Source organism: Leeuwenhoekiella sp. CH_XMU1409-2, assembly GCF_037029365.1.
In the GTDB taxonomy this organism is placed as follows: domain Bacteria; phylum Bacteroidota; class Bacteroidia; order Flavobacteriales; family Flavobacteriaceae; genus Leeuwenhoekiella; species Leeuwenhoekiella blandensis.
This window is the reverse complement of record NZ_JAYMEI010000018.1, coordinates 1-57,671: the sequence shown is the minus strand read 5'-3', so window position 1 is coordinate 57,671 and position 57,671 is coordinate 1. Positions and strand designations below refer to the sequence as shown.

58 protein-coding genes and 1 pseudogene (1 of these 59 running past the window's edge) are annotated in these 57,671 nt (G+C 39.5%); 13 read left to right on the top strand and 46 right to left on the bottom strand.

Going from position 1 to position 57,671, the window contains the following annotated elements; translation table 11 throughout:
- Both WA338_RS16285 and WA338_RS16280 read right to left on the bottom strand, forming a co-directional pair.
- Nucleotides 1–401 carry the 5' portion of a hypothetical protein gene (locus WA338_RS16285; RefSeq protein ID WP_009781428.1) on the bottom strand. It extends 127 nt beyond the left edge of the window, so the window shows 401 of its 528 coding nt (coding positions 1–401); its start codon is at nt 399–401; its stop codon lies beyond the left edge, outside the window.
- Between the two features lie 91 nt (nt 402–492).
- Entirely contained in the window at nt 493–876 is a 384-nt protein-coding gene (locus WA338_RS16280) for a hypothetical protein (RefSeq protein ID WP_009781427.1), read from the bottom strand.
- A gap of 114 nt (nt 877–990) precedes the next feature.
- Here WA338_RS16280 and WA338_RS16275 point away from each other — a divergent pair, with 114 nt between their 5' ends.
- Nucleotides 991–1,458: an Lrp/AsnC family transcriptional regulator gene (locus WA338_RS16275; protein ID WP_040533710.1), complete on the top strand. Its 468-nt coding sequence runs from the start codon at nt 991–993 to the stop codon at nt 1,456–1,458.
- On the opposite strand, the gene WA338_RS16270 is transcribed toward WA338_RS16275, so the two are convergent.
- The 6 genes from WA338_RS16270 to WA338_RS16245 all read right to left on the bottom strand — a co-directional run bounded on the left by WA338_RS16270 (nt 1,450) and on the right by WA338_RS16245 (nt 6,914).
- The gene (locus WA338_RS16270) at nt 1,450–2,664 is read right to left on the bottom strand and encodes an Nramp family divalent metal transporter (protein WP_336094154.1); all 1,215 of its coding nucleotides are present in this window, start codon (nt 2,662–2,664) and stop codon (nt 1,450–1,452) included. The genes WA338_RS16275 and WA338_RS16270 overlap by 9 nt on opposite strands.
- Nucleotides 2,665–2,670: 6 nt before the next feature.
- Nucleotides 2,671–3,228 (bottom strand): RNA polymerase sigma factor, encoded by a 558-nt coding sequence (locus WA338_RS16265; protein ID WP_272984693.1) that lies wholly within the window; start codon nt 3,226–3,228, stop codon nt 2,671–2,673.
- Complete coding sequence (locus WA338_RS16260) at nt 3,219–4,322, bottom strand: glycosyltransferase (protein ID WP_272984692.1); 1,104 nt, start codon at nt 4,320–4,322, stop codon at nt 3,219–3,221. Before WA338_RS16260 ends, WA338_RS16265 begins: the two co-directional genes overlap by 10 nt.
- Before the next feature lie 9 nt (nt 4,323–4,331).
- A complete protein-coding gene (locus WA338_RS16255; RefSeq protein WP_009781422.1) occupies nt 4,332–4,535 on the bottom strand; it encodes a hypothetical protein in 204 nt (67 codons plus the stop codon).
- Nucleotides 4,536–4,706: 171 nt separating this feature from the next.
- Nucleotides 4,707–5,723 carry a UDP-N-acetylmuramate dehydrogenase gene (gene murB, locus WA338_RS16250; RefSeq protein WP_272984691.1) on the bottom strand — a complete coding sequence of 339 codons (1,017 nt, stop codon included), beginning with the start codon at nt 5,721–5,723 and terminating at the stop codon, nt 4,707–4,709.
- The gene (locus tag WA338_RS16245; protein WP_272984689.1) at nt 5,724–6,914 is read right to left on the bottom strand and encodes a pyridoxal phosphate-dependent aminotransferase; all 1,191 of its coding nucleotides are present in this window, start codon (nt 6,912–6,914) and stop codon (nt 5,724–5,726) included.
- Between the two features lie 151 nt (nt 6,915–7,065).
- Between WA338_RS16245 and WA338_RS16240 the strand changes: the two genes are divergently transcribed.
- The gene (locus WA338_RS16240) at nt 7,066–8,379 is read left to right on the top strand and encodes a pepsin/retropepsin-like aspartic protease family protein (protein WP_050759334.1); all 1,314 of its coding nucleotides are present in this window, start codon (nt 7,066–7,068) and stop codon (nt 8,377–8,379) included.
- 87 nt (nt 8,380–8,466) lie between these two features.
- Here the strand turns inward: WA338_RS16240 and WA338_RS16235 are convergent, their stop codons facing one another.
- Entirely contained in the window at nt 8,467–8,853 is a 387-nt protein-coding gene (locus tag WA338_RS16235; protein WP_009781418.1) for a DUF1573 domain-containing protein, read from the bottom strand.
- 197 nt (nt 8,854–9,050) lie between these two features.
- Here WA338_RS16235 and WA338_RS16230 point away from each other — a divergent pair, with 197 nt between their 5' ends.
- A complete protein-coding gene (locus WA338_RS16230) occupies nt 9,051–11,684 on the top strand; it encodes a valine--tRNA ligase (protein WP_272984687.1) in 2,634 nt (877 codons plus the stop codon).
- Between the two features lie 27 nt (nt 11,685–11,711).
- On the opposite strand, the gene WA338_RS16225 is transcribed toward WA338_RS16230, so the two are convergent.
- The 6 genes from WA338_RS16225 to rsfS form a co-directional block, all read right to left on the bottom strand.
- Nucleotides 11,712–11,981 (bottom strand): acyl-CoA-binding protein, encoded by a 270-nt coding sequence (locus tag WA338_RS16225; RefSeq protein ID WP_272984685.1) that lies wholly within the window; start codon nt 11,979–11,981, stop codon nt 11,712–11,714.
- A gap of 6 nt (nt 11,982–11,987) precedes the next feature.
- On the bottom strand, nt 11,988–12,641 hold the full coding sequence (locus WA338_RS16220; protein ID WP_272984683.1) for a phosphatidylserine decarboxylase family protein: 654 nt from the start codon (nt 12,639–12,641) through the stop codon (nt 11,988–11,990).
- Nucleotides 12,631–13,452 (bottom strand): phosphatidate cytidylyltransferase, encoded by an 822-nt coding sequence (locus WA338_RS16215; protein WP_009781414.1) that lies wholly within the window; start codon nt 13,450–13,452, stop codon nt 12,631–12,633. The genes WA338_RS16220 and WA338_RS16215 overlap by 11 nt, the downstream gene beginning before the upstream one ends.
- Nucleotide 13,453: 1 nt before the next feature.
- The gene (locus tag WA338_RS16210; protein ID WP_272984682.1) at nt 13,454–14,068 is read right to left on the bottom strand and encodes an LUD domain-containing protein; all 615 of its coding nucleotides are present in this window, start codon (nt 14,066–14,068) and stop codon (nt 13,454–13,456) included.
- A gap of 107 nt (nt 14,069–14,175) precedes the next feature.
- The gene (gene ftsH, locus WA338_RS16205) at nt 14,176–16,149 is read right to left on the bottom strand and encodes an ATP-dependent zinc metalloprotease FtsH (RefSeq protein ID WP_272984681.1); all 1,974 of its coding nucleotides are present in this window, start codon (nt 16,147–16,149) and stop codon (nt 14,176–14,178) included.
- A 9-nt stretch (nt 16,150–16,158) separates the two neighbouring features.
- A complete protein-coding gene (gene rsfS, locus WA338_RS16200; protein ID WP_009781411.1) occupies nt 16,159–16,530 on the bottom strand; it encodes a ribosome silencing factor in 372 nt (123 codons plus the stop codon).
- Between the two features lie 85 nt (nt 16,531–16,615).
- Here rsfS and WA338_RS16195 point away from each other — a divergent pair, with 85 nt between their 5' ends.
- A complete protein-coding gene (locus WA338_RS16195; protein WP_272984679.1) occupies nt 16,616–17,344 on the top strand; it encodes a biotin--[acetyl-CoA-carboxylase] ligase in 729 nt (242 codons plus the stop codon).
- Here the strand turns inward: WA338_RS16195 and WA338_RS16190 are convergent.
- Together WA338_RS16190 and pyrE are read right to left on the bottom strand one after the other, a co-directional pair.
- Entirely contained in the window at nt 17,341–17,733 is a 393-nt protein-coding gene (locus tag WA338_RS16190) for a hypothetical protein (RefSeq protein WP_009781409.1), read from the bottom strand. The two genes, WA338_RS16195 and WA338_RS16190, sit on opposite strands and share 4 nt — an antisense overlap.
- A gap of 45 nt (nt 17,734–17,778) precedes the next feature.
- Complete coding sequence (gene pyrE, locus WA338_RS16185) at nt 17,779–18,432, bottom strand: orotate phosphoribosyltransferase (protein WP_272984677.1); 654 nt, start codon at nt 18,430–18,432, stop codon at nt 17,779–17,781.
- A 7-nt stretch (nt 18,433–18,439) separates the two neighbouring features.
- Here pyrE and WA338_RS16180 point away from each other — a divergent pair, with 7 nt between their 5' ends.
- A complete protein-coding gene (locus tag WA338_RS16180) occupies nt 18,440–19,063 on the top strand; it encodes an NUDIX hydrolase (protein WP_040533707.1) in 624 nt (207 codons plus the stop codon).
- On the opposite strand, the gene WA338_RS16175 is transcribed toward WA338_RS16180, so the two are convergent.
- The 3 genes from WA338_RS16175 to WA338_RS16165 form a co-directional block, all read right to left on the bottom strand.
- Nucleotides 19,031–20,788 carry a M14 family metallopeptidase gene (locus WA338_RS16175; protein WP_272984676.1) on the bottom strand — a complete coding sequence of 586 codons (1,758 nt, stop codon included), beginning with the start codon at nt 20,786–20,788 and terminating at the stop codon, nt 19,031–19,033. The two genes, WA338_RS16180 and WA338_RS16175, sit on opposite strands and share 33 nt — an antisense overlap.
- 72 nt (nt 20,789–20,860) lie before the next feature.
- Nucleotides 20,861–21,514: a uracil-DNA glycosylase family protein gene (locus tag WA338_RS16170; protein ID WP_272984675.1), complete on the bottom strand. Its 654-nt coding sequence runs from the start codon at nt 21,512–21,514 to the stop codon at nt 20,861–20,863.
- Nucleotides 21,515–22,087, bottom strand: coding sequence for a thioredoxin family protein (locus WA338_RS16165; protein WP_272984674.1), 573 nt, complete (start codon nt 22,085–22,087; stop codon nt 21,515–21,517). It lies immediately after the preceding gene.
- A gap of 127 nt (nt 22,088–22,214) precedes the next feature.
- Here WA338_RS16165 and WA338_RS16160 point away from each other — a divergent pair, with 127 nt between their 5' ends.
- Nucleotides 22,215–22,526: a phosphoribosylpyrophosphate synthetase gene (locus WA338_RS16160; protein ID WP_072983457.1), complete on the top strand. Its 312-nt coding sequence runs from the start codon at nt 22,215–22,217 to the stop codon at nt 22,524–22,526.
- Entirely contained in the window at nt 22,519–22,857 is a 339-nt protein-coding gene (locus tag WA338_RS16155; protein WP_272984713.1) for a tRNA-binding protein, read from the top strand. Before WA338_RS16160 ends, WA338_RS16155 begins: the two co-directional genes overlap by 8 nt.
- A gap of 60 nt (nt 22,858–22,917) precedes the next feature.
- Here the strand turns inward: WA338_RS16155 and WA338_RS16150 are convergent, their stop codons facing one another.
- Nucleotides 22,918–23,292, bottom strand: a complete 375-nt coding sequence (locus WA338_RS16150; RefSeq protein ID WP_272984673.1) for a DUF779 domain-containing protein — start codon at nt 23,290–23,292, stop codon at nt 22,918–22,920.
- A 10-nt stretch (nt 23,293–23,302) separates the two neighbouring features.
- On the bottom strand, nt 23,303–24,826 hold the full coding sequence (locus WA338_RS16145) for an aldehyde dehydrogenase family protein (protein WP_272984672.1): 1,524 nt from the start codon (nt 24,824–24,826) through the stop codon (nt 23,303–23,305).
- Between the two features lie 321 nt (nt 24,827–25,147).
- On the opposite strand from WA338_RS16145, the gene WA338_RS16140 reads away from it, so the two are divergent.
- A complete protein-coding gene (locus tag WA338_RS16140; protein ID WP_230199282.1) occupies nt 25,148–25,969 on the top strand; it encodes an AraC family transcriptional regulator in 822 nt (273 codons plus the stop codon).
- Here WA338_RS16140 and WA338_RS16135 read toward each other — a convergent pair.
- Entirely contained in the window at nt 25,966–26,457 is a 492-nt protein-coding gene (locus WA338_RS16135) for a nuclear transport factor 2 family protein (RefSeq protein ID WP_009781398.1), read from the bottom strand. The two genes, WA338_RS16140 and WA338_RS16135, sit on opposite strands and share 4 nt — an antisense overlap.
- A gap of 422 nt (nt 26,458–26,879) precedes the next feature.
- Between WA338_RS16135 and katG the strand changes: the two genes are divergently transcribed.
- Together katG and WA338_RS16125 are read left to right on the top strand one after the other, a co-directional pair.
- Nucleotides 26,880–29,126 (top strand): catalase/peroxidase HPI, encoded by a 2,247-nt coding sequence (gene katG, locus WA338_RS16130; RefSeq protein WP_272984671.1) that lies wholly within the window; start codon nt 26,880–26,882, stop codon nt 29,124–29,126.
- A gap of 204 nt (nt 29,127–29,330) precedes the next feature.
- A complete protein-coding gene (locus tag WA338_RS16125) occupies nt 29,331–31,142 on the top strand; it encodes a tail fiber domain-containing protein (protein WP_009781396.1) in 1,812 nt (603 codons plus the stop codon).
- Here the strand turns inward: WA338_RS16125 and WA338_RS16120 are convergent.
- Nucleotides 31,139–32,131 carry a 2-hydroxyacid dehydrogenase gene (locus WA338_RS16120; RefSeq protein WP_009781395.1) on the bottom strand — a complete coding sequence of 331 codons (993 nt, stop codon included), beginning with the start codon at nt 32,129–32,131 and terminating at the stop codon, nt 31,139–31,141. The genes WA338_RS16125 and WA338_RS16120 overlap by 4 nt on opposite strands.
- A gap of 174 nt (nt 32,132–32,305) precedes the next feature.
- On the opposite strand from WA338_RS16120, the gene WA338_RS16115 reads away from it, so the two are divergent.
- A complete protein-coding gene (locus WA338_RS16115) occupies nt 32,306–33,043 on the top strand; it encodes a DUF5995 family protein (RefSeq protein ID WP_009781394.1) in 738 nt (245 codons plus the stop codon).
- Between the two features lie 34 nt (nt 33,044–33,077).
- On the opposite strand, the gene WA338_RS16110 is transcribed toward WA338_RS16115, so the two are convergent.
- Together WA338_RS16110 and WA338_RS16105 are read right to left on the bottom strand one after the other, a co-directional pair.
- Nucleotides 33,078–33,452 (bottom strand): iron chaperone, encoded by a 375-nt coding sequence (locus WA338_RS16110; RefSeq protein ID WP_009781393.1) that lies wholly within the window; start codon nt 33,450–33,452, stop codon nt 33,078–33,080.
- Nucleotides 33,453–33,499: 47 nt separating this feature from the next.
- Entirely contained in the window at nt 33,500–34,126 is a 627-nt protein-coding gene (locus WA338_RS16105; protein WP_040533702.1) for a chloramphenicol acetyltransferase, read from the bottom strand.
- A gap of 70 nt (nt 34,127–34,196) precedes the next feature.
- On the opposite strand from WA338_RS16105, the gene WA338_RS16100 reads away from it, so the two are divergent.
- A complete protein-coding gene (locus WA338_RS16100) occupies nt 34,197–34,763 on the top strand; it encodes a Crp/Fnr family transcriptional regulator (RefSeq protein ID WP_009781391.1) in 567 nt (188 codons plus the stop codon).
- Between the two features lie 62 nt (nt 34,764–34,825).
- Here WA338_RS16100 and WA338_RS16095 read toward each other — a convergent pair whose 3' ends face one another.
- Complete coding sequence (locus tag WA338_RS16095) at nt 34,826–37,234, bottom strand: beta-glucosidase family protein (RefSeq protein WP_009781390.1); 2,409 nt, start codon at nt 37,232–37,234, stop codon at nt 34,826–34,828.
- Between the two features lie 83 nt (nt 37,235–37,317).
- Between WA338_RS16095 and WA338_RS16090 the strand changes: the two genes are divergently transcribed.
- Nucleotides 37,318–38,025, top strand: a complete 708-nt coding sequence (locus WA338_RS16090; protein WP_009781389.1) for an NUDIX hydrolase — start codon at nt 37,318–37,320, stop codon at nt 38,023–38,025.
- Here WA338_RS16090 and WA338_RS16085 read toward each other — a convergent pair.
- The 19 genes and pseudogenes from WA338_RS16085 to WA338_RS15995 all read right to left on the bottom strand — a co-directional run.
- Nucleotides 38,022–38,756 carry a sulfite exporter TauE/SafE family protein gene (locus WA338_RS16085; protein WP_009781388.1) on the bottom strand — a complete coding sequence of 245 codons (735 nt, stop codon included), beginning with the start codon at nt 38,754–38,756 and terminating at the stop codon, nt 38,022–38,024. The genes WA338_RS16090 and WA338_RS16085 overlap by 4 nt on opposite strands.
- Before the next feature lie 70 nt (nt 38,757–38,826).
- Nucleotides 38,827–41,340, bottom strand: coding sequence for an excinuclease ABC subunit UvrA (uvrA, locus tag WA338_RS16080; RefSeq protein ID WP_272984670.1), 2,514 nt, complete (start codon nt 41,338–41,340; stop codon nt 38,827–38,829).
- Between the two features lie 358 nt (nt 41,341–41,698).
- Nucleotides 41,699–42,463, bottom strand: coding sequence for a hypothetical protein (locus tag WA338_RS16075; protein ID WP_272984669.1), 765 nt, complete (start codon nt 42,461–42,463; stop codon nt 41,699–41,701).
- 110 nt (nt 42,464–42,573) lie between these two features.
- A pseudogene (locus WA338_RS16070) lies at nt 42,574–43,404 on the bottom strand (alpha/beta hydrolase).
- A 91-nt stretch (nt 43,405–43,495) separates the two neighbouring features.
- A complete protein-coding gene (locus WA338_RS16065; RefSeq protein ID WP_272984668.1) occupies nt 43,496–44,791 on the bottom strand; it encodes a hypothetical protein in 1,296 nt (431 codons plus the stop codon).
- A gap of 216 nt (nt 44,792–45,007) precedes the next feature.
- A complete protein-coding gene (locus WA338_RS16060; RefSeq protein ID WP_272984667.1) occupies nt 45,008–45,763 on the bottom strand; it encodes a DUF6090 family protein in 756 nt (251 codons plus the stop codon).
- Nucleotides 45,764–45,967: 204 nt separating this feature from the next.
- A complete protein-coding gene (locus WA338_RS16055; protein WP_272984666.1) occupies nt 45,968–46,540 on the bottom strand; it encodes an ester cyclase in 573 nt (190 codons plus the stop codon).
- Nucleotides 46,541–46,579: 39 nt separating this feature from the next.
- Entirely contained in the window at nt 46,580–47,164 is a 585-nt protein-coding gene (locus tag WA338_RS16050; RefSeq protein WP_272984665.1) for a YceI family protein, read from the bottom strand.
- Between the two features lie 85 nt (nt 47,165–47,249).
- Nucleotides 47,250–48,080, bottom strand: coding sequence for an AraC family transcriptional regulator (locus WA338_RS16045; RefSeq protein WP_272984664.1), 831 nt, complete (start codon nt 48,078–48,080; stop codon nt 47,250–47,252).
- A gap of 207 nt (nt 48,081–48,287) precedes the next feature.
- Nucleotides 48,288–48,665: a DUF4844 domain-containing protein gene (locus tag WA338_RS16040; protein ID WP_230199281.1), complete on the bottom strand. Its 378-nt coding sequence runs from the start codon at nt 48,663–48,665 to the stop codon at nt 48,288–48,290.
- A 162-nt stretch (nt 48,666–48,827) separates the two neighbouring features.
- Nucleotides 48,828–49,325, bottom strand: coding sequence for a hypothetical protein (locus WA338_RS16035; RefSeq protein WP_230199280.1), 498 nt, complete (start codon nt 49,323–49,325; stop codon nt 48,828–48,830).
- Between the two features lie 236 nt (nt 49,326–49,561).
- On the bottom strand, nt 49,562–50,404 hold the full coding sequence (locus WA338_RS16030) for a hypothetical protein (RefSeq protein WP_009781376.1): 843 nt from the start codon (nt 50,402–50,404) through the stop codon (nt 49,562–49,564).
- A 326-nt stretch (nt 50,405–50,730) separates the two neighbouring features.
- Complete coding sequence (locus WA338_RS16025; RefSeq protein WP_009781375.1) at nt 50,731–53,796, bottom strand: hypothetical protein; 3,066 nt, start codon at nt 53,794–53,796, stop codon at nt 50,731–50,733.
- A gap of 334 nt (nt 53,797–54,130) precedes the next feature.
- Nucleotides 54,131–54,535: a hypothetical protein gene (locus WA338_RS16020; protein WP_336094145.1), complete on the bottom strand. Its 405-nt coding sequence runs from the start codon at nt 54,533–54,535 to the stop codon at nt 54,131–54,133.
- A gap of 304 nt (nt 54,536–54,839) precedes the next feature.
- On the bottom strand, nt 54,840–55,403 hold the full coding sequence (locus WA338_RS16015) for a hypothetical protein (RefSeq protein ID WP_154648959.1): 564 nt from the start codon (nt 55,401–55,403) through the stop codon (nt 54,840–54,842).
- Between the two features lie 319 nt (nt 55,404–55,722).
- A complete protein-coding gene (locus tag WA338_RS16010) occupies nt 55,723–56,013 on the bottom strand; it encodes a hypothetical protein (protein WP_154648958.1) in 291 nt (96 codons plus the stop codon).
- A gap of 174 nt (nt 56,014–56,187) precedes the next feature.
- Nucleotides 56,188–56,448, bottom strand: coding sequence for a hypothetical protein (locus WA338_RS16005; RefSeq protein ID WP_009781371.1), 261 nt, complete (start codon nt 56,446–56,448; stop codon nt 56,188–56,190).
- Nucleotides 56,445–56,849 carry a hypothetical protein gene (locus tag WA338_RS16000; protein WP_009781370.1) on the bottom strand — a complete coding sequence of 135 codons (405 nt, stop codon included), beginning with the start codon at nt 56,847–56,849 and terminating at the stop codon, nt 56,445–56,447. The genes WA338_RS16005 and WA338_RS16000 overlap by 4 nt, the downstream gene beginning before the upstream one ends.
- Before the next feature lie 367 nt (nt 56,850–57,216).
- The coding region (locus WA338_RS15995) for a hypothetical protein (protein WP_336094144.1) at nt 57,217–57,671 on the bottom strand (455 nt) is incomplete at its 5' end.

The window sequence follows — 57,671 nt, the reverse complement described above, 5'->3', positions numbered from 1 at the left end:
GTCTTTACCCATTCTGCAAATAAAATCCTGAAATCTTCAATCTCGTTACGAAGTAAGTTGAGGTATTCGGTTTCTTTAAAACCAAACATCTCTAAGCCGGTCATATGCGTTGCGAGATCGCGTGCGCATTTGCGAATGATAGTGGCCTTTTCCATTTTAATGTCATAAAGGTCACAATGATAAGCTCCAGCAATCTTTGAAGGAATGATTGATGCATCTTCACGTATGAACAAGGCTTGACTGCGCAAAATTTCTTGTTCATTTTTGTCTTTTGAGTCAATCTCATAAGACGCTGCAATCTCTGCAATACGATTGGCCAACTTTAAAATTTCGGTTGCTTTTTTAAAGAGTTCGCTATCTTGATAATCATTTTGCGAATTAAAATCGTCTTCTGATGGCATGTGTTTTCTAGCTTTAAATCTGAGCCTTAATATAGGGGTGAAAGGATTGATTTAAAAATACAAAACATTCTTTTCAAAGAAATAGATGTACCTATAAGGTCATCATCCATTTATGCTGAAGCTTTCTGAATTTTCGAATTTCGCGACGCAAAATGCGTACGAAGTCTTTTCCATTGCTTTCTGCGCGCTCCAGACGTTCACACGTGCGGTATAGACTAGAAGTCAACTGGTCTAAAGAAGCAGCGTGTTTTAATCGGTCGTCTTGAAAAGCTTGGTTTTCGGCTTTCAAAATTTCCGGAGCAAGTGAGTCTGATTGTCGTACGATATCACCGGTAAAATATACGCATGGATCTTCGCTGCCATCTTTCTTGAGATGGGCAAGATCATAAACCAAATAGTTTGATACTGAGCGCGAAAGCTTCAGGATCTCGATTGCTTGGTTATAAAGATGCGTATTTCGTGGTACGTAAGTCATCGTTTAAATTGTGATTCAAATTTAGCGGTATTTCAAAACTTATATATTTTGATTTTAAAGTGTAAATTTGTATTTACTTTAATTTTTAAAGAAATAAATCTAATTTGTTTAAAAATGCATATTGATTCTACAAACTGGAAAATTCTTCAAATTTTACAACGCAATGCGCGTATGAGTGTGAGTGCGATTGGGCGTGAAGTGGGTATCACTTCGCCTGCTGTTGCAGAGCGCATTCGTAAGATGGAAGATGCCGGAGTTCTTATAGGTTATAAGGCTGAAATTTCACATATAGAATCGGGTCATCAGCTTAAAGCAATTATTACGTTGAGGGCTTTTATGGGAAGATTGAAACCTTTTCTAGAGAAGGTTCACGATTTTAGCGAAGTACTCAATTGCTACCGTATCACGGGGAATGAAAATATTTTTATGGAAGTGGTGCTATTTGATCAATTCCATCTAGAAGAATTTATCGATAAACTCATTACGTATGGCGAGACCAAAACGCATATTGTGCTTTCTACCGTTATAGAAAATGCGCCCATTAGAACCCGCAAGGAAGAACGAAAGAAAAAATCAGAATAGCGTACTCAAATACCACAAGCTGAAAAGAATGAGCAATACGATAGCAAACCAACTGAAATAATTAAGCAGTTTGCTTGGTCGATGTTCTTCTGGCACTTCGGCGCTGTTCATCACCAGTACATTACTGATCGCAAAAAACGGAGCAGTCAAAAAAGAAAGGATGGTTGCTATGTTTACCAGTGTTCCCATCTCGTTAGTCAAAAAGAAAAGAATTCCCACAGTGCCCAGAATGAGAATGACGATCCAGATAAAATAACTGTGTTTACTATTTTTTTCGGTGATAAGCTCTAGTGTTTTTGCCATGGAGCGCGGCGAAGCGTCTAAAGTCGTAAGCGTTGTACTAAACATAGTCGTCAAGGCTGCGATACCAATGAGATAAAATGCCCAATTACCCAGACTGCCGGTGTACATATCAATTAATTGTTGTGCAAAAGCAACACCGCTAGAGCTAAAGCTGCTACCGCTATGAAACATAATAAACGTGCCTAATGCGACAAAGCAGGTGCCAACGATTATAGTGCCCAGAAAGCCGATGTTAAAATCAAACACAGCAGATTTTGGTGTGATCGTACCACTTTTAGCTTTTTCCAAAGACCATAAGGAATGCCAGATAGAAATGTCTAAAGGCGCGGGCATCCAGCCCATAAATGCGATAAGAAATGCAATACCCACAGAATCTTTAGGAAGAATTTGAGTTAAACTAACAGCTTCAGAAGTTTGTGAGCCTGCCATAAAAGCTGCAGCAAGCGTGCTTATCGTGAGCGTGATCACGATGACTTTCATCAAGCGATCTAAGAGATTGTAGCGGCCAATTATTAAAATTACAGCGCAAATGCCGGTAATGATCAGAGACCAGATTGTGATGTCCCAGTTCACATCAAAGATATAGGTAGCAATACCTGCCGTTACGATGGTTACCGCGGTTTGAATGGTGAAAATCGTAAGTAAGTTGATGCAGAAATAAATTATTAAAACGGCTTTACCCAGACGTTTATAACCGTCTAGAAGACTTTGGCCGGTAGCGGCGGCATATCTGGGACCAAACTGAAAAAAAGGATATTTTATAATGTGAATAAGCACCAACGCCCAGACTAAACCTAAGCCATAATCAGCTCCCGCACGGGTAGACTGAACCAAATGGGATACACCAATAGCAGCACCGGCAAATAAAAGACCGGGACCCAACTGTTTAAAAAATGCTTTCATGATTGCTTATTGCTCTTTTTCAATCAAGTCTGATAGTAAGCGGCGTGCGCGCAATAATTTCACCTTCACATTACTCATAGGTTCGTTTAAAGTTTGCGCCATTTCTTTATAACTCATTTCTTGAAAGTAGCGCAAATTTATCATTTCCTGATAATGCGGTTTAAGTTTTTTGATATGCCCTTTGAGTTCAGAAAGACTTTGTTCTGTGATGAGCGCATCTTCAGCAGTTGGGTTGTCGTCAACTACTTTATTTACTTTTTCATCTTTACTGAAATGGCGCTGTCTGCTGCTTTCTTTCCGAAGTAAATCAATGTGTAAATTCTTAGAAATCGTGATCAACCACGTACTGAATTTATAGGCATTGTCAAACGACTCTAATTGATTGAAGGCTTTCGCAAAGGTCTGAATCGTAATTTCTTCCGCTTTAAATTCGTCTTTAGTACGGTCAAGCTGAAAGCGGTAAACCATATTCCAATGGGTGTTGAGCAGGTAATTATAAGCGCTCTGACTTCCTGCTTTAGCTTGAATTATTTTGTTATTGACGATGTCTTGATTTACTTCCAACGGCGGGGTTTTACCAGTGTGTTTGTTATAAAGATAAGCAATTGCAAGCTCACTAAAAATGGTTCTAGCAAGAGGGAATAAAATATCAGATCCTGTTCTTTCAGCTTCTTTGCAGCTTTTGCATAAACACGCCAAACATACAACTCACGCGTAAAAAATAAGCCTACCGCAGGTAATAAATATCCTTGAGTGACGAGTACCAAAGCAAAGAGTATAAAAAATAAAAGCTGCGAGGTATAAAACATTCCCAGTTGTAATTGGTGTTTAGGTAGGTACAAATGAGCGACGCCCACGTGTCTTCTTTTCTGAATAAACCAATCCCTCCAGTTGGTCTTTGGAGCAGAAATCGTAAATGCTTCCGGTTTAGTACAGACTGCTACATTTGTTGGTGTAGCATTTTGATTTACAAAAAGATCATCGTCTCCGGGCTTCACGTGATTGTGCGCTTCAAAGCCACCTGAAGTATTGAAAAGCGATTTGGAATAGGCAAGATTTCTGCCTACTCCCATATAGGGATTTTTGCGTAAAGCGTAAGAGCAATATTGCAACGCCGTGAGTAGCGTTTCAAAACGGATGAGTTTATTGAGAACCGATCCTTTAAATTTTTTATAAGCCCCATAACCGAGGACGATTTGCGTTTCTCTTGAAAAGGCTGCGCTCATTTTTTTGAGCCATTGATTTGACGCGGGGAGACAATCGGCATCTGTAAAAACTAAGGTTTCATATTGTGCATTTTTGATTCCTAGCGTTATTCCTGCTTTTTTTCCGGTAGTTGATTTAAGATCGAAAACTGAAATGTTAGCATTCCTCTTTTCAAAATCCTGCATAATGCCCAGGCTTGCATCGCTTGAGTGATCGTTGATCATTATAATTTCAAAAAGAGGAAAATCCTGAAGGAGGAGTTTTTCAATTAAAGCAGGGAGCTGCGCTGCTTCATTTTTAGCGCAAATAATGACAGAAATTCCATCGTTTTGAAGGCTTCCATTTTCTTTTTGTTCTTCAGCATTAAATACCGAAAAGTAAAGGAAATACCCTAAGTTGATACAGCAGATAACGAGAAAGCTGTAAAAGAGGAATGGACTTAAAAAAGTCAAGCCAAGAATTTATGAGGCTTTTTGCGTAGAGCAGTCGCCAATTTCGTCCGGCATTTTACCGCACATACCACAAGCTTCACCACTTTTGTTCAGGTAAGGATTTTGGCTTGCACAAGTTCCGGCGAATTTACCGTCTTTTTTTGCCCAGATCTTAATTGCAATTCCGGCAAAAGCAAGTCCTAATAAAAGTAATGTGATCAATAGTAGTTTCATAACTAAAATATATAGTGCAAAGATACAAAATGAAGCCTTGAGCCCAAAGCAAATGCTTGGTCGTATTTACGGAGTGAGGATAACAAAACCTACTGTTAAATTTGAATCGAGTGTTGTGAAATATGCGGAAGCTAAAAATCCGTTTCAAATAGCATTGAAACGGATTTTTAGTTATTCTATAATATTGACTTCAGGCTGAATCTCAATGCCAAATTGCTGAAGAACTTCTTTCTGAATTCGCAGCGCCAAATCCCAGATTTCGTTACCGCTTGCATTGCCATAATTCACGAGAACTAAAGCTTGATTTTTATGAACACCGGCATCACCAAAACGTTTTCCTTTAAATCCGGCCCGTTCAATAAGCCAACCCGCAGGAATTTTAATTTCAGTTTCTGAAACCGTGTAAAATGGAACTTTAGGATGCTCTTGCTGTAACTTTTCAAACTGCTTTATCGAGATCACGGGATTCTTAAAAAAGCTCCCGCTGTTGCCTAATTCATCAGGGTTGGGAAGTTTTGAAGACCTAATATCAATGACCGCTTGAGCAATATCTTTTATCGTAGGATTATTGATTTGCTTTTCAGCAAGTACTTCTTGAATTGCTCCGTAACCGGTGTGTAAGGTATGATTTGTCTTATCAAGCCTAAATATAACTGCAGTAATGACGTATTGATCTTTCAACTCATTTTTAAAAACCGAATCCCTATAACCAAAACGACATGCTTCACGCGAGAAGGTTTTTTGTTCTAGCGTGGTTCTGTGAACTGCGGTACAGCTGTAAAAATGATCTTTCAATTCTACGCCGTAAGCACCTATATTTTGAACAGGAGCCGTGCCTACATTGCCGGGAATAAGCGCCATATTTTCTAAACCACCATAGCCTTGCTCCACGCAATGCATCACGAACTCATGCCAGTTTTCGCCGCCGGCAACTTCTAACCAAATCGCTTCATCCGTTTCTTTTACCGTCTTAATTCCTTTTAAAGCGATGTGGATCACAAGCGCATCTACATCATTTTTCAGCAGCATATTACTGCCACCGCCTAAAATAAACTTTTTAGGATATGCAGAATTTGCCAAAGCTTGCTGAAGCATTCCGATATCTGTAACCGAAATAAATGCTTTTGCTTTTGCTGAAATACCAAAGGTATTGTACGGTTTTAAAGAAGCGTTTTCCTGAATTTGCATTTAGTCTTTATACTGGCTTAAAGCTTCTTTTAAAAGTTCGACAGCTTCAATCAAATCTTCTTTTTTAAGTACATAAGCGATACGCACCTGATTTAAACCTTCGCCCGGAGTTGAGTAAAAACCTGCTGCTGGAGCTACCATTACTGTCTTTTTGTTGACTTCAAAAGATTCTAAAAGCCACTGTGCAAAATCATCAGAATTTTTCACAGGAAGCTCCGCAATGCAGTAAAATGCACCTTTGGGTTTTGCAACACGCACACCGGGAATGGCTTCTAAACCTGCAATCAGCGTATCTCTGCGGTCAACATATTCAGAAATCACTTCGTCAAAATAGGACTGCGGCGTATCAAGAGCAGCTTCACTTGCAATCTGAGCCAAAGTTGGCGGACTTAGACGCGCTTGAGCAAATTTCATTGCTGTCGCCATAAGTTCTTTATTGCGACTTACGATGCATCCAATACGCGCACCACACATAGAAAAACGCTTAGAAACCGAATCGATCATAATCGTATGCGCGTCGATCTCGCGTTGATTCAAAACCGAATTATGCTGTAAGCCATCGTAGGCAAACTCGCGGTAAACTTCGTCCGCAATTAAAAACAGATCGTGCTTTTTAACCAATTCAGAAAGTTGGTTGAGTTCGTCTTTGCTATACAAGTAACCGGTAGGATTTCCTGGGTTACAAATAATTATTGCTTTGGTTTTATCGGTAATCTGTTTTTCAAACTCAGAAATAGGAGGAAGCGCAAAACCGCTTTCAAAAGAAGAGATCACCGGCTTTACGGTAACACCTGAAGCTGTAGCAAAACCATTGTAATTTGCATAAAAAGGTTCGGGGATAATGACTTCGTCACCCGGATCTGTAATACTTCCCATAGCAAACATAAGCGCTTCTGAGCCTCCTGTCGTTATGATGATATCGTTAGCATCCATCTCGATGCCTTGTTTGCCATAATAAGCTGCCAGCTTTTGGCGATAGCTTAAAAATCCGGCAGAATGGCTATAGGATAAAACATCAATATCAGCCTCTTTTACTGCGTCAAGCGCAGTTTGAGGTGTTTGAATATCGGGCTGACCGATGTTTAATTGATGAATACTAATACCTCTGGCTTCTGCTGCTTCAGCAAAGGGTACTAATTTACGTATAGGAGATTGTGGCATCAACTGCCCTTTTTGCGATACTTGCGGCATGTCATTTAGTTTAAGCTGTAAAGTTGCAAATTATAAATGAGAAAAAAATTTAAAGATTGTTAGCGGGTTTTTGAATGAATATTATTAAATTAACAGTAAATGCATTTTAATTATGCGTTATGTTTATTTAATATCGTCACTAATTATTTATATGATAACTTTTGAGGTTTTTCCTCAAGGAGCTTTTCTTTTGCCTGAAGGTAAAAATCATATAAAAATTAAAGCCGACGTGGTGAATAATCTAATGATCATTCCTGTACAGGTTAATGGTGTTGAATTGTCTCTTCTTCTCGACACCGGAGTGCGTTCTACTATTTTGTTTAATGCGGAAGCCGATTACCCGCTAGAACTTAACAATCAATCTACTGTTTGGTTGCGGGGAGCAGGAGATGGGGAACCCACTAAAGCGATCAAATCTACTCAGAACATTATTAATGTTGGAGAAGCGGCAGCGATAAATCAAACCATCTATTACGTTTCTGATAGTGCGCAAAATTTTTCTCCGCGACTGGGATTTCCGGTTCACGGTATTATAGGCTATGCGCTCTTAAAAGACTTGGCAGTGGAGCTGAATTATCAAAAAAGTTATGTGAAGCTTTATGAGCCGGAAGTGTTTCGGTCTAAAAAGTTTCGGTCTTGTACCGAATTAGTATTTGAGTTGAATAAAGGGAAGCCCTATTTAAATATAGGCTTAAGTCAGAACGATACAGATTTTCAGGCAAAATTACTTTTAGATTCAGGAAGCGGTGATGCGCTGTGGTTGTTTGAAAATACGCACGAGGATATTCGGGTTTCTGAGAACTCTTTTAAAGATCATTTGGGCTTGGGACTCAATGGTGAAGTTACCGGGCATCGATCTAGAATTGCGCAGTTAACTTTAGGAGATTTTAATCTTAAAAAGGTGAATGTTGCCTATCCGGACGAATTATCGCTGGCTTATCTCAATGGCGTAGATTATAGGAATGGAAGTATTGGAGCTGAAGTTCTAAGAAGGTTTACAGTTTATCTCGATTATAGCGCAAAGAAAATGTTTTTGCGTAAAAACAGATATTTTGATGAACCCTTCAGGTACAATCGCAGCGGACTTGTTGTAGAGCATTCTGGTTTTGAGCTCGTAGCTGATATTGATTACAGCATCTCAAAAACTTCAGGAAATGCTACAGAAAATAATGCGACCAAAACTATTTTCTTAGAGACCAATATGGTGCAATTTCCGCAGTTGCAGTTAAAACCCAATTATGAGATTGCAGCCATACGTGACGATTCGCCCGGAGCTGAAGCTGGCCTGGCTGTAGGAGATAAACTCGTGAAAATAAACGGCCGAGATGTGCGTAATTTGGAACTTGATGATATTACCAAGCACTTTTTTAAAGAGGAAGGTGCTGTATTGCGGCTAAAAGTAGAACGTAATGGGATGGTGTTTAATCGAAAATTAAGACTTAAGAAACTTATTAAAGACCAGTAAATTGCCTTAACGTATTAAACCCTTTGGCAATGCACGAAAAAAAAGCGACCTATTGGTCGCTTTTTAAATTTTATATTTTTTCGGCTTTTAATTTGTCGCCGGTAGTAAAGTCCCTTTAATTTTTAAGGTATAAGGTTCTGCCGAAGCATTGGTATAAACGGTAATAGTTTTACGTATAGGCCCCGGAGAACGGTTGGTGTCATATTTCACTTTGATCACACCGCTTTCACCCGGCGCGATAGGATCTTTTGGCGGACTAGGAACGGTACAACCACAAGTAGAGTATGCTTTAGAAATAACTAAAGGAGCGTCTCCTGTATTTGTAAACTTAAATTCACGAGTACCATCGCTTCCGTGAGCGACATCACCATAGTCTATAACGTCTGTTTCGAACGTGATCGCGGCTTTTTTATCCTGAGCTTGAAGGCCTAAAGTCATAAGCCCAACAGCAAGTATCAAAACAATTTTTTTCATAATTCTCTGTGTTAATTAGATATAAAAGTAAGCTTATTCTAAAGTTTCTGCAAAAAGAAGCACTTATTTAATATGTTGTTAGGCTTTTTCTTACAATTTTTCAATTGAAAAAGCAGACGTTTAATCTGTCGGTTTTTTTCAGAATACTTACTATTATAAGTACTTTTGCACTCTTAAAGACAAAAACTAGACCAATAATGGCATTAGCTTCAAAATATAGCTCAAAAGAAGTAGAGCAAAAGTGGTATGACTACTGGATGGAACACAATTATTTTCATTCAGAACCTAATGATAAAGAGCCTTACACTATTGTAATTCCGCCGCCTAACGTTACGGGGATCTTGCATATGGGGCATATGTTGAATAATACCATTCAGGATGTATTGATAAGACGTGCGCGCCTTAAAGGATTCAACGCGTGTTGGGTGCCGGGAACCGATCACGCATCTATTGCTACCGAAGCTAAAGTAGTTGCAAAACTCAAAGCCGAAGGAATCAATAAAAGTGATTTAACGCGCGACGAGTTTTTAAAGCACGCTTGGGAGTGGACCGATAAATATGGCGGAACCATTCTAGAGCAACTTAAAAAGTTGGGAGCTTCTTGCGACTGGGAACGTTTACGGTTCACTATGGATGACACCATGTCAGCGAGTGTTATTCAGTCTTTTGTTGATTTGTACAATAAAGGGCTTATTTACCGTGGTCATCGTATGGTAAACTGGGATCCAGAAGCACAAACAACCCTTTCTGACGAAGAAGTTATTCACGAAGAGCGTCAAGGATTTTTATATTACTTGAGCTACAAATTGGTTGGAAGCGATGAGACGCTTACCATAGCAACTACGCGACCGGAAACGATTTTTGGTGATACGGCGATCTGTATCAATCCTAATGACGAGCGTTTTACTCATTTAAAAGGGAAGAAAGCCATCGTTCCTATCGCAAACAGAGAAGTGCCTATTATTGAAGATGAATATGTTGACCTTGAATTTGGTACCGGTTGTTTAAAAGTAACTCCGGCACACGACGAGAATGATAAAATGCTCGGAGATACCCACAATCTGGATGTTATTGATATTTTTAATGATGATGCGTCTTTGAATGAACACGGTCTTCATTATAAAGGAAAGGATCGCTTTGTTGTGCGAGAAGAGATCGTAGAGGAGCTTAAAGCTGCTGGTGTTTTAGTAAAAACTGAAAAGCATACCAATAAAGTGGGTACTTCAGAAAGAACAAAGGCAGTTATTGAGCCTAAACTTTCTGATCAGTGGTTTTTGAAAATGAAAGATCTTGCTGAGCCTGCGATCAAAGCGGTTTTGGAAAGTGATGAGGTGAATTTGTTTCCGAAGAAATTTGAAAACACCTACCGTCATTGGATGGAAAACATCAGAGACTGGAATATCTCTAGACAACTTTGGTGGGGACAGCAAATACCGGCGTATTACTACGGCAACGGGCAGGAAGATTTTGTAGTAGCTAAATCTCGTGAAGAAGCTCTGGAGGCAGCCAAAGCAAAAACCGGAAACACGGCATTAATCGATGCAGACTTGCGTCAGGATGAAGATGCCTTAGATACGTGGTTCTCTTCTTGGTTATGGCCTATGAGTGTTTTTGATGGTGTTGCCAACCCTGATAATGCAGATTTTAAATATTACTATCCTACTAACGATTTGGTAACCGGACCCGATATTTTATTCTTCTGGGTTGCGCGAATGATTATGGCAGGTTATGAGTATACCGGTGAAAAGCCTTTTACCAATGTGTACTTAACCGGACTTGTGCGTGATGCCGAGCGTCGCAAGATGTCTAAGTCTTTGGGGAATTCACCAGATGCGATGAAACTCATTGATGATTATGGCGCAGATGGTGTGCGTGTAGGACTCTTGTTGAGTGCTTCAGCCGGAAATGACTTGTTGTTTGATGAAGATCTATGTCAGCAGGGGAAGGGTTTTGTAAATAAAATTTGGAATGCCTTCAGATTGATCAAAGGTTGGGAAGTTGATGCTACTATTCCGCAGCCGGAGTCGAGTGAAAAAGGCTTGGCTTGGTATAACGAGCGTTTCAAACAAGCTACAGTAGAGATTGAAGATCACTTCAGCAAATACCGAATCAGTGACGCGTTAATGACTACGTACAAGTTGGTTTGGGATGATTTCTGTAGTTGGTTGTTAGAGATCGTAAAGCCAGAATATGGCAAACCGATTGACAAGAAAACTTTTGATGCAGTTATCGAAGCTCTAGAAAATAATCTTAGAATTTTACACCCATTTATTCCTTTTGCCTCTGAAGAGATCTGGCAAAATATAGCCACTCGTACTCCGGAAGAAGCCTTGATCATCAATGAATGGCCTGCAATCACTAAGCCTGATGAGGCTTTGTTAGCAGATTTTGATCTGGCTGCTCAGGTAATCACAGGAGTTAGAGCGATTCGCAAGGAGAAGAACATTTCGTTTAAAGATGAGCTGGAGCTTTTTGTGCTGAATACTGAAGATTTTTCAGATGGTTTTGATACAGTGATCACCAAGCTGTGTAACCTGTCTAAAATTGAAAGTACAGACGCCAGTGTAGACGGAGCGCTTTCTTTCCGAGTAAAAGCAAATGAATACTTTATTCCGCTTACGGGAGCTATAGATGTAGAAGCTGAATTGGCTAAGATCAATGAAGAATTGAAATATACCAAAGGCTTCTTGAAGTCGGTTTCCGGTAAACTTTCTAATGAGCGTTTTGTAAATAATGCTCCGGAAAAGGTAGTCGCGATCGAGCGTCAAAAGCAAGCAGATGCTGAAGCCAAGATCGAAGCACTAGAAAAGCGATTAGCGGCTTTGAGCTAAGTCTGGAATACAATAGAAATTTTAAAACTAAGGAATATGTTGAGCAACTAGCTTGATGTATTCCTTTTTTGCTTCAGTAGCAGAAAGTCCTTTGATTTGTATGAGCGCATTGTATTTAAAAGCACTTCGCAAATCGTTTTCTTTTATATTTTCAATAGGAATGATCTTGCTCTTATGATTTCCTTGTTTGTAGTATGCATAAAGCAAAAGCTGAATATCCTGAGGCAGCGCCTGAGTGGTAGCGCTCGCTTTTTCGTAAGCAGCCCTGAATTCTTTATCTAACTGTTCTTTTGTCAAACCTGTTTACTTAAGGGTTGCTATAACGCTCTGAGCTCCTTTTACCTTTTGATTAAGCTTAACGGCAATAGGCGTGTCTAAGGGTAAAAATACATCAACGCGAGAACCAAATTTGATAAAACCGCTGTCATCTCCTTGGATCACAGTCTCGCCTTCTTTAGCATAATTTACAATACGCTTAGCTAAAGCTCCTGCGATCTGACGGTAAAGCACATCGCCAAAAGTTGTTGAACGTACAACTACAGTAGTGCGTTCATTTTCTTCTGAAGCTTTAGGATGCCAGGCTACAAGATATTTCCCCGCATGGTATTTGCTGTAAACAACCTCGCCGCCGGCTGGGTAACGGGTTACGTGTACATTAAGCGGAGACATAAAGATCGAAACCTGCAAGCGTTTCTCTTTAAAATATTCCTTTTCAAAAACTTCCTCTATGACTACTACTTTCCCATCAACAGGAGAGACGATCTCTTCTATGTTTCCGGCGGCTTTTCTAGTAGGATTTCTAAAAAATTGAAGGATTAGAATTAATAAGATTGTTAGTGCAGCATAACATACGTATTGCAGCCAAACAGGACTAACCCAGGTTTGTGTTGAAACAAAACCTATCGCTACAACAAGTAATGTTATGATAATTATGGTATATCCTTCTTTATGAAACATATTCAAATAGTATTAAAACCAAGTAAATAAAAGGACTGGCAAAGAGTATACTGTCTAGACGATCGTACAATCCTCCGTGGCCCGGCATTAGTGTTCCGCTATCTTTTACACCCGCTTCACGTTTGAGCTTTGACTCGATCAAGTCACCAAACGTTCCCAAGGTGCTCATCACAACAGCGAGTGATAGCCAAATGTTGAAGTTGAGGCTATGTGTTGGGGTGTATTTATCTGTAAATTTATAAATAAAAAAGCTAGCGATACAAGCAAAAACGAGTCCGCCAAAAAAGCCTTCAATAGTTTTCTTGGGAGAGATGCTTGGGAAAAGTTTATGTCTTCCAAAACTTTTTCCTACGATATATGCAAAGGTGTCATTTGTCCAGATGAGGACAAAAAGTCCGGCAACAGTGTAAGGGGAAAATTCGTCACCGTGGGTAGGGAGCAAGGTTAGAAAAACAAAGCTTGCGATGATGTAAAATATCGTGATGTGTAGCTTTTGAAGCTTGTTGTACTTTCTGATCTTTTCGCTGAAAAGATTTTTCATTAAATAGAGTCCGGTGCAAACAGTGAAAGCAAGCAGGACTAAAGTGGCTGGTTTTGATATCTTAAAGTAGCTGAAAAATAATACAAAACCGATTAGAATAAGATACGTATACCAAAATTGAAAACCTATGAGTCTTAAGAATTCTCTAAGCGTAATGATGCCGAATAGTAAGAATAAGAGTATGTACCATTTTTCAGAATAAAAAATAGAAAACAGTAAAATGATAACATATAGAAAGCCAGATAAGGCTCTTACCGTAAGTTCACGCATACTACAAATCTTCTAGTAGTAACAAATAAAGATTTTTTGCGCTACTGCCGTAGGACATAAAATCTTTAGCACCTTCTTTAGGCTCAAAATTTTTAATGGTGGTTATGTTTGTAGGGATTTGCCCGGTATGTTTCTTTTTAATACCTCTAAGGCCTTCACCAATGTTGTTGACGATTTGACTCGTAGTAGCGAAAATCACAAAATTTTGAGGAAGCTCTTTAAGTTTCTTCTCTTTGATTTGATTAGATGAAACCAACAAGCTACCATCGTCGGCAATTAAGTTTTCACAAGTAGACAGTAAAAAGCTTGATTCTTTTTGTCTGCCAAATTTTAGATTGTATCCTTCAAATACACTTTGAAGCTTTTCGTCAAGGCAAAATACGTCTTGCTCGTACCAGTCATTTTCAAGCAAAATATTATCAAAGCTTTCGTGCACTTCATCCATATCAATGCAGTACAAGAATTTGCCTCCGTTTAATATAAAGTGTTTGGTAAAACGCTCATCGGCGGGCGCAGTAATGTCTGGCATGTACTTGCCGCGTTCTGCACCAGAGGTTTTCGGTTTTTCAGAACTTGATGAACTTTTCGGTTTAAAAAGCTTATTAAAAATACTCATAAATGAGTGCGTATACGTCTAAATTTAGGATTCTATCAAATATAAAAAATCTTAACTCAACAGCGTGTCAAGTTAAGATTTTATATTGTTTTGAAAACTAGTGTTTTCTAGCTTTCGGTTACTGAAGTGTCGTTCACTTCTACTTCTTCACCCTTATCAAAAGGACGTTTCCCGAAGATTTTTTCTAAGTTGTCTTTGAAAATCACTTCTTTGTCAAGTAGAACTTCTGCGAGCTCATTCAGTTTATCTTTATTATCTTCTAATATTTTGATCGCACGTTGATATTGTGCTTCAATAATTTTAGATATTTCTTTATCAATAAGCTCTGCAGTCTTTTCACTGTAAGGTTTACTGAAGTTGTATTCGTTCTGTCCTGAAGAATCGTAATAGGTTAAATTTCCTATTTCATCATTCAACCCATAAGTGGTTACCATCATTCGAGCTTGCTTGGTTACTTTTTCAAGATCGCTCAACGCTCCGGTCGAAATCTTATTGAAGGTCACTTTCTCGGCAGCACGACCTCCCATTGCAGCACACATCTCGTCTAGCATTTGTTCAGGTCTAACGATCAAACGTTCTTCAGGAAGGTACCAGGCAGCTCCAAGAGAGCGTCCACGAGGTACAATGGTTACTTTTACTAGAGGAGCAGCATGCTCAAGCATCCAGCTTACAGTTGCGTGACCGGCCTCGTGAAAGGCAATAGCGCGCTTTTCTTCTGGAGTGATGATTTTATTTTTCTTCTCAAGACCTCCTACAATACGATCAACGGCATCTAAGAAATCTTGACGACCTACGGCAGCTTTACCTTGTCGTGCTGCAATAAGCGCAGCTTCGTTACAAACGTTAGCAATATCTGCACCTGAGAATCCAGGGGTTTGCTTAGCCATAAATTCGGTATCCAGCTCATCTGCAACTTTCTTTAATGGACGTAAATGTACTTCGAAGATCTCTTTACGCTCGCGTACATCAGGAAGGTCAACATAAATCTGACGGTCAAAGCGTCCTGCACGCATCAAAGCGGTATCTAATACATCAGCACGGTTGGTAGCTGCCAATACAATCACATTGGTGTTGGTGCCAAAACCATCCATCTCTGTGAGTAATTGATTCAGCGTGTTTTCACGTTCGTCGTTCGATCCGCTAAAATTTGCTTTTCCTCTGGCGCGACCAATTGCATCGATCTCATCGATAAAAATGATAGCAGGAGATTTTTCTTTAGCCTGTTTAAAAAGATCACGTACTCGTGAAGCACCCACACCTACAAACATCTCAACAAAGTCTGAACCTGAAAGTGAGAAGAACGGTACCTTAGCTTCGCCGGCAACAGCTTTTGCCAATAAGGTTTTACCGGTTCCCGGAGGTCCTACAAGTAAGGCGCCTTTTGGGATTTTACCACCGAGGTTAGTGTACTTGTCAGGATTCTTAAGGAAATCTACAATCTCTTGAACTTCTTCTTTTGCACCTTCAAGACCGGCAACATCTTTAAAAGAAGTTTTTACATCAGTCTTTTCGTCAAATAGCTTGGCTTTAGATTTTCCGATGTTGAAAATTTGTCCGCCAGCACCGCCAGCACCTCCAGAAGACATTCTACGCATAATGAAGATCCAGATACCGATAATTACCGCGATAGGTAAAAGCGTTAGCAACATATCTCCAAAGAAGGTGTTGTCTGCTTTTAAATATTTACGCGGAATTTCAATGCCTTGATTTTCTTGAATGTCATTTAAGGTGTTCTCAAAATTCTCAAGCGTACCGTAACGAAATTCGTAATCGGCACCACCACTAGAACTCAATAGCGACATGCCATTATCCTGAGGTTTTGAATGCTTTTCTTTTTGAGAAGCTTCCTCGGTAAGATAAATGTAAGCTACTTGCTTAGATTTACTGATGTCAATACGTTTAACATCACCATCTTTTGCATAAGTGATTAATTGGTTTTCCAGAATTTCTTTTGGGTTACCAAAATCTGAACCGCTGCTAAAGAAATTAAGCGCTAAGAAAACAAGAATAATTGCGGTATATATCCACCAAGCACTAAATTTTGGCTTATTTGGGGTGGGCTTTTTAGATTTTTCTGCCATTGATTTTTTTTAATAATTTGATTCGATTGATGTTACTTTGGCGTCTCCCCAAAGGCTTTCAATATCATAATACTCCCTGATGTGTTTCTGAAAAACGTGAACCACAACGTTTACATAATCCATCAACACCCATTCTGCATTCTGCATGCCTTCTACGTGCCAGGGCTTATCTTTTAATTTTTTACTTACCGTTTTTTGAATGGAATTGACAATTGCAGCAACCTGTGTGTTTGAGGTACCATTGCATACGATGAAGTAGTCACAAACCATGTTCTCTATTTCCCTAAGGTCTAATAAATCAATGTTTTGACCCTTCACTTCCTCAATCCCCTCTAGAATAGTTGTTATTAATTGATCTGTACTTACTTCTTTTTTACTCATTAAATCTTTTTTAGTCTGACAAAGTTATTACAATTTTGTTTGATAGTGTTTTTTGCAATCACTTTTAAGCCATTCTATTTATCGTATGAAAATAGTCAAACTTAATGCCACAACTTCTACAAACAGCTACTTAAGATCGTACACCAAGGAATTAAGTCCCGAAGCTGATGTTTTGGTTTGGGCTATCGAGCAACGATCAGGTCGTGGTCAACGTGGTGCTTATTGGGAAGCACAACCGGGCAAAAACCTTACACTTAGTGTGTTTAAGCGTGTTGAAGCACTACCCATTGATAAATCATTCTACATCACGATGGCAACTTCTTTGGCTGTTTTTGAAGCTTTAGAGGCTTTAGGTTTACAGCAACTTTCAGTAAAGTGGCCAAACGACATATTGGCAGGAAGAAAAAAAATATGTGGCGTACTTATCGAGAGTATCATTCGCAACGGATTAACCGGCGTGATCATAGGAGTGGGGCTTAATGTGAATCAAGTGCATTTTTCTAAAGCACCCAATGCAACTTCTATAGCTTTAGAAACCGGCCGTTACTTTGATCTGGAAGAAGTTCTTAACCTCCTCATTCAGAAATTTTACAAATATGTAGAACGTATCGTTTCGGGAGCTTTTGAATCGTTGAAGGCAGAATATGAGTCTAAACTGTTCAGAAAAGATAAGGCTTCAACCTTTGAGAGCCCTTCAGGTGAGCGCTTCACCGGAATAATAAAGCAGGTTTCAGAAACAGGAAAGCTCATCCTTCAACTTGAAGATGAGCTTTATAAAGAATTTGATCTAAAAGAATTAAAACTTCTTTACTAGATCGTTTGTAAGTTTTCTGCTAAGGTTTGAATGAACTTGGTAATAGGGCCTTTGATCATCATCGACATCATGGCATTAAATTCACCTTCAAACTCAAAATATGCTTCACTGCTGTTTTCAGTAAGTTCTTTAATGTTTGCGGTAAGTGTAAACGGTAATTTATCACTGGCAGCACCTAAAACTACTTTATTGTAAGGCACACTGTTTTTCAGTTCTAAAACAATATCAGGCATTCCCTTCAGTGCAAAAAGAAATCGTTTCTCGCTTAAAATCTCAAATTTACTAATGCTGTCTGGCATTAACTTTTTGTAATTGTTTACATCATTAAGAAAGTTGAAAATCGTTTCAGGGCTTTTATCAATAGTCTTCTTAGGGCTTTCTATGTACATAGTTTTTTATAAGTCTGTGAAAAATTTAAGCGTTTTATGTTTTTTTTATTCGGAAGGTGCAGCCTGCCACGTGTCTGGAGAAAGGCGCCAGGTCTGCAGGGTTAAATGTTCTTTTTCTGAAATGTACTGCGTGTCTGAAGCTTGTTCCAGCAAATGATCGTAATCACTTAACGTGTAAAGATCAATGCCGTATTCTTCAAAGTTGCTTTTAGAAATGTCAAAACCGTAAGTAAAAATGGCTAACATTCCCTTGACATTGGCCTCAGCGGCTTTTAAGGCATCAACAGCCATTAAGCTGCTTTTACCTGTGCTTATAAGATCTTCAACCACAACTACCGATTGACCAGGTTCTAGTTTACCTTCAATTTGATTCTGGCGACCGTGCTTTTTGGCTTCCGGGCGAATGTAAATAAAGGGTAGGTTTAAAAAATCGGCAACGAGCATACCTATACCTATAGCTCCAGTTGCAACACCGGCAATCACATCGGGCTTGCCGTAAAGCTGCTCGATTTGATTTGCGATATTCTCACGTAAGTAGTTGCGTATCTGTGGGTAAGATAAAGTAATACGGTTATCGCAGTAAATAGGCGATTTCCATCCGCTGGCCCATGTGAATGGGTTTTGTGGTTGTAATTTAATTGCATTAATTTGCAGTAACAACTCAGCTGTTTTTTTAGCTGTTTCCTTTTTTAAGATCATGGTACAAATGTATAAAGTTTTTGTAAATGATGTGCCCATTATACTTTCAACTGAAAAGTATATTGGCGAAAATTACACATCCATTCCCATAAAACGTGCAAAAATAAAAAGCATTATTAAACAGGTTAACCGTGGTCAACTCACGCACATCAATTTATACCACGCTAAAGGCAAGAAATTACTCAAGTTTCTGAAGAAAAAATTGCCGGTAGTTGTCGCCGGTGGTGGAATGGTTTTTAACGACCACTCAGAAATCCTTTTCATAAAACGCAACGGTAAGTGGGACCTTCCTAAAGGGAAATTGGAGAAAAAAGAAACCATCGAAGAGTGTGCGGTACGCGAAGTAAGCGAGGAAACCGGTTGTCAGGATTTGGTTTTAGGTGATCTTATTACGGTAACCTACCATGTTTTCAAACGTAATGGTAAGTTTAAACTGAAGGAAACGTATTGGTACAAAATGAACACTACCTACAGTGGACCATTAGAGCCACAACCTTCTGAGGGAATCAAAAAAGTACGTTGGAAGAATTTTGAAAAATCTCAGAAGGCGTTGACAATGTCTTATGAAAACATCAAACTCCTTTTTCCGAAGGAATATTTAATTAGTAATCCTAAAGATCGGGTAGCGTAAGTAGGCCTTTTCATAGTTGTTAGAATGCTCATAAATCCACTCGAGTTGCATGTACCAGTTTTGAGCAAAACGTGTGTCATTTTCTTTTAAGTCTTCAAAAGCTTCTTTCATTTCAGGATCTGCATCCAGTAATTCTTGTGCTCGATCTTCCCAAACGTAAGGCGAGAAATGTTCTTTCTGCTGAAGAATGGTGTCAAAATAATTCCAGTTGAAAAATGAATCTACTCCTGAAGGTTCAAGCATTTCCATAATGTAGCGTAGTCCAGACTGATTGGTTTTAACCACGTAATCTCCTTGTCTAATATTTATTTCTTGAGTTGAAGTTTCAACTTGGGTATTGTAATGCAGATAATGTCCTTCATAGGCTTGGTTACGCGTTTTGTAATCTGCAATATGATATACTTCAGCAGTTAGCGTACTGTCTTTTTGAAAACGCTCAAAGTCGATTTCGTTTTCTTTTAAACGCTCCATCACGTGATGCCATCCCTGCGGAATTACATAAGCAGCGGGAATCGTAACATCACCGGCTGGTTTCATATAATTATAATAGGTTACTTCTTTCTCAAAAGGCTTGTTGCGATCGTATTTTAAACGAGACATTCCGGTAACGGTACTTGTTTTTCGCTCGCCTTCATAGCCTAAGAAATTGAGCGTTGACGTCTTACTGCTGTCAATTTCAAAGTGTAATGTATACGCTTGTCCTGTAAGCGCCCCGCTTCGGTACAGAGAATCTTTAGCTTTCCGCAAGGCTTGTATTTTTGCACCATCTTTTTCAGTGATCTTGATCATTGATTTCATCAACTCGTAGGTTCCGGTAACACGATCTTTATACGGTTTAAGCATATGTGTTTCTACCATCATTCCGAAGGTATTCCATAGAGTGCTGTATCCTGTAGAATAGCGCGGGTAGTCCATAAATTGAGAAAAGCCAATTTCAGGAACCTGATTAAACACATTAACATAAGGTGTAATTGGCCAGTCTTTAGCGGCGAGATCTTGCTCCAGTTGCGGCTGTAATTCTGTATGAAGATAATCGCCTAATTCGTCGCCCAGCTTATTGTGCTGTGTAAACAAATGCGTAAGTACATATTGATAATCGGCACCATTGCTCACGTGGTTGTCGATCAAAACATCCGGGTCTACCATATGATAGATTTCTGCAAAGGCACGCGCGTTGTAAGTGTCAGCTTTTACAAAGTCACGATTGAGATCATAATTTTGAGCATTTCCTCTAAAACCGTATTCTTCAGGGCCATTTTGATTAGCACGTGTTCCTGTATTTCTGTTGAGCGCACCGCCAATATTGTACACGGCAATGGCACCGATCCATACATTTTCTGGTGTTTCAATTGTGCCGTTGGCCAGATCGCGCATCATCATCATCGTCGCATCAATACCATCTGATTCTCCGGGATGAATTCCGTTATTGATCAAAATGCGCGTCACCTCCTTGGCATCAGCAAATTCTGAATCAAACGTGCGATTGGTGTTGTAGGTTACTAAGGTAAGCGGTTCTCCGCTATCGGTTCTCCCAATTTTATAGGTTTTGATCGAAACATAAGCAGCATCCAGATCATCGTAGTATGCCATTACTTCGTCATAGGTGGGCGTTTGATTACCATTTCCTTTTTCAAAAGGTGTGATTAGATCAAAATCTTCGGGTTTTGGTTTTTCGGCACACGAGAGGGCGATAAGAAATACGAGACTGAGTAGGGCTGCTTTCATATGAATGTTGAATAGTTGAAATGCTAAAATTACTAATTAATTAAAGTTTGAACCGTGGTCTTTGTTCAGAAACTAAAAGAACGGGCGGTATTGCTGAATTCTAAAATCAAAGGTTGAAAATTGCGGATCTTTCAGTCTTTGCTCTTTATAACTTTTCATACTGCCTATCGCTCGATTGGCAGCGCCGGAAGGTGCAGTTAAGGAAACAGTTTTTATACACCGTTCTCTCATTTGAAACTGATGGATTCGCGGTACTTTTGAAGAAACGACTTCTAATTTCAAGTTATTTTCCTTGAGTTGTTTTCTGAAAAAATATTCAGGACCATTTTTGCTATTTCCTCCGGTAAAAATAAGCGTGTGGATCTGCGGGAATTCTTTAAGAAAGCCTACCAAATTCCGTAATTCCACTTCCTGCATGCCTAGATCTGAAGCATCAACTTTTTCTCGTTGTGCAGCAGCTACAATATCACAAACGCCAATTTTTCGGCTTTTTAGAAAATGGGAGCGCTGCTCAATAGCGTGAGCGGTGTTTTCATAAACCAAGTTCAAATCAAAAATTTGATCGAGAATGGGCCACAGCATTCCGTTTTTACTTCCGTAGCAAAAATCTACATCTTCGGGCAGCAAATCTCCTGTTGTAAATCGGGGAGGCGGCAACGTGCCTACAATGAGTTTAGTCGCGTGTTCAAGATTAAAAGGAGGATACGGGTGCGTGTGCTCAAACATTTAAGAAGGATTGACTTCTTGCTTCCACTTGATCCCACAGCCTAAGCTAGGCTTTTGAAGTTCGTTTTGTTGGCGATTGTTGAATACGTTATCCAAGGCCTCACGCAGGTCTCTTCCGTTTACGGGAATGCCGTTTCCGGGACGAGAATCATCGAGTTGACCGCGATAAATAAGTTTTAATTCCGCATCAAATAAATAAAAATCAGGTGTGCACGCGGCATCATAATCTTTAGCCGTTTGCTGTGTTTCGTCGTATAAATACGGAAAGCTGAAATTGTATTTTCTTGCGATCTCCCGCATTAGCCACGGGCTGTCTTCGGGATAATTTTCTACATCGTTACTGCTTATAGCAACAAAGCCGAAGCCTAGCACCCGGTAATCATTAGCAATGCGCACGATCTCCTCATTTACGTGTTTTACAAAAGGGCAGTGATTACAAATAAACATCACTACCGTTCCACGTTCCCCCGCAACATCTGTTAGTGTTACGTTTTCATTAGTAAGTGGATTAGGAAGTGTAAAAAACGGAGCTTGTGTTCCTAACGGAAGCATATTTGAAGGTGTTCTTGCCATAGTGTGATCTCTTTTTCCAACTGTAAAATAGGTCGTAAACCAGCCGGACTTGTTACAAATACTAAAGTTCTTTTAAATCTTTGGGCTCAGGGAGCTGCCTTTGTAACTTTAATAAAAACTAGCAATTATGAAAAATACATATAGTTCGCTATCCGTAGCGATCGAAGAATTACAGAAGAAAGGATACGATACCGATTTTAATCTGGTAGACGAAGGGATAGAATCTAAAGCGCATAAGAAAACCTGGAAAGCAGGACAGATCGAAGTAGAAGAAGCGTTTAGGTTTGAAGGAATGACCAACCCCGGCGACAACAGTGTGCTTTATGTGATCAATACCGACAGTGGTGAGAAAGGTCTCTTAGTGGATGCGTATGGCGCATATAGCGGACAAATTTCTCAGGAAATGATTCAAAAACTGAAGATTGAGCATAATGAATAACGACCTGAAATGGTCTGAATTTGAGCGCGTAGATATGCGTGTGGGGACCATTATAAGCGTAAGCGATTTTCCTGAAGCTAGAAAACCCGCTTTTCAATTACATATAGATTTTGGCGAAGAACTCGGAGTTAGAAAAACCTCGGCACAAATAACCAAAAAGTATGAGCGGCAAGAACTAGTAGGGAAACAAGTGATCGCGGTAGTGAATTTTCCTAAAAAGCAGATTGCCAACTTTATGAGCGAGTGCCTGTTGCTGGGCGCAGTAGACGGAGAAGAAGTCACGCTACTCAATCCAGATTTACCCGTTCCTAATGGGTTACGCATAAGTTGATATAAAAAAGTAAAAGCCTCCTGAAAAGGAGGCTTTTTAATGTAGTAGAGTTCGTGACAACTATTGTTCTCCACTGCGTGTTGGGCTGAGGGTTTTTGCTTCTTCTTTGGTGTACATCCTAGACTTAATAACAAACCGAATCCCAAGCGGAATTTCTAGTGAGAAACTCGAGCCTCTTCCCGAGGTTATATCAACCGTGAGTTGTGTATGCTTCCAATATTCAAATTGATCTTTAGACATAAAAAACTCGCAGCCGTGTATGGTTCCCAGATACACATCGGTCTCATTGATCATAAGATCGCCTTTTGGGAAACACATAGGGGACGAGCCATCACAGCAGCCCCCGCTCTGGTGAAACATAAGTTCACCATGTTCTTCCCTTAATTGATCTATAATTTCCTTTGCAGCATCTGTTGCTTCTACACGTGGTGTCATGATTTGATTTTTAGAAAAAGCCCATTGCTTTTTTGTCGTAAGAGATCAGCATGTTTTTGGTGTGACGATAATGTGCCAACATCATTTTATGGTTTTCACGACCAATACCAGATTTTTTATATCCGCCAAATGGAGCGTGTGCAGGATAATTGTGGTAGTTATTTACCCAAACACGACCTGCTTTAATCGCTCTTGAAATTTGATACGCCTGGTGTGTATCTCTTGTCCAAACTCCGGCACCTAGTCCGTACAAGGTGTCATTTGCAATTTCAATAGCATCTGCTTCATCTTTAAATGAAGTTACACAAAGTACAGGGCCAAAAATTTCTTCCTGAAATACGCGCATTTTGTTATTTCCTTTTAAGATCGTAGGCTGAATGTAATATCCACCTTCAAGACCTTCATTGTAAGCAGCGCCACCACCACAAAGTACTTCGGCACCTTCGTCTTTACCAATGTTGATGTAGTTTAAGATTTTCTCATATTGATCATTAGAAGCTTGTGCACCCATCATCGTATCCGGACTCAAAGGATGTCCTAATTTTATGGCTTTGGTACGCTCTACCACGCGTTCTACGAAAGCATCAAAAATACTTTCCTGCACCAGTAAACGAGAAGGACAGGTACATACTTCACCTTGATTCAAAGCAAATAGCGTTGCACCTTCAAGACATTTATCAAAGAAGTCATCATCAGCATCCATTACACTTTCAAAAAATACATTTGGAGATTTCCCTCCAAGTTCAAGAGTAACCGGCGTAATATTTTTTGAAGCATATTGCATAATTAATTGACCGGTTGTGGTCTCACCAGTAAACGCAATTTTGTTGATACGTGGGCTAGAAGCAAGAGGTTTTCCGGCTTCGGCTCCAAAACCGTTTACGATATTGAGCACTCCGGCCGGTAGAATATCTTCGATCAATTCCATAAGAATTAAGATTCCAACAGGCGTTTGTTCAGCAGGTTTGAGCACTACGCAGTTTCCGGCAGCAAGCGCAGGAGCGAGTTTCCAGGTTGCCATAAGTAATGGGAAATTCCACGGGATAATTTGCCCGACGACCCCAAGTGGTTCTGTGACATTCAAGCAGACGGTATTGCTGTCTAGTTCGCTTACCGAACCTTCTTCGGCTCTAATCACACCGGCAAAATATCTAAAGTGGTCAACTGCAAGCGGTAAATCTGCCGCCATCGTCTCCCGTATCGCTTTACCATTGTCCCAGGTTTCGGCACGCGCAAGCGCCTCGAGATTTTGCTCCATCACATCCGCAATTTTTAATAATAGATTACTGCGGTAAGCTGCTGCAGAATTGTTCCACTCAGGAGCAGCCTCCCAAGCAGCATCAATGGCTTTTTCGATATCCTCAGATGTTGAACGCGGTATTTTTGTAAAGTTGGCCCCGTCAACAGGAGATACATTGTCAAAATATTGTCCTTTTACCGGGGAAGTCCATTTTCCTCCAATAAAGTTTTCGTACTGATCTTTAAATTTAGGCTTCTCTATAACGTTTGCGGAAGCAGTTTTTACATCACTCATAAGAATTGTCTTTAAATTGTTACACGTTAATTTTCGGTTGAATTAGAATCTAGGAAATGCGCTATGCATTTTAGGTTGTCTAAAGTTAATCAACACATACACAGCTGGGTTGACCAATTCTATCAAAAAAGTGTACAATTCTCTCAAAAATTATAAATGTGTTAATTTTAGCTATATAATATTGTATATTTAATACTTAATCAATCTTACTTTAAGGATAATATAATTTTCATTATGCAATTGCCCGATTCTTTTTTCGAAAACAGAAAGCTTGAAAATCTTGTTGAGAATCAAACCTCATATACCTTAAATAATGCGGCAATGCATGTATTTGAAACCCATCAACAGGCAGAACGTGTTTTGCTACAATTTGACAAGCCGGTACTGGCAAGTATGCTTCACGGAAAGAAAATAATGCACTTGCGTGATCACAACAGCTTTGATTTTTTACCCGGAGAATCACTTATTCTTCCTGCAGACGAAGTGATGTGTATCGATTTTCCTGAAGCGCAACACAGCAACCCCACGCGGTGCCTGGCAATGGCCATTGCAGAAGATAAAATCAAAAATGTGGTGACCTTGATGAATGAAAATATTGGCAAAGCAGATGGGCAAGAGTGGAGCCTGATGGATTATAATTTTCATTTTACTAACGATGCCGGAATCTTTCAGATCTTGCAACGCTTGCTCTTTCTTTTTACTGAAAATCACCCTTCAAAAGATTTCTTTGTAGATAATATGTTGCAAGAATTGATCGTGCGTATTCTGCAAACCAATAATCGAAAAATCTATACCGATAAAGCGCTTAAGCTTAGCAGCGATAATAGACTGGCTTATATAATTCAATACATACGTGATCATTTGCACGAGTCTCTTTCTGTAGAGTTACTAAGCAGAAAAGCTTGTATGAGTGAATCTAATTTCTACCGTGTCTTTAAGAATGAATTAGGCCTTTCTCCTGTTGACTTTATAAATACAGAGCGTATTAAACTTGCGGTAAGCTTACTCCAAGACCCTAACCGAAAAATCAAGAATATTTATCTAGAATGTGGTTTTGAGAGTAGATCGTATTTTAATCGTGTATTCAAACGTATGAACAAGATCTCTCCAGGAGCTTTTCAAGCAAAAGTAGCTAAGGGCTAAAATTCGACTTCAAAAGACTTCATTTTATGTAAATAGCTCGAGAGCGCTCTGCTGGTAGTCTGCTGAATTTTAAGTTTCATAAATTTGGTCCAGCCTAAAAGAAATCCTTTAAAGCCTAGCGCTTGTCTAGACCAGCGCCAAAGATCAAAATGATCGGTATGCTGTACGATCTTCCCATTTTGAAAGCTAAAGGTTCCAACGACATGATTGATCACTTTTCGTTTTTGTGGCCCATAGGTATAGGTTGCGGTCCATTTTGCGCTCCCATTGTAGTCATTGGCTTGCACCTCGCTAAATTCAATATGCAGCGCATCACCACCGCGCTCGATCAACATATACCACATTGCAAAAGCCCGTTTCCCTTGAATTTTTCCAAAAGCAGGATCTTCAAAGATGATGTTTTTTGCGTAGCAGGAGGTCATCGCCTGTGGATCGTGGTTTTGAAAAGCTTTGTAGAAATTGGTAATGATCTGTTCGTTGGGATGCATCCTCGTCTTATTGGTGACCTAAAATTACGGTAAATCCGTTGGCTTTTGGGTACACTATTGCCTTAAAATAAGAAGTAATCTTTTAATAGCGTTTGGGATCCCCTAGGCTTGGGCTTATTTCATCTTTCATAAAAGGAGTCAACTAGCAAGACCAAAATGGAGACTTATTCCAAAAAGAACTTTAGACTTCACAATAAAGATTTTAATAACGAATTAATAGCGTTGAGCTAACTATTTTTTCAATCGAAGTTCGTGTTCTGTTTCCTCTAAAATAAGTAAATTCAAGGATGAATAAAGGATTTCAATCGTTGTATATAGGTTTTGGTTATTGATTTATAAAAACTATAAATCAAAGCTATCAAAATAACTTCTCAATATTGAAGTTCTTTACATCACAGAAATCTTTAAAATCTAGTAGACTTATGGAAAATAAAAACGGAAACGATCACGGAACAGACGGCAAAGTTTGGGACGTAAACGAATCAGCTAAATGTCCATTTTTAAGTGGTGAAATGAATCACGTCACCGGGCAGGGCACTACAAACAGAGATTGGTGGCCCAATCAGCTTAACCTAAGTATTTTAAAGCAGAACTCTTCTTTGGTTGATCCAATGGATGAAGATTTTGATTATGCTGAAGCATTTAAAAGCCTTGATCTTGCAGCGGTAAAGCAAGATTTATACGATTTGATGACCAATAGCCAAGATTGGTGGCCTGCAGATTATGGGCACTACGGTCCGTTTTTTATTCGTATGGCCTGGCACGCGGCAGGAACCTATCGTATTCACGATGGTAGAGGAGGAGCCGGTAGCGGGCAGCAGCGTTTTGCACCTTTAAACAGCTGGCCAGATAATGCCAACTTAGATAAAGCACGTTTGTTGTTATGGCCAATTAAAAAGAAATATGGAAATAAACTTTCTTGGGCCGATCTATTGATTCTTGCCGGAAACTGCGCCCACGAGTCTATGGGATTAAAGATGTTTGGTTTTGCAGGAGGACGTGAAGATGTTTGGGAACCCGAAGAAGTTTATTGGGGAGCTGAAACCGAATGGTTAGGAAATAAAGAGCGCTATGAAGGCGGCGAACTAGAGAAAGCCCTTGGTGCGGCTCACATGGGACTGATCTATGTAAACCCTGAAGGACACAATGCCAATCCAGACCCGGTAGAGTCGGCACACTTTATACGTGAGACTTTCGGCCGAATGGCGATGAACGATTATGAAACAGTTGCGCTAATTGCAGGTGGGCATACCTTCGGAAAAACCCATGGTGCAGCAGATCCTGATGAATATGTTGAAGCAGAACCTGCAGCCGCAGGAATGGAAGCTATGGGAACCGGTTGGAAGAACAACTTTGGTTCTGGTAAAGGAGCAGATACCATCACCAGTGGATTAGAAGGTGCCTGGACCGATACACCTACACAATGGAGTAATAAATATTTTGAGAATCTATTTGGTTACGAGTGGGAATTGACAAAAAGCCCCGCAGGAGCACACCAATGGAAACCTAAGAATGATGCCGGAGCAGGTACCGTACCTGATGCACACAGAGCAGATGTGAAGCACGCTCCATTTATGTTAACCACAGATTTATCACTGCGTTTTGATCCTGAGTATGAGAAAATCTCCAGACACTTCATGGAGAATCCAGAGGAATTTGCTGATGCATATTCACGCGCTTGGTTCAAATTAACGCATCGTGATATGGGACCAAAAGAGCGTTATTTAGGAGCCGAAGTTCCTCAGGAAGAATTGATCTGGCAAGATCCTATTCCGGCAGTAGATCACGAGTTGGTTTCAGATGCAGATATAGCGCATCTTAAAAAGAATATATTAGAATCAGGCCATTCAGTTTCAGAGTTGGTTTCTGTAGCTTGGGCTTCTGCTTCTACCTTTAGAGGATCTGACAAGCGTGGAGGAGCTAACGGAGCGCGTATACGTTTTGCACCACAGCGCACTTGGGATGTGAACAATCCTGAGCAATTAGACGCCGTTTTAAAAACCCTAGAAGGAATTCAAAAATCTTTCAATGATTCGCAAAGCGGAAACAAAAAAGTGTCAATTGCAGACCTTATTGTCTTAGCAGGTAGTGCCGCAGTAGAAAAGGCAGCAAAAAATGCCGGTCACGATATCAGCGTACCTTTTACGCCGGGACGAGCAGATGCGCTTGAGGAGCAAACCGATGCTTCGGCATTTGACGCATTAGAGCCAGTTGCTGATGGATTCAGAAATTATATGAAAGACCGTTTTGAAATTAAAGCAGAAGAATTTCTCGTAGACCGTGCGCAATTATTAACATTGACACCACCTGAAATGACGGTCTTAGTTGGAGGTTTACGCGTATTGAATACCAATTTTGATGGTTCAGATTATGGAGTATTCACAGATAAACCTGAAACTTTGACCAATGATTTCTTTGTAAATCTATTGGATATGAATACCACCTGGAAAGCAGTTTCTGAAGAAGATGAACTCTTTGAAGGAAGTGACCGCAATACCGGTGAGAAAAAATGGACGGGTACACGTGTCGATTTAATCTTTGGTTCAAATTCAGAATTAAGAGCCCTTGCAGAAGCCTATGCGCTTGAAGATTCAGGAGAGCGTTTTGTAAAACACTTTGTGAAGACGTGGGTTAAGGTGATGAATTTAGATCGCTACGATGTAAAATAAAACAACAGTTTCTATTGAATTAAGTAAAGGCAGTCCGTATCGGATTGCCTTTTTTAGTTTCATATTTTAGGCTTTTTTAACTTGTACATATTGATTGTTCTTATTAAATTATCAGCCTAAGTAAAACCTTTTAGTTTTTTGATAAAAATCAAGATAGTTTATTGATTATAAGATTAGTTTTACTTGGTTAAACCCCAGATCACCATGAAACAAAAATTACTCATTTACACACTATTTTTGAGTGTGTCTTCCCTCGTTGCTCAAGTCGGCATCGGGACAACCTCTCCAAAATCACAGTTAGACATTTCTGCTACCAGCATAAGCGCACCAACCAATACAGATGGTTTGTTGATCCCAAGACTTTCAGATTTTCCTGCTACTAATCCGGGTGCCGACCAAAATGGTATGCTTGTTTTTTTAGCAACAGCTTCCGGAAGTAATCCTATTGGGTTTTATTACTGGAGTAACCCGCAAACCAAATGGATTGGTTTAACTACGGGGCAAACAGGCTGGTCTTTAACCGGAAATACCACAACGATAGACGGTACTAATTTTTTAGGAACTACAGATGATGTTCCTTTAAATTTTAGAATACATAATACTAAGGCAGGTAGAATCTCAAAGACACAAACCTTTTATGGCTATCAAGCCGGAAATGTGAACACAAGTAACAATAATGTTGCTCTGGGTACACAAGCCTTATTAAATGCAACCAATTCAAACAGTACTGCTGTAGGTTATAGAGCCCTTTATACTTCTGTTACAGGAAATCAAAATACAGCTGTAGGGTATGAGGCATTACACAACGGTACAAACAATGATAATACAGCTTTGGGCTTTCGTGCATTAAGAAATACAACCACCGGAAATTCTAATACTGCATTAGGAAAAGATGCGATGCTTAATACCACAACCGGAAATGAGAATGTTGCCATAGGGAAAGATGTGATGCTTTTTAATACCACGGGTTATGAAAATGTAGCCATCGGGAGAGAAGCAATGCGCGTGAATACGACAGGAGGCCAAAATACAGCAGTTGGTAAAAATGCCTTGGCTTCAAATACCACTTCAATCCAAAACACCGCCGTGGGTAAAAACGCTATGATCGCTAATACAACTGGCGAAAAAAACACAGGCATAGGTTCTGAAGCATTAAATAATAATACAACCGGTAGTTATAATACAGCAATTGGTTTTGCTGCCATGTACGACAGTCAAGGAGGACATCGCAACACAGCTTTGGGCTATGAAGCGTTGAGGAACTCAAAAGCAGATGGCAATGTGGGAATTGGTTTTAATACTATGCGCCTCACCAATACCGGGACGTATAACACTGCAATTGGCTATTCTACACTCTACAATAATACAAGTGGCTCAGAAAATATTGCCTTAGGCCATGATGCACTAGATGAGAATACTTCAGGAAGTAACAACATAGCTTTAGGAAGGTGGGCATTTAATACTAATGCAACTGGGAGCAATAATGTTATTATTGGCTATGATGCCGACGCAACAGTTACAGGATTGACCAATGCGATTGCAATAGGTTCTGGAGTTAGAATTGGCGTCAGTAATAAAATACGCTTAGGAAATACCGCCATAACAGTCGTAGAAGCTCAAGTGGCATTATCGACTACTTCAGATAGGCGTTACAAAGAAGAGATAGCAACTCTTCCGTTAGGTTTAGATTTTATAAATCAAATCAGACCGGTAGAGTATGTGCGTAAAAGCAATGCAGATAATACAAAAGAATGGGGTGTTATCGCACAGGAGCTTCAGCAGGTTTTAGCTGATACTGGTTATGATGGTGCCGGGCTTATATCAGAGGATGGGTCTGAAGAACATTACTTATCGGTGCGTTATACTGATTTGATCGCACCAATGATCAAAGCAATTCAAGAATTGACAGAAAAAGATAAGGAAATCCAAAACTTAAAGAAACAGGTTGAAGCACAAGACGCCAAATACGATGCGCTTCTAAAACGCATCGAGGCTTTAGAAAAAGCAATTAATTAAGCTTTAACCTCGTTTTCTAAGGCAGCTCCGTTTTCGAAATCAGTAAGGTTTTGAAGTGTTACCTGCGCAATTTGCTCTAAGGCTTCTTTAGTAAAAAAGCCCTGGTGGCCGGTAATGAGCACATTAGGAAAGGACATTAATCTTAAAAAATCATCGTCTTTATTGACCGTTTCAGAAAGATCATTAAAAAATAAGCCTGATTCTTGCTCGTAGACATCGATGCCCAGATAGCCTAGCTTTTCACTTTTTAAGGCTTCAACCACTGCCGAAGTATCAATTAAAGCCCCACGGCCGGTATTGATGAGCATCGCTCCGTCTTTCATTTTTTCAAAGGCGTTGCCATCTATAAGATGATGTGTATGTTCGTTAAGCGGACAATGCAGCGAGATGATATCTGACGCTTTTAATAGCTTTTCAAGTTCAACATATTCAACACCAGAACTTTTCAATTCCTCATTCGGTTTAATGTCATAAGCCAAGACCTTACATCCAAAACCTAGCATAATTTTGGCAAAACATTGCCCGATGATCCCTGTACCAATGACCCCAACGGTTTTTCCGTAGAGGTTAAATCCGGTAAGTTTTTCTAAAGAAAAATTATTTTCACGCACCCGATTATACGCTTTATGCGTTTTTCGATTGAGTGTGAGAATCAAAGCAACCGCGTGCTCGGCGACTGCCTGTGGCGAATATGCAGGCACACGTACCACTTTGATATTCTTTTCTGCTGCTGCTTTCAAATCTACATTGTTAAAACCGGCGCAGCGTAAAGCGATGAGTTGAATACCATTTTTAGCTAATAGGTCTATAGTGGCTGCGTTGAGGTCGTCATTCACAAAAACACAAACAGCATTAAAATCCTTGGTTAGCGAAGCAGTATGCTCATTTAATCCAGTCTCAAAAAAGGTGAGTTGATGGTTGAAATCAGTATTTGTACTGTCAAAGAAATCCTGATCGTATTTTTTTGTACTGAAGAAAGCGATGTTCATAAGGAGAAGGTTTAAGCACTCTAAGTTATTTTATTTCGGGCTCAAACCAAAGTTTTACTTAAACTAAGAAACTAATTATTTGATGCTGTGATGTTTGTAAATATTTTCGAAATTTAAAGTCACATAACTATTAAGAAACTGCATTAAGCTTAATTTCCTTTTAATCTTCTTCAAATGAAAGCACAAACCATCGATCAGGTCATTGAGCAACTGGACGCTATTATCCTTACCGAAAAACAAAACAACAGCGCTATGGCATTTTTTCCAATTCTTTATAATCGGGTAACTAAGCGCATTAAGGCCGGAATTGAAGCTGAAGAATTTGACGATAACGCGCGGATGGAAAAATTAGATGTCATTTTTGCCAATCGCTATATCGAAGCCTATCAACACTACAAAGCAGGAAATCCTCCTACTGAAAGTTGGCTCAACGCCTTTAAAGTTTCTGAAGCGCTAGTGATGCAACACCTGCTTTTGGGCATAAATGCGCACATCAATCTCGATTTAGGGATTGCAGCTGCTGAAACTACCGGGGCTCATGGTTTGGCTGATTTTGAACGAGATTTTAATAAGATCAACGAAGTACTAGCTGCGATGGTTGCCGATGTAAAAGCTGCCATAGGCAAAGTGTCGCCGCTGTTTAAATTACTAGAATTGGTAGGTAAAGGAAAGGAAGATAAGTTGGTCTCTTTTAGCATTAATATAGCTAGGGACGGGGCTTGGCTATTTGCCAATGAATATGCCGCAGCCGTTAAAAAAGAAGAAGCAATCGCTGACCGTGATCAGGTAATCGCAGCTTTAGCCGTAAAGATTGTAAACCCAAAGAGTAAGCTTTTACAAGTGGTCGCAAAGGTGGTGCGCTTTTTTGAGGTGAAAGATGTGCAGCGTGTCGCAGCGATTTTAGAACGTTGATTTGCTTATTGATCAGGATTTAATGCTTCGACGCTTATAGTGAGCTATTTGAAGCCTTTGATAGGTCATTTACTTTGAACTGAATCATTTCTTTGATGAGCTGTTCTGGAAGCGGTTCGCTATGCGGAAACTGTACCGATCCTTTTCCCTTTTTATAATCTGATAATTGATCCTTAAAATGCTCGTGAGTCACCGGAGTTGCATAGAACCCTAAGTGATTTGCAAATCCGCCAAAATAAACCATTGGCTTCTTATTCAATTTGTAAGCCGGCATATGATAAGCAATACTTTCGGCCGCTTCTGGAGCAACCTGCTGGATAAGGCTACGCATCAACTTCATTTTTTCTTGAACCTCCTCAGGAAATTCTGCGATATATTCGTCGACGTTTTTAGCTTCAGTTGTATTCATAAGTTTAAGATTAACCTCCTAAAGCTAGTGAAAAATTCAATTGCAAATTACTGGCGGTCAAGTGCCTTTTGCATCGCTTCCATCAAAAGTCCAACGTGGTAACCGTCTACTAAGGCGTGATGTGCGTGAACAGAAACCGGCAAAGTCACCTGTCCCGCGTCTTGCTGAATTTTACCAAATGTGATCTTAGGGCAACTGTCGTTAATTGAAAACTTGCGTGCGTGAGAAACTGCACTAAAATTAAACCACGGCAACGCAGAATAGTGAACTACTTGATCTGTCATGCCATGAGGCATCAGTTGGGTTGTGCTTTGAACGCGTTCTTTTTCAGCAGAAAAATGGGTTTTAAAAAGATTAAAATCAGCTTCATGTTTGATCATCGAGAAGCCAAAGGTATGATCTGGTCGCGCTATAGTAGTAGAAACATCAATACGCTCATAAGCTATAATTTTACCTTTATGAATGCGCTGCCTAAAATTGGGGATCGCGTTTACGGCGGTATTCGCCGCGTGCAGATAATAGGCGAAAATGGGTAATGCGTTGGCTTTGCAGTAAGCGTAAGCTCTGGTGAGATCTACTGTGGTTGTTATCCCAAAAAAGGGTTCTTCAAAATCTTTAAAAAAATTAAATTGTTCTTTTCGGGTATAGGTTTCTAGGGCTATTTCTTCTATCATGCTTAATTTTGTTTGTGCAAATTTCAAAAGGCAATAAACCTTAAACAAGGACATGTGTCCCAACTAAACTATGTTTCAAGAAGCTTCTAATTTTCTGAATTTTGTAGAAGAGCTCTATACGCAGGACACAGCTGGAGTATCGCTGGTAGAATTTAATGCGAAAGAGATGCTGATGCATCAAGGATCTGCTGCGCAACATGTTTTTATTCTGAAAAGCGGTCTTTGTAAAATAAGTCTGGTGGAAGAAAACGGGAAAGAATATATTCTGGCATTTTTAAGTACAGGTGAAATTTTAGGAGAATTAGAATTGATACGCGACGAACCGCGGTTATGTTCGGTGCAGGCATTAAACAAAGTAGAAGCTTATAAACTCACTAAAACTTGTTTTCTAAACTTGCTGAATACAGATCTTAAGCTGAATCGCCTCATCATAAATGCCTATGCAGAACGTATTACCAATACCAGTAAAAAAGCTTCTTTTCAGAAATTATATACTTCTGAAAACGGACTTCAACGCATTCTAAAACTCCAAGAGACTGAAAATATCGAGATATCAAAAGCAGACCTTTCTGCCTATCTGGGAATTTCTGTCCGCAGTTTAAATCGATCGCTTAAGAAGTTGAAAGAAGAGGAATAAAAAAAGCCCTGATCACAGGAATCAGGACTTTTACAATTAACATCAATCAAAATTCAGCAGGATTACTCTAGCGTGATTTCCACTTCTTGTGCGATATTTCTGCTTGAGGTTCCTACTTTAATTCTATACGTTCCGGATTCTAAACTCCAGTTGTTTGTGTTTTCATTCCAATAGCTTAATTCGTTAACCGGAATTTGAAGGGTGAGGGTTTCTGAAGCTTCCGGTGCTAAAAGTGAAGTTTTAGCAAAAGCTTTTAATTCTTGAGCTGCGCGGTCTATAGCAGTTTCAGGTTTTGCGACATACACTTGAACCACTTCTTTACCGGCATTGGCTCCTATATTTTGAATTGTCGCAGTAACGTTGATCACATTATTTTCAAGGCTTGAGGTGACCTCGCTTACTGCGAAATCAGTATAAGACAACCCAAAACCGAACGGGTAAGAAACGTCAAGCTTTTGGGTATCAAAGTGTCTGTAGCCAACATAAATTCCTTCTTCATACGTAGTAAAATCTACATCTTTTTCTTGCTCATCCTCTGGTTTTTCAGCTTTTCCCCAAAGCATATCGGTCATTTGCATCGGTTTTCCATCTAATGGAAAGTTGGCGTGACTCGCGTGATCTTCAATATTTACAGGAAAAGTCATCGTAAGTTTTCCACTAGGATTCACTTTTCCGTCTAGAATGTCAGCTACAGCATTCCCGCCTTCCTGACCACCTTGCCAAGCAAGAAGAATAGCATCTGGTTGTGCTTTCCAAGAAGCCGTTTCAATAACACCGCCAATGTTGAGCACCACTACAACTTTTTTACCCGCTTTGTGAAAGGCTTCGGTTGTTTTGTTGAGCATTTCTTGTTCAAGCTGTGAAAGTAACCAGTCGTCTTTAACAACACGATCACCACCTTCACCACTATTACGGCCAATGGTCACGACAGCCACGTCGCTAGAGTTTACAATATCTTGCATCAATGCATCTGTGTATTCAATTTGAGGAGGGGTGAAAGGCGAAAACATGGCATTCATACCTTCGGGCTTTTTAAAGGCTTCTTCATTAGCCGCTTTGTGATCTTCATAAGTTTTCTTGGCAACTTTATTAATCGTGTAGCCATTGTTTTGCAGTCCTTCTTCCAGAGAAACCGTGTAGGCTTCATTCACATCTCCAGATCCGGTACCGCCGGCGATAAAATCATAAGAAGTAACCCCGATTAAGGCAACATTCAAATTTTGGGCTAGGGGCAAAGTGGCTTCATTTTTAAGCAAAACCATACCTTCTGAAGCCGATTTGCGCGTGATCGCTGCATGTGCTTTAAGGTCTGGTTTTTCGCTATACGCATAGCCTTGCATTTTCTGAGATTTGAAAACCAAGGTTAAAATGCGAGATACCGCTGTGTCGATAGCTTCTTCGGTTATGCTTCCATCTTCATAGCCTTCTTCTAGCGCATCCCATTGTTTTTTGGTTCCCGGCTCTAAAAGATCATTTCCTGCATTAACCATCGCTACAGCATCGTTTCCACCAAACCAGTCAGACATTACAAGTCCTTCAAAATCCCATTCGTCTCTTAGAATATCGGTGAGTAAATCTTTACTTTCTGAAGTATAGGTGCCGTTCACTTTATTGTACGAGGACATAATCGTCCACGGTTGGGCATCTTTTACAATGATCTCAAAACCTTTAAGGTAGATCTCGCGCATCGCACGGTCAGAAACGCGTGTGTCGTTATAATTACGATTGGTTTCCTGATTGTTAGCAACAAAGTGCTTAACCGAAGTTCCCACGCCATTGGCTTCGATACCGTTTACCATAGCGGCTCCTATTTTTCCGGTAACCACAGGATCTTCAGAATAATATTCAAAATTACGCCCGCAAAAAGGATGACGGTGTATGTTGGCACCCGGGCCTAGAATCACATCAATTCCATATTCTAAAGCTTCATTACCCATCGCATCGCCAACTTCGGTCACTAGATCGGTGTTCCAGGTAGAAGCGAGCAAGGTTGCAATGGGGAATGCAGTACAATAAAACGTGCGGTCAATCCCCTCACGTATGGGTTCAATACGCAGTCCGGCAGGGCCGTCTGAAAGATTAACCTCGGGAAGTCCCAAACGGGGTGTAGCCACTATCGTACCCACAACACCGGGAATACCGTCATCACGAATTCCCATTGCTGAAGCAAGCCCTGAACCTTTGAGTAAATGAATTTTTTCTTCAATAGTCATTTGCTTTAAAACATCTGCGACGCGCATTTCGATAGGATTGCGATCGTCTTCATAAACGTCTAAAGCGCCATTTCCATTGCGATCGATGAAGGTGTTATCGGCAAGGGTAAGCTCTTTTAGGTTTTTATTTTCGGCATAATCATCTTCAAAACTTAAGAAGGTGTTGCTTACATAAAGGTAGCCTATCACGCCGACGATCAGTGCGATAGCTACAAGTATGCCGAGCGCTTTTAAGGTGATGCGTAAAATTTTTTTCATAATACGATTATTTGTGTCGATACGCCACAAATATAGAAAAATAATAATTGTGTCAAATAGTCACAAATTATTATTTTTGAATTATGAATTACGAGCAATTTCTCAGTGAAGGGCATAAGCACTTCATCCCACACCTTTCTACAGACTTAGTGATCATCGCATATCACGAGGATAAACTAAAGTGTTTATTGTTGCGCATTGCTGATGAATGGATGCTTCCTGGCGGATTTATAGGAATGGAAGAAAGTGTAGATACAGCTGTTGAACGCGTGTTGAGAAGCAGAACCGGACTCACAGATCCTTATTTGCGGTTTTTATCGGTTTTTGGAGACGGCTCTAGAGCCTTTGGCGATGTTTGGAAAGCTCATTTTGAAAGAGGTCAGGTTAAGTGGAATCCAGACTATTGGATCAATAAACGCTTTGTAACGCTCACGTACTATTCACTAGTGAATTACGAAGAAACCCAGCCGGCTATTCAAGATTTTGATGAGGAATTTGGGTGGTTTGCGTTTGACAAATTGCCTAAGATCACGATGGATCACGAGGCCATTCTGCACAAAGCAAGACAAACTTTAAAAGAAGAAGTGGGCTTAGAGCATTTAAGTTATAATCTCCTGCCGGAAAAGTTTACGATGCCGCAATTGCATCAATTGCATCAACATATCTTGGAAGAAAATATAGACCGAAGCCGCTTTCAGAAAAAGATGTTGGCATCGGGACTCTTTAAGCGCTTACCCAAATTGAAAAAGGATACCCCGGGCAGAAATCCTTATTTATACACTAAAATTTAGTCGGTAATAAAGAGTTGCACGATCGTGACAATTCCTATCAACAAAATAAAAGAGAGTGAAAGCTTTCTGAAGTTTTTCTGCGGAATGTAGACCAGTATTTTCTTTCCGATCCACGTGCCAAGCAAACCGATTACAAACAGGAACGGAACATACTTCAGTTCTTCTTTGTGAATGTAGCCGTTGTTGTAATACACAATAGTTCGGGAGAAATCAATGGCAAAATCAATCAAGGCTGAGGTCGCTATAAAAGCACTTTTTTCCAGATTGAAAGCAGCCATGGTCAAGCCGCGTATGGCACCTCCGGTTCCTAGAAGTCCGGCAGAAAATCCTGAGAGTGAGCCACCAACTATTGCATTTCGCGCGCTGGGTTTAAAAACGATTTCACTTTTGATCAGAAAGAGCAAACTAAAACCTACGAGAAAAATACCCAGAATAATTTCAAGAAAATGTACTTGAAGCAGCTTTGATAAGTAGCCACCAATGATCACAAAGAGTACCGAAGGAATACCCAACCGAAGCACCAGTTTTTTATCTACGCCTTTTTTAAAGAGAAAGATCTTACTCAAATTGCTTGATAGGTGAAAGACTGCGGTAAGCCCTAACACCGAATAAAAATCAAAGTAAAAATTACCAATAGGCACAAAAAACACCGAAGATCCAAAACCACCTATGGTTCCGATAATCTCAGCAATTAGAGCCAAGAGTAAAAAAACAACGCTGATGTCTTTCATAAAGCGGTCTTTAGTTGGATTTAAAATTCTTCAACTAAAGATACTTAGAAAATATAAAGACCGTAGTGCATTATCCTCTTAAAACCTCTTGCAGATAGGATGCTGTCTTGCTTGTCTTGCTTACAGCAATTTCTTCGGGAGTGCCGGCAATGACAATAGTACCTCCTTCATCTCCTGCGCCGGGTCCCATATCGATTACCCAATCGCTTGCTGCGATCACCTGCATATCGTGCTCAACAAGAACAACAGTGTTTCCTGCTTCAACCAAATGATTGAGTTGCAATTGCAATTTTTCAACATCGGTAGGGTGAAGTCCGGTTGTAGGTTCGTCAAGCACGTACAACGTTTTACCGTTGTTTTGACGTTGGAGTTCTTTAGCCAACTTGATACGTTGTGCTTCTCCGCCTGAAAGTTCGGTAGCGGGTTGTCCCAAACGTAAATAGCCTAAACCTACATCTTCTAGCAATTGAAGCGGTTGATGCACCCGAGCTTCAGCCTTAAAGAAATCGGTTGCCTCGGTTACGGTCATGTTCAGTACTTCAGCAATGTTTTTATCGTTATAGGTAACTTCTAAAGTTTCGGCATTGTAGCGTGTGCCATCACATACGGGGCACGGTGCATAGACGCTGGGTAAAAACAACAATTCTACCATTACCGCACCTTCTCCTTCACAATTGGGGCAACGGCCTTTACCAACATTAAACGAAAAGCGTCCGGCTTTGTATTTTCTCGATTTTGCCAGGTCGGTTTTAGCAAAAAGCTTGCGTACGGTATCAAAAAGCCCGGTGTACGTCGCAAGATTAGAACGCGGCGTTCTACCTATGGGTTTTTGATTTACGAGCACCATACGTTTGAGATGCTCGCTTTCTGCGGCAATACTTCCTGAAAGAGGCTGTTCCGTTTCCTGTTGCAAGAGTTCTTCCGACTCCTCGTTTTCTTCAGAAGTCGGGTTTCCTAAGTGCATCTTCATTAACTCCACCAGCGCCTGACTAACCAAGCTACTTTTCCCTGAACCGGAAACTCCGGTAACTGAGGTCAGCGCCCCAATGGGAAAAGCTGCATCGAGCTGGTTGAGGTTGTTGCGCGTGACACCTTCAAGTTTGAGCCAATGTTGAGGTTTTTTACGTGAAGTTTGCTGAAAAGGATTTTCATTAAACAAATGCGCTCTTGTTTTTGAAGCAGCGCAGTCTTTTAAACCTTCCGGTGGGCCACTGTACAAAATCCTGCCGCCACCTTCTCCGGCATCCGGACCTACATCAACGATCCAGTCGGCTTGGCGTACCACATCGAGTTCGTGTTCTACCACAAAAATCGAATTTCCGCCATTTTTCAGCATTGCTAAGGTGCGTAATAAAGCAGCCGTATCTGCCGGATGCAACCCTGCCGAAGGTTCATCTAAAACATAGACGACACCAAATAAATTACTTCGTACCTGTGTAGCAAGTCGCAGGCGTTGATGCTCTCCGGGAGAAAGCGTTGGGGTATTTCGGTCGAGTGCTAAATAGCCTAACCCCAGATCGAGCAGTACTTCAATACGACTAACAAAATCTTCGGCGATGCGTTGAGTGACTAAAACTTTTTCCTGATTGGTTTTTGCCAGTTTTTTTAATGCTGAAGCCGAACCTTCGCTGTAGGGTTTAAAAATAGCATTCAATTGTTTCAGCGGAAGCTGAGCGATCTCGGCAATATCATAACCTGCAAAAGTTACTGAAAGTGATTCGGGGCGCAGGCGTTTACCGTTACACGTCGGGCAGGTGCTGCCCACCATATATTCAGACACGCGCTTTTTCATCGATGCGCTGGGCGAATTGGCATAGGTGTGTAGAATGTAATTTTTTGCGCTGGTGTAAGTGCCTTTATAGCTGGGTTGCTCGTTGTTCTTTAGCGCTTGCTGCACTTCCTGCGGACTGCGATCACGGAAAACCGGTACGGTAGGGGTTTCTTCAGTAAAAAGAATCCAGTCTTTTTCTTCCTGCGGAAGTTCCTTCCACGGGATATCTACATCATACCCCAAAGTGACCAGAATGTCCCTCAGGTTTTTGCCTTGCCAGGCTTTGGGCCAGGCGGCAATGGCCCGTTCTCTAATGGTTAAGCTGTCATCAGTAACGAGGCTTTTTTCGGTTACGGAATACACTTTTCCCAGACCATGACATTCCGGGCAGGCTCCTTCTGGCGTGTTGGTTGAGAAGGCGTCGGCATATAAAAGTTCTTGACCTTCCGGATAGTTTCCTGCGCGGGAATATAACATACGCAGCAAGTTAGAAAGCGTAGTCACCGAACCTACTGTAGAGCGTGTAGAACCCGAGCTGCGCTGCTGCTGTAACGCTACCGCCGGCGGTAGTCCATCAATAGCATCTACTTCAGGAATGGGCATTTGGTTGAATAACCTGCGCGCGTAGGGCGAAACCGATTCTAAATACCGGCGTTGTGCTTCAGCGTATAGGGTACCAAAGGCTAAGGATGATTTTCCGGAGCCCGAAATACCGGTAAACACCACGAGTGCATCCCGCGGAATTTCAACAGAAACATTCTTGAGATTATTCTGGCGGGCGCCTTGCACGACCACATATCCTTCTTTAGCCATTAGCTTGTTTTATGGGCAACACAGGGTTTAAATCCCGAAATGTGCCTCGCAGTTGATGTTTTTCTAACGCCTACCTCACGATCTTGGAACGAGGTAGTTTACGTATGGCGCCGAATATAACAAGAACCGCTCAGCTGACCTGCCGGATTTGGAAGTTTATTGGCACCGCCAAAGGATTTAATATTCCGTCCCGATAACTATCGGGATGCCTCGAAATCGAAAAGTCGTTTTCAACCAATGCCTCATGGGCCTACTTTTGTCGGCAAACAGGCTTACTCTGAGGGAGTTTGCGAGAATGCCAACGTTAATAATAACTGACGTTAGATACAAAATGAAAAATCAGCTGTTTGAAGTAATGTTAAGTTTTAATTCGCTTTTGAATAGCATTTAGAATCGTATCCAGATCGTCAAGCAACGGTAGGTAATGTGCCTGTTCTGTAGAGTAACTGGTAAGCATAAACATCAGAATGTTATTTTCAAATGTTGTTGATTCTAATAAGTGCAGGTTGCTGAGGCTCGTCGCGCTCTTTGGCAATTCAAGGATGTCGTTAACGCCGGTTTGCTCAAAAATAGTACGTAAGCTGGTATCATGGGTTCTAAACATATCCAATACTTTCTCGCGTTGAACGCTGAGGTCATTTTCTTGCCTTGAAATATCCTCTAGAGTCGCAATCCAGTTGGTAAGCTTTTTTCGCAATTCAGGATCTGATAGGTTTTTAAGATTGCCAGAATTGATCATTTCCTGTAAGAGCGAATTATTAGGGTTAAACCTGATATCTTTAGAAAACGTATTGTACAATAAGCGAGAGAATTCACCTTCTGTAGGCGCGCTTTGTGTATTGAGGATATAGGTGAGTATTTGTTTAGAGCCCAAATAGTTGGTTTGATTTACCGCGATCAATTCGGTTAATTTAGCCTTACTCATTTTAAATTCTTGCTCTAAACCCAGGAGGTAGGTTTGTTCATTGTCGTTGTTGATCCGGTTTTGATTGCTGTTGTCAATAGCCAGAGCGATCAAAATCCCGATCACCACCAGAACGATCTCACCAAGTGCATAGATGAGGTATTTTGAAAACTTTTGCTTAGCAAGTAAATTCAGTCTGATCTTTCTGAAAAACTTCATATCAACGGTACGGTTTCCTTAGTTTGATGAATCTGTATAGCTATCTCAAATATAGGGTTTTAAGCGAAATGGGGATATTTGTTTGGTGTTGGTGCTTTTATTCAACTCAACTAATTCTCTTTTTTAAGTTCAAAGATCTTTTCAAAAGCGTGATATACCGCAATATGCAAAGCGTCACCGTGATCTTTATCTGCGAGGAATTCATAGAAGAGGTGGGTCTTTTTATCTTTTTGTTGCTTCAATTTGGTGTACAGCGCTTTTGCCGTACGTTCCATCACTTCGCCTTCTTTACCACCGACGATATAAATGGATTTTGAAGAAGTAAAAGAAGGCGTTGCCACATTCAAAAGCTTCTCATCATCCCACCATAAACTCGGACTCACGATAATATACTTATCAAAAAGCGCTGGTTTCTTAAAGAGGATCTCTGTGGCTAGAAGTCCGCCTAAGGATTGACCAATTAGCGTTTTTTCTTTTGAAGTTTTAAAATTGGCCGCAATAAAGGGCTGTAATTCTTCCTCTTAAAATTGAATAAAATGTGCCGATTTGCCCGAAGTGGGAAATTCCTCTTGATCTAGGGTATTTTGAGAAGGGTAGGTGAAATCTCGTTTTCGGTCTACATTGGCGATGCCCACGACAATCGTTTCCGGAAGCATATTGATCCAAGAGAACGAACCAAACTGAACGATCCCGGCTATATGTATAAAGTCTTCGTCTTTAGAACCGTCGAGTAAATAGATTACCGGATAAGTCTTTGAGCCATCAGCAGAATAATCCTGCGGAAGATACACGTTAAGCACCCGTTCTTCTTTTAAAACACTAGAGTGGATGCTTATGGTTTTTCCAATGCTAAAGTCGGTTTCCTTTACCTTTTGCGGCAGGCTTTGACTTATTGCATGCAAGCTGAAGCAAAAGCTTATTAAAAGTATCCTGAGATTCATCTTTAAAGATTTAAGATGACTGAAGATACTACTTTTTGCTTCAGCTAATTACGGAGTTTGTTGTAACCAAGAAAGCTATCGGCTTTTGCGTTTACAAATCGTTTATGCTGCGATACTCCAATTGGATGACTGCAGGTTCTGCATCATTGATCTCCTGCAAGGCTTGCTCATAATCGTTTACACTCTCGATCACAACACCACTGGTGTGGGATTTAAGTGTAGAAAAAAACTTCACTTCAAACCACACTTTTGCCAAGAGCTCTTCTTCTTCAGCAGTGAGGCTAATGCCTTCTTGCGTGACACTGTTGAGTTTTTTCTGTGCTGCTGCTTTGATCGCACGTTGGGCAGCCTCGTCTGTAGGTAGGTTGCGCAGGGCACCAATAATAAAGAAATACATTCCGTAGCCTATTTTATGCAGATACTCATTTCCGTATTGAAGCTTGTAACGTTCAGGATCGTTGTCACGAACTTGAGCCAGAGAATCGCGAATCTCAAAAGAATTTGCTAATCTATCGATACCCGCTTCATATTTACCACCACCAAGCAGGACTCCATTTTCGGTAACTGGATATTGCTCGATAACCGACTGATACAATTGGGTAGCAACGCTAAACTGTGTTGCAAAATAGTTGCCTGGATTGTAAAACGCATCAAACAAGCGATACGGAAACATCATACTTATCGGGTCTGCATCACGCTCCCAAGTGACACTTTGTGAAAAACTTTGATTAAGCGGCAGATACGAGGTCTCTGCACCACTAAAAGGATTTCCCAGCGGCGTATGTGTTTTGGTATCTATCCCGGCTCCCATAGCCTCGTGGTAGGGGTACTCTTGATCCAGAACAATTTCGTCATTTTGAACAACCTTAAGCTGTCTTGTGTTGGCTTCCCTATCGAACGTCGTTGTACTACTGCTGTTTGCCACTTCGTCAGTGCGTGTGATCTGCTGAAGTTCGCCGTTCGCGTATTCATAAACAGTAGTGGCCGAAGCATCTATGATGGTTTTTTGTTTGGGCAGTCCGTCTTCATATTCGGTTTTAAACCATAACGAACCATCAGGGCGGTAGTATTTTGACCACAAGGGCAAATTGTCTTCACTACGGCTAACTTCCATATACATATGTTGATTGGGATAGCTGGCGAACACCTGAGCCGATTTGATGTACCCGTTCTCGTAATATTCAAAAACTTCAGTAGGAGTAGCGTCTAGACTTTGATAGCGGGCATTTTTGATCCAGCCGTTGGCGTAGCTGCTTTCAATTTTAAAATTAAGCGACGGCTTGATACTGAAATCAGGTTGCTGAAGCATCTCATCATCGCGTTCACAAGAGGCGACAAGTAGGGTAAGACTAAAAAGGAGAAGGCTAAGGTGTAGTTTTTTAAACATCTAACTGGTTTTTTTCGTTTTTTGATTGTAATTCAGAGCGAAAAAATCGTGCCACGATCTTAGAATGAAAATACTGTAGTAAGAGCAATTAAACGAAACGATTTGATGCCGAATAATTTATAGCCTTATTGCTTGTTGAAAATCGTTCGGAATTATTTTTTAGCAAAACCTTCAATTTTGTCATTTGAAAGAATCACCAGAAAGCCAAAGTTTTCATCAATCCTTCAATGCTATTTCTTTTTTTAAGGCTTGGGCTAAACTTGTATACTCAGCTTCCAGATCTTCTCCTTTGGTGATGACTTCGCTCATTTTATTCAGCAATAAGATGTACATATTCTTGACTTCCTGAGCACTGAAAACCTGAACGTAAGCAAGGCTGTCGGCCTTTTTCTCTTCTTCCGTGCGTGCTCTAAGCCGGGCTAAAACTTCGGGATCGATGGTGTAGTGGTCTATAAAATACGTCTCCAAATGCGCTTTGGTATAGGCGGTGATCTCATCTTCACTTTCCTGATAGTCTTTTACCCGGTCATCAAGTTTGGAGAGTTTGTTTTTGAGCGAATCGTTAGAGATCAACTGGATCTTACCCGAATTGATCATCGCATTGTAAATACCAGTCGAAGGATCGAAGGTGTGGTTTTTAACATTGGTAGTGATCAACGAATCAAGATGCGGAAGCGGCAGGTTTGAAATTTCGGTAAAGATGGCTTGTTGCAGGCTTCCGTTTCTGTTGATCTGCGCATCAAAGGTCGTATGGAATTCGTCAATATTAATGGTGATCGCCTTGTGTAAGCTCTTCAGGATTTTCAGTTCTTCTTTATCCTGTTGGATGCGTTCGTTCCAGTTATCTATTTTCAAGGCGATCAGGATGCCAATAACCACGAGTATGATTTCGCCGATCGCATAGATCAAATACCTGCTGAATTTATTTTGAGATACGAGTTGTTGTCTGATTTTTCTAAAGATAGTGATCATAGGCGTAGTGCACGTCTTTACGAGGTAAAACGCTCGTATGGAATTCATTTACAGTACTAAAGATAGTATTTTCTATGGCTTTGCCTATACCGAAGCATCTGATGATCGTTTTGAGGTAGTTTCCTGCTTCTGAAAAATAAAAGCAGACAGGCAACTCGCCTGTCCGCTTTTATGAGGTATAATATTGAGGATATTGAAACCGACTTATTCTGCAAGGCCAATTTGCTTCATAAAGGATAAGTTGTCGTAGAACAAATATTCTTCGGTCATTTTGGTGCCGTCCCAATGGCCAATCGTGGCCATTTTGAGTTTGAATTTTTTACCGGTAGGCGGAATGCTTTTACCAGCACCTATGGGCATGGGTTCTGTAAATGTTCCTTCTAACTCGCCGATCACAGCGGTCCAATCGCCGGTACCAAATTTTACAGGATGTGTTTTTATTTTGGTATCTGGAGCAAAAACAAACATAGGTTTTAGATCGTCGATATGGTTAGAGTATAAGCCTTTAGAAATGCTTCCGTCGGCATTATAAACCACAATATCATCGGTATGACTTTGACTAAAACCCTCCCACTTTTGATTGGTATAAAACTCAAAATCCAGGGTATCAAAAGCTATAAGACGTTCTTGCGTAAGACTTTCAGCAGCTTTATAGGCTTGCAATTCGGTCTCGAGTGAGGCTATTTTAGCTTCTAAGGCTTCAGACTTTGTGTCGGAACAACTTACCAGGAAGATTCCTGATACGAGTAGAGCGACTAGATTATGTAGTGTTTTCATAGATTTACATTAAAGAAGTGATATAGAAATGAACCCGGCTTACTGCACAAATTCGCCATTAAATTCTATGTGTACTTCATCGCTAATGATCGCTTCAGGAAAACTTCCGCCTATGGCGTAATCTGAACGTTTTAAAGTTCCTGTCGCTTTAAAGGCAATGGTTTGTTTTGAACTCATTGGGTTTACGGTCTCACCTTGGTAAACCAAATCTAGCGTTACCGGTTTAGTCACCCCGTGCATCGTAAGATCACCAGTAAGTTTGTATTTATTTTTTCCTTTTTTCTTGAGGTTGGTGCTGGTAAAGGTCAACGTAGGATAGGTTTCAACATCAAAAAAGTCGGCACTTTTCAGGTGGTTGTTTCGAGCTTCAACTAACGTATTTATAGAATTGGTCTGTGCTGTTACTTCAAAACGCGCATCGCTAAAATCTGCTTCAGTAGCGGTTACTTCGATTACAGTATCATCAAAAGTTCCGCTGATCTTGTTAAATCCTAAGTGTGTAACCGTAAAATACAGCTGTGAATGCGGCGGATCATTTTTCCAGATTTCGGGTTGTGTCTGAGCATTTGAAAGCCATGCTCCAAAAAGAAAGATTGCTGTGACAATCAAGTTTAAACGTTTCATTTTTATAGTGTTTTTAATTACGACTACAAAGATGAGAAGCGATAGTGCTCCGACTTTTATACTATTCGGAAGCTGTTGGGTAATTTTAGGAAATAAGCGTGTTTCTCATCTCCTCGCGGAATTCCCCGGGAGACTGTCCCGACTTTTTCTTAAAGACTTTGGAGAAGTAGGAGCCTTCCTTATAGCCCAACTGGTAGGCGATCTCAGAGATAGTTTGATCGGTTGTGATCAAAAGGTTTTTAGCCTCGGTGAGCTTTCGGGTCTCAATGATCTCAGAGACACTTTGTTCTAATATAGCGTGGCAAATGAGATTGAGGTTGCGGGAGGACATAAAGAGTTTTTCGGCATAAAATTCAACGCCGTGGGGTTGTTTGTAGTGTTTTTCTAAGATTTGTAGAAAGTTACCAAAGGCGATCTGTTGGTTTTTTTGAGAAGCGGTTTCCGGTTCACTTTGCTTGCGCTCCCGTTCGATCATCGTCAATAAAACACTTAGCAGCTGCCTGATCAATGCATAATCAATGTACTCTTGTTGATACTCTTCATATATCATAGTGATGAGGGTGATCAAGCGTTTAAACGTATGCGCATTTGCTACCTCAAGATTGGCGTGATTGTGATACAAGGCATACAACTGAAATGCAGTTTCGGGGATAAACTCACTTTTAAAGCGAATGCCCCATATACTACACTTGCCGTCAACCGCTTTTGGGAGCACGCGATGCGTTTTATTTTTGGTCACAAAACTTACAAAAGGTGCGTTGATGGTCACATTTTCAAAATCTATAAAATGCTCCAGTTGACCTTCAATACCGATCAATAACTCCTCAAAATCGTGATTATGCGGAGCATTAGGCAGTTGAGCAATGCGTTGTGCTTCTTGGGCATCAACTTTGAAAATATGGAAGAGGTTGTTCATGAAATGCGCTGCGCGTTCAGGTTACGGCTAAGGTACAACTTCTTTTGTTTGATGTTTTTAGCATTTTGAAGTATTGAAACGGTAGTAATGCTCAAAACTACCTCTTTGCATTTTAAACTAGTTGAAGCAGGGCGATATCCAACCTAAAGTCTTTGAGGTAACGAAGATGAATGATCAGGTGTTTATATGGAGCTGTGCATAGGTTTTTTAATTTTTATTTGTCATTTCGTTTGGGTCAAAACCATACATAAATCTATTTAGTTGTCCATTTGAACTTTCTAAACCTACAATGTCCATTAATTCCTCAAAGTAAGTACATACTCTTTCTCGGTCTTCAGTGTCCAATTCCATATAAACCTCGGCAAACCTTGAAAGTCCAATTTTAATTTTCTCTTGATATTTTTTCTCAGTCGGATTTTCAGATTCCGCTACATTTTTAAAGTCAGCAGCAGCACGATTAACTTTCTCTGTAAAAATCGGTCGCATTTTTTCGTCAGCGATACCAGCATAATGATTTTTAGCTATGAACTTTTTCTTTGCGATAAATTCTGCAAATTTCTCATTTGCATTTTCAGGTGTTTTCATTCCATTCGTATTTTGTCCGCAAGCAGATAGAGTTAAAAACAGAACAAATATTTTAATGTATTTTGTCATTTCTCAAATTGGTGCCAGCGAAAACCACCTCTTTAATACTTTAAAAGTAATTGAATTACATGTAATTTGAACTCAATAAGCATTTTGTTTTGACTACCGCCACCGTTTGCTTTTTAGTTTTGTATTGGCTTTGTTCTTGACCTTTTTGGTAATCCCATTTTCAGCAAATTGTTTGATAAGATCTCTGGTGATCTCAGGATGATCTAAACAGTGATTCTGAATTTGAGCACTTCCGTTTTCAATGATCTTGCCAACGAGTTCTGTCGAGATTCCGTTGGTAATGAGCTCCAGTCTGTAGGACTCCGAAGTATCATCAACGACGCCCCGTTGAAGTGTCATTCTTGGGTCTTCGTACGGAGGTAAAATACGCATTAATTCTTCTAATTGGTTTACCAAAGCTAACCTTGAGTGTATAGAAATCTCCAGAATTGGATTATCCCAATCGGGATTGACCTCAAACGTGTTAAGGCGGTTGTCGTAATCTTCTAAATAGTTTAAAACCGTAAGATGAAAGCTTCCACTCAAATCCCTTTCCGGTCGCCATTCGACGTCAATGAATTTTAATCGGTCTGGATTTTTAAGGATGAGCAAACTAGAGCCTTCAAAATAGCTTTCAAAACCTTCAATAGGGTCTACTTCATACCATTGATTGTAGTCGACTTGCCACCCGGCTTCGAGTCGAAGGGGTTGTAGTATAATTTCGTTCTTTTTGATGACGTTCTATTCTAGGATTAGGTGTATTCTTTTAACTATAAAGCTATTACATATTGCTCAATTAAAAGCTTGGCTTAGCGTACGAAACATAATTCAGGGCTGAACTACCAAAATTAATGCGCCCTTGTGTTGGTTGCTATCCCAAGTTCGGGATGCTTAGGATCGTAATTTACAGTATTCCCATCAAGTTGTAAAAGACAACTGTTTAACCGCTCTTGTTCAAAAAGAGCAACTTCACAATCCTGATTGATGACCAGGTGTGCAATAAATTCTTCTATACCATTAGCACACATTCCTCGGCCATAGGAACCGGGTTTGGATCGATGCGCATATTTTAGTAATACATGGAATTTATTGTTGATGTGTTTTTTACCAATTATTTCAACTTGTTCGATAAACGTGTTTTTTGATAGCGCACTCAGGTCAACGGTTTTAAGCAATAGTCCGTTTGCGTGTATTGCTATCTGGGCTTGTGTGTTCCAGCTAAATGGATGTACTTGCTGCAGCTTTATTTTTTGTTTTTGACCATTAGCCTTGTTCCATACCAATATACCGGGGCGTTCACGAGGAAGTTGTTCAAAGCGTTCTTTTGTATTTAGGGGTTTACAATGCTCATCTACAAAAGCTTCGCTTCGCTTTTGTGGAACAAACAAGGTTAAGGAGTTGTTACAGATTTCGTCGCTACTAAAACCTATAAGTGGTGTTTTTAAACCGTTATCGATGCGATACCAACCCTCAACCCTGATTCTTCTTGATGGTCCTTGTTCCTTGGGACACGCCTGAGAAGAAGGAACGAGGTATAACTGAAACTTTCTCCCGTTTTCGATAGTGCCTTGGTAACTGGTGTATCTGTCCAACGTGATTTTTTGCTGAACCTCCCAACTTGATTGCCCAAAGCTTTTTAGGCCAAATATCAAAACACTAATAGCAGTAAGAATCGTTAAGCCTTGTTTCATGAGTTTCTAGGAGTATGGATGGTGCTTTTTAAGATACTAAACTGTCAAATACCAACAAACTTTGATGTTTCATTTTAGCAAGTGTGTACTATATTAAGTGGCATTGCTCTCTGGTCTTTAAAGTAATTATTTAAATTAAATGTTATGCTGGATTAAGAAAGCTAACTAGTTCTAACGAGCTTTAGGGAAAGAATAGTGATATTCTTTATGAATCAGAGCTAATGCAAAAGATTTGAAAATCAATCAATTTACTACTCAGTTCCATTAAACTTAACTTTAATCACCAAATACGCTGCTTTCTCTAAAAAACATTACCAACTTTGAAATCAAAATTCAAAGCTATCAAGCACATTGTTAATTGTATTTTGATCGGCAGCAGTTTTATTTTCCCACGAAATTTGCGTTATAGCAAAGATCTTATCGTTTGTCAAATAGAATCGCATTTCAGTTTCTAAGGTTTGACCTGCTTTTTTCCCTTTCCAAATCACTTGAATGTATTGTTTATCATCCTTCTTGATTGTTTCATTTTTTAGGACAATAAAATCTTCAATTGAATTTTCAAGACCGTTAAGAATACCATTTGTTTCAAGTAAGTTTTCATAAGTCAATGTTTGAGGTTTTTCACCCATCTCCATACGAATAGCAGAATTATTTGAATATAGGTGAAAAGTAGCTGCATCAGGTGTATTGGTGTTCAATTCCCAACTGTCAGGAAACTCAATTTTAAAGTCAGCTGTTTCATGAGCAACCCAAGCCTCCTTTTCTTTAGGTTCATCTTGGTTTGTAATTTCGTCTTGACTCTTATTTAAAATTTCGAGATTTCTCATGATATTTTTGCGGTTATAACCTATAGTTTTTTCATATCCGCCTATTTCACTATTCTTTTTCAGTAAGTCGTTGTATAGCAGATTAAAATCTTCTAAATCAGTCAGATTTAATTTTTCTTTATATCCATTGATATGCGATTCAAAAAATGCATTCTGATTATCGTATGCTTTGTAGGCCTCATTACTTTTTAATCTGTCCGGGAAAAAAGTGTTATACCCATTGGAGATTGCCAGCCAGCTGACCGCACCGTTTTCTCTAGGTTTCAAAACGTCGTACACATAGATCAATTCCCAATCTTTAATACGGTATTTTATAAATTTAGTGGGCTCGCTTTCAGATAAAATTTTATCTTTTTTCTTTTCTTTGTATCCTATCCCAAAATCGTACGGCTCCTTACTTTTATATGGACGCGTACTCCATGAGTTTGAGTTAGAATCTGTAATCAGCCTTAATTTTCCTTTTACCTTATCTACCTTTTCTAGGCCTTTTAATTCTATAGCTGCGGTCCAGTCCATCCCTCCAATATATTTAAACTCAATATGGGCGTAATTATCTTTCTGAACTGTTGAGTAGGTCCCAAAACCAATGGCAGGTCTGTATTTTCCGGTATGGAGATAAGCATCTGCGTCAATAGGGAAATAAAAATTTAGATTCTCAGGATCTCCGTAAAGATCATCAGCTTTTTTATAGATATACAGAAAGTTATTGGCCCTGCCGCTCACATCACCCATGTCCCAAAATGCGAGAGGTACTTTTTTTCGAGATTGAGGCTTATAGCCGTAATTGGTTACTGCAGGATAACTTGTACCTTCAATATTTAGGTAGATATTCCTGTGTCTAAAAAATTGAAACATTACTATACGTTGCCAATCTGAAATCTCAAGGTACTCACCTTTTATCTTAGGAAGCGGCTTATTTTGTGCAAGCTCTCCATCTCCTAAATTTAAATAATCATTTAAAAGCTCATAGTTCTTTAAGACTATAAACTTGCCATTATTTAGAAAAACTAGCTCATTATCTTTGGTTTTGAGTACTATGTCAGTTGCTTTGTTCAAATGATCATTTTTAATAAGATCAACCAGATCCAGACCTTTTTCAAAATTTAAGTATTCCCAATTTGCTAGATAATCGTTGCTGGTTGTTGTGATCGGTAGCGTGGATAAATCTGAAATTTGATCAAGTGTTTTGTTTAGGTTTTCTTTATTGTTTTCAAATAATAGTAATGTAATATCACTGCCCAGTAAACCATTAAGGTTCCGTACCTTGGTTAAGGTTTCTTGTGTAGCTTTTTCGATGAGCTGAATGTATTTTTCAAGTGAATTACCACTTAGGTTATTAATTTGGGCAACTGGTGTTTTTGCAGGCTGCGTATAGGTATACTTAAATGAATAATTATTGTTCTTATCAGAAAGCGGCCTCAAATGGAGATAACTTACGTATAGGAACTCATCATTCCTATTTTCTGCATTTTTTAAAGTATAGCCTAATGAATGTTTTTTGTCATCATCTGGGGCGTAGACATTCTTGCGTTCGTTATAGGAACATTCACTACTATCTGAAACGCTACCTATCAATTTATTGATGGCACAGTAAAATGAAGAAATTTTTTCAGCCGCTTGATTCATATTATTCTCTAATCTTTTCTCACGGGCTAAGTTTCTTTGATATTCTTCTTCAGCTTTTTTCTTTCGCGCAGCTTCATTTTCATCCATCATGGTTTTAACAGCTCCGGCAAGACGGTCTGTAGCTCCTAATACACTTTCTTTATATATTTTTTCTTTAGCTTCTATTTCCTCATTTTGACGTTTGATAAAGTCTTTTTGTCTTTGCTCGCGTGATTTTCTTTGGGCGTATTCACGGTCGCTTTGATTCATAGAAGACCTCTCATTTACAGATTCGTCATTCTTATTTTCTTCCTCATTCCTATTTTTTTCTTCCTCTTTATTTTCTGCTTGCTTCTGTTTTAAGCGAGAAGCATTGTCTTTTATTTTTAAATAATTCCTAATCGTTGAAGCAAGTGTTGTTGCTTCACCACCTACTAAACTGAGTATTTCGTGATTTCCAACAACTGCGTGTTTCCAATTTTCTTCACCTTCATCTACACTTCCAGGAACATCAAAGAAAACGCAACTACCTTTTGGTCCAACTTCTGAAGGTGTTCTTATGCTAAAAACATTATCAGGGATATTTCTTACTTCAAATTTTATTTTAGGGAGTGCGCCATCATTTGAGAAAGGGATAGAAAAACCTTTATAGAGTCCTCCGTAACTACCGTCAGGCATCTCTATATCGGGAAACGTATCGTTATCACTATAAAAAGTTCCATCTACATAGATAGATGTTATTCTAAATTCCTTCAAAGTTATTTCTAAGCATCCAACTCCACTCTCCATTTCCCTCCGAAAACTGCCAACTTTGCTATAAATATCAGCTTCGGCTGTTATTTCATAGCCGTCAGAATAACCATCAAAATAAATGGTTTGTAAATCATCGTCTTGAGCTCTTAAATTATTTGATAGTATCGTAAAAACTAGAATGAAAAGGAAGCGTATGTTTTTAATCATAAGTGTTATTTTAAATGAAGCAATACGTGTGAGAATTTAAATTAATTACGATGTGAATTAACTTACAAAGTTTTCATTATCAGCTTGTAAACTGTCTTTGTTCAACTATTTAAAGCTGTGTTTAAGCTTTTGTCACATCTTCATAAAGGCATAATGTTTATACAAGTTAAATATTGGTCTTACTAATTATGTTATAAGTTTTACGATGACTTTTAGGAGGGTATACGGTATGCTCTTAAATTACTAAAGACCTGCTGAATTTGTAAAGATCCATAAGGCAATTGTTGAAATAGGGATCTTTCAGTCTGCTTACAAGTTGTGCTACGCAACCCATTTAAAAGCAATCCCCCTTTTTAGGCCACTTACTTTCCGGATCATCAACCATATTAAAATACGTGACGCTTACTGATCCTACTTTAGAATTACTGCTGAAAGAGAGACCATATTCGTAATAGCCTTTATTTTTTAGTTTATAGGTCATATCTAGAAGCTTAGCCTTTTTTTCGCCATTTATACTATAGCAGATCAAAACGCCATAGACGTTGGAACTCTTTTGATACTTAGAGGCATCTGCACCTATATCGGTGTTTCTGGTGTGCGGTTCAATCCTGATCTTTGTGTGGCCATATTCGTTTTTATAGATTTTATACTCACTGAACTGTACGATCTTTTGGGCCTGAATCATAGACACACAAGACACTATGATTGTTAGTGTTAATAGGGTCTTTGATAGTTTCATAAATGGAAAATTTAAAAAATAGATTTCGAATATAAGTATGCGTCCAATATGTGTCAATACCTACTTCTGGGTATATTGGGATTTAACAACCTCAAGACCACCCAAAAGCGGAGCAGGAGTGCGCGCTTTATTTTTTTCTGAAAAACAGATTGACAAACAGCGATAAATCGGTTTTAAGAGTTCTGAATTCTGTCTAAATCTATATGGTAGAAAAAAGAAAACCGCTTAAAAGCGGTTGAAAAAATTAGGCACTTCTAGAAGTTATGGACTTGTGCGACGCTTACCCGTGTTGGCTGCTGGTGTATTATTTTAATATTTTTCTCTCGTCAACGAGTTTGTAGTTATCAGTTGGTATCGACTTAGTTTTTCCGATTTTGTTCAAATCCCTGAATTCCATTTTGTCTGCCTGGCCTAAATATTCAAATATGTAATCGTATTCTACAAAAGTCCGTTGTTTTCTCCCAGTCATAGTAAAATCTGATTTTCCATTCACTTTGTATCTAATAGGCTTACCAAGTTTAAGTTCTGCTATTTTGTGGTCGTCTCGCTTTGGAATACCAATATGAAATTCGTTGGCTGAATAGTTCAAATGAAGGTCAAATGTTCCAGACTCATTTTTCTCTATTTTGAATATTTCAAAAGTCCCTTTTCTTAAAAGTCGGTTGAAACATATAAGCTGTCGGTTTGCAGATAGCACATCGTTTTTTCTGCTGTTTTTAAACCAACTGGGCCAATTTGTCTTGTCCCAAGACTTTTCGACAAGGAAGGGGTCAAAACCGTTAATGTCTTGAATAATTACAAGGTCAGCAGTTTTTAGATCAGGCTCTTGTTCCTTGTTAATTGGAAGAAGCAAAGTACTGTCTGTCAAGTAGCCTGTCTTTGAAACAAAACTGTCTCCCCATTTGTCAAGAAGTTGTCGAGACTCGGTCGAATAGTCGAGCTTCTCAATTCTCTCGACTGATTTAAATATTTGAATTACGTGTGTCATTTTCACTTGCTGTCAACAGCAGTAGATCTACAAAACTACCTGTTTATGTTTTAAAAGTAGTTGAAGTGACTGCGATATCCAACAAAAACTGCATATGAAGGGTTTAAAGTTTTTAGGTGATGTCCTTGAGGTTTAAATAAATAGGTTTTATTAGAAATTAAGAGCTTGTGCAACGGTTACCAATGTTGTGCTTAGTTTTTTATTCAACTATTCTTATTTTTTTTCGCTGTTCGATTAGTGTTTTTTCATTATTCGCTCCAATGTCAATATATCGTCCGTTTTTGGCTTTTAAAATTGTGTCAAACTTTAAAGTCCTATTAATTTTTAAACCTAACTCTTTGTCAATTATTTCGATCGTTTTAAAAGTTCCAGAAACTCGAAACTCTTTTCCTTTTACATAGATTGATGCATTTTTAGAAATTCCCAATTCAGGAATCATTTCAATCCGATGATTTTTAAAGCGTATACTGTCATTTACTTTAACAGTCAAAGTATCGTTTTCGAATGCAGAATGGAATGAGATATTTGATTGTCATTGTGGAAGATTTTTATAAGAATTACAGGATATCATTCCGCAAATAAATGTCAGTACTAATATGAGTTTTTTATTAAATTTAATTTTTCGCAATTCTGTCAAATTGTAGCCATTGTTGTACGCTGGCTTTTATTTCCATTTATTTTCAAACTCTTCTTTTTTTATTGTAAACTCATTAAATTCGGTCAAATCAATATTTTGGTCGGCAAGCATTCCAAATTCGTCCTCAATATTTTGGTTATCATATTTTAAGACTTTTCCATTGTCATAAATCTCAATTTGTCTTAAAACTTCTCCGTTATTGTCCGTCTCGAAAAGCCAAACTGATTTCCCCCAACTGTCATATTGGTCTCCACGGGTTTCATTCCAATTTCGTTTAAAGTATTTCATTCGGTTATTTCTACCAGTTTTAAATCTAATTCTTTGATGACTTGGTCGATGTCAAATTCGAAATCTTTTGATATGTTTACAATGGCAATACTCCCAAGGTCAACTTGCCAAAACCCACCTCTTTTTGTCAATTCCTCCCCAAGCATTCGATAGTCTGATTCTTTATGGTTTGGTGTCAATCCAAATCTGCGAGTAATAAATTCCGATTCCTTTGTGATTTTTGTTATCACGTGCTTTTGGTCTTCGTTAATTCTCGTTTCAAATTCCGTACCCAAAGTCAGTTTAGGGTTGCAAAAGTCATTGTCAATCATCCGAAATCTATTTTCAGATAACTGTTCAACGTAAAGAGTAGTTGTCACTTTCTCTTCTTTGTGATAAACATCAATCTTGACTTCACTCATTTTTTTCAGCTTGCAGGTAACGGCAGTGGGTCTTCAAAACTACCTGTTTATGTTTTAAAAGTAGTTGAAGTGACTGCGATATCCAACAAAAGCTGCATATGAGGGGTTTAAAGTTTTTAGGTGATGTCCTTGAGATTTAAATGAATAGGCTTTGTTAGATATTATAGAATTGTGTAACGGTTATTAGTGTTGTAAATAGTTATTTTTAATTATCATTTAAGGAATATTCTGTGTATTTGTCATAAGCCATTAAGTCAAAAACTTTTGATTGACCTGTTTTTAACCATCTTTTGTAAATCAGCTTTCCATTCATATACACGTAAAATTCGTTGTCCTTTGTTTCTTTAGTAAATACCATAAATCCAATTTAACAACCGCAATACATTTCAATTTCAGTATTGTTTTCAGTTTCCTTAATTTCAAAGTAGCATCCAACACCATCGTCAGTCGGACCAAATTTGGTTTTCTCTGAATTCCATCCGTGTTCTATGTCCATTGGCGAACTTTTAAAAATTAATTCAACCCATTGGTTTAAGCTTTCTTTGTCGGTTTTCGGTAAAATCAGTTTTGTTATTATTCCACCTGCTTCTCTACACTGTTCTTCCGAGTAAACAATTCCATGTTCAAATTTTTGTTTAAATGCACAAATATTGTAATCAGGATAATCATATTTTTTAATATCCAATTTTTCAGATTCCGCTTTATAATTCCGAATTAGATATAAGTAAGTCACATCCTGTTGTATGCTTCCCTTAAAACCGAACTGTTTAGAAGTGTAATAATTCTTAATTTTAAACAGTATGAGACGAAGCAAATTCACAC

Coding starts and splice junctions, on each gene's coding strand:
- WA338_RS16175 (WP_272984676.1), bottom strand. CDS start 20,788: ATGAAAGCAGCCCTACTCAGTCTCGTATTTCTTATCGCCCTCTCGTGT.
- WA338_RS16270 (WP_336094154.1), bottom strand. CDS start 2,664: ATGAAAGCATTTTTTAAACAGTTGGGTCCCGGTCTTTTATTTGCCGGT.
- WA338_RS16160 (WP_072983457.1), top strand. CDS start 22,215: ATGAAAAATACATATAGTTCGCTATCCGTAGCGATCGAAGAATTACAG.
- WA338_RS16195 (WP_272984679.1), top strand. CDS start 16,616: ATGAAAATAGTCAAACTTAATGCCACAACTTCTACAAACAGCTACTTA.
- WA338_RS16140 (WP_230199282.1), top strand. CDS start 25,148: ATGCATGTATTTGAAACCCATCAACAGGCAGAACGTGTTTTGCTACAA.
- WA338_RS16005 (WP_009781371.1), bottom strand. CDS start 56,448: ATGAAATACTTTAAACGAAATTGGAATGAAACCCGTGGAGACCAATAT.
- WA338_RS16055 (WP_272984666.1), bottom strand. CDS start 46,540: ATGAAAACACTACATAATCTAGTCGCTCTACTCGTATCAGGAATCTTC.
- WA338_RS16095 (WP_009781390.1), bottom strand. CDS start 37,234: ATGAAAAAAATTTTACGCATCACCTTAAAAGCGCTCGGCATACTTGTA.
- WA338_RS16275 (WP_040533710.1), top strand. CDS start 991: ATGCATATTGATTCTACAAACTGGAAAATTCTTCAAATTTTACAACGC.
- pyrE (WP_272984677.1), bottom strand. CDS start 18,432: ATGATCTTAAAAAAGGAAACAGCTAAAAAAACAGCTGAGTTGTTACTG.
- murB (WP_272984691.1), bottom strand. CDS start 5,723: ATGCAAATTCAGGAAAACGCTTCTTTAAAACCGTACAATACCTTTGGT.
- WA338_RS16215 (WP_009781414.1), bottom strand. CDS start 13,452: ATGCGTGAACTTACGGTAAGAGCCTTATCTGGCTTTCTATATGTTATC.
- WA338_RS16190 (WP_009781409.1), bottom strand. CDS start 17,733: ATGTACATAGAAAGCCCTAAGAAGACTATTGATAAAAGCCCTGAAACG.
- WA338_RS16000 (WP_009781370.1), bottom strand. CDS start 56,849: ATGAGTGAAGTCAAGATTGATGTTTATCACAAAGAAGAGAAAGTGACA.
- WA338_RS16155 (WP_272984713.1), top strand. CDS start 22,519: ATGAATAACGACCTGAAATGGTCTGAATTTGAGCGCGTAGATATGCGT.
- WA338_RS16050 (WP_272984665.1), bottom strand. CDS start 47,164: ATGAAACGTTTAAACTTGATTGTCACAGCAATCTTTCTTTTTGGAGCA.
- WA338_RS16165 (WP_272984674.1), bottom strand. CDS start 22,087: ATGGCAAGAACACCTTCAAATATGCTTCCGTTAGGAACACAAGCTCCG.
- rsfS (WP_009781411.1), bottom strand. CDS start 16,530: ATGAGTAAAAAAGAAGTAAGTACAGATCAATTAATAACAACTATTCTA.
- WA338_RS16230 (WP_272984687.1), top strand. CDS start 9,051: ATGGCATTAGCTTCAAAATATAGCTCAAAAGAAGTAGAGCAAAAGTGG.
- WA338_RS16100 (WP_009781391.1), top strand. CDS start 34,197: ATGTTTCAAGAAGCTTCTAATTTTCTGAATTTTGTAGAAGAGCTCTAT.
- WA338_RS16045 (WP_272984664.1), bottom strand. CDS start 48,080: ATGAACAACCTCTTCCATATTTTCAAAGTTGATGCCCAAGAAGCACAA.
- katG (WP_272984671.1), top strand. CDS start 26,880: ATGGAAAATAAAAACGGAAACGATCACGGAACAGACGGCAAAGTTTGG.
- WA338_RS16110 (WP_009781393.1), bottom strand. CDS start 33,452: ATGAATACAACTGAAGCTAAAAACGTCGACGAATATATCGCAGAATTT.
- uvrA (WP_272984670.1), bottom strand. CDS start 41,340: ATGGCTAAAGAAGGATATGTGGTCGTGCAAGGCGCCCGCCAGAATAAT.
- WA338_RS16255 (WP_009781422.1), bottom strand. CDS start 4,535: ATGAAACTACTATTGATCACATTACTTTTATTAGGACTTGCTTTTGCC.
- WA338_RS16040 (WP_230199281.1), bottom strand. CDS start 48,665: ATGAAAACACCTGAAAATGCAAATGAGAAATTTGCAGAATTTATCGCA.
- WA338_RS16020 (WP_336094145.1), bottom strand. CDS start 54,535: ATGAAACTATCAAAGACCCTATTAACACTAACAATCATAGTGTCTTGT.
- WA338_RS16115 (WP_009781394.1), top strand. CDS start 32,306: ATGAAAGCACAAACCATCGATCAGGTCATTGAGCAACTGGACGCTATT.
- WA338_RS16065 (WP_272984668.1), bottom strand. CDS start 44,791: ATGTTTAAAAAACTACACCTTAGCCTTCTCCTTTTTAGTCTTACCCTA.
- WA338_RS16145 (WP_272984672.1), bottom strand. CDS start 24,826: ATGAGTGATGTAAAAACTGCTTCCGCAAACGTTATAGAGAAGCCTAAA.
- WA338_RS16280 (WP_009781427.1), bottom strand. CDS start 876: ATGACTTACGTACCACGAAATACGCATCTTTATAACCAAGCAATCGAG.
- WA338_RS16105 (WP_040533702.1), bottom strand. CDS start 34,126: ATGATAGAAGAAATAGCCCTAGAAACCTATACCCGAAAAGAACAATTT.
- WA338_RS16210 (WP_272984682.1), bottom strand. CDS start 14,068: ATGAGTATTTTTAATAAGCTTTTTAAACCGAAAAGTTCATCAAGTTCT.
- WA338_RS16150 (WP_272984673.1), bottom strand. CDS start 23,292: ATGACACCACGTGTAGAAGCAACAGATGCTGCAAAGGAAATTATAGAT.
- WA338_RS16170 (WP_272984675.1), bottom strand. CDS start 21,514: ATGTTTGAGCACACGCACCCGTATCCTCCTTTTAATCTTGAACACGCG.
- WA338_RS16245 (WP_272984689.1), bottom strand. CDS start 6,914: ATGCCGCAAGTATCGCAAAAAGGGCAGTTGATGCCACAATCTCCTATA.
- WA338_RS16030 (WP_009781376.1), bottom strand. CDS start 50,404: ATGAAACAAGGCTTAACGATTCTTACTGCTATTAGTGTTTTGATATTT.
- WA338_RS16075 (WP_272984669.1), bottom strand. CDS start 42,463: ATGAAGTTTTTCAGAAAGATCAGACTGAATTTACTTGCTAAGCAAAAG.
- WA338_RS16085 (WP_009781388.1), bottom strand. CDS start 38,756: ATGAAAGACATCAGCGTTGTTTTTTTACTCTTGGCTCTAATTGCTGAG.
- WA338_RS16120 (WP_009781395.1), bottom strand. CDS start 32,131: ATGAACATCGCTTTCTTCAGTACAAAAAAATACGATCAGGATTTCTTT.
- WA338_RS16135 (WP_009781398.1), bottom strand. CDS start 26,457: ATGCATCCCAACGAACAGATCATTACCAATTTCTACAAAGCTTTTCAA.
- WA338_RS16090 (WP_009781389.1), top strand. CDS start 37,318: ATGAATTACGAGCAATTTCTCAGTGAAGGGCATAAGCACTTCATCCCA.
- WA338_RS16240 (WP_050759334.1), top strand. CDS start 7,066: ATGATAACTTTTGAGGTTTTTCCTCAAGGAGCTTTTCTTTTGCCTGAA.
- WA338_RS16235 (WP_009781418.1), bottom strand. CDS start 8,853: ATGAAAAAAATTGTTTTGATACTTGCTGTTGGGCTTATGACTTTAGGC.
- WA338_RS16060 (WP_272984667.1), bottom strand. CDS start 45,763: ATGATCACTATCTTTAGAAAAATCAGACAACAACTCGTATCTCAAAAT.
- ftsH (WP_272984681.1), bottom strand. CDS start 16,149: ATGGCAGAAAAATCTAAAAAGCCCACCCCAAATAAGCCAAAATTTAGT.
- WA338_RS16180 (WP_040533707.1), top strand. CDS start 18,440: ATGTATAAAGTTTTTGTAAATGATGTGCCCATTATACTTTCAACTGAA.
- WA338_RS16125 (WP_009781396.1), top strand. CDS start 29,331: ATGAAACAAAAATTACTCATTTACACACTATTTTTGAGTGTGTCTTCC.
- WA338_RS16220 (WP_272984683.1), bottom strand. CDS start 12,641: ATGTTTCATAAAGAAGGATATACCATAATTATCATAACATTACTTGTT.
- WA338_RS16025 (WP_009781375.1), bottom strand. CDS start 53,796: ATGATTAAAAACATACGCTTCCTTTTCATTCTAGTTTTTACGATACTA.